43 protein-coding genes, 1 tRNA gene and 3 pseudogenes are annotated in these 55,478 nt (G+C 60.8%); 25 read left to right on the plus strand and 22 right to left on the minus strand.

The genetic code is table 11. The annotated features are described in order from the left end of the window. Nucleotides 1-842: 842 nt before the first annotated feature. Nucleotides 843-1,052: pseudogene (locus ACIO0C_RS03285) on the plus strand (transposase); the annotation flags it as partial. Between the two features lie 256 nt (nt 1,053-1,308). Beyond that, on the plus strand, nt 1,309-2,340 hold the full coding sequence (locus ACIO0C_RS03290; protein ID WP_401307735.1) for an IS110 family transposase: 1,032 nt from the start codon (nt 1,309-1,311) through the stop codon (nt 2,338-2,340). A gap of 315 nt (nt 2,341-2,655) precedes the next feature. Here ACIO0C_RS03290 and ACIO0C_RS03295 read toward each other — a convergent pair whose 3' ends face one another. Further along, complete coding sequence (locus tag ACIO0C_RS03295) at nt 2,656-3,657, minus strand: zinc-dependent alcohol dehydrogenase family protein (RefSeq protein WP_401307738.1); 1,002 nt, start codon at nt 3,655-3,657, stop codon at nt 2,656-2,658. A gap of 108 nt (nt 3,658-3,765) precedes the next feature. Here ACIO0C_RS03295 and ACIO0C_RS03300 point away from each other — a divergent pair, with 108 nt between their 5' ends. After that, nucleotides 3,766-4,647, plus strand: coding sequence for a LysR family transcriptional regulator (locus tag ACIO0C_RS03300; RefSeq protein ID WP_401307741.1), 882 nt, complete (start codon nt 3,766-3,768; stop codon nt 4,645-4,647). Nucleotides 4,648-4,708: 61 nt separating this feature from the next. Here ACIO0C_RS03300 and ACIO0C_RS03305 read toward each other — a convergent pair. Beyond that, nucleotides 4,709-4,840, minus strand: a pseudogene (locus ACIO0C_RS03305) (LysR family transcriptional regulator); the annotation flags it as partial. A 576-nt stretch (nt 4,841-5,416) separates the two neighbouring features. Further along, a complete protein-coding gene (locus ACIO0C_RS03310) occupies nt 5,417-7,312 on the minus strand; it encodes a sigma-54-dependent Fis family transcriptional regulator (RefSeq protein WP_401307744.1) in 1,896 nt (631 codons plus the stop codon). A gap of 245 nt (nt 7,313-7,557) precedes the next feature. On the opposite strand from ACIO0C_RS03310, the gene ACIO0C_RS03315 reads away from it, so the two are divergent. Beyond that, nucleotides 7,558-9,381 (plus strand): NAD(P)-binding domain-containing protein, encoded by a 1,824-nt coding sequence (locus tag ACIO0C_RS03315; protein ID WP_401307747.1) that lies wholly within the window; start codon nt 7,558-7,560, stop codon nt 9,379-9,381. 111 nt (nt 9,382-9,492) lie between these two features. Further along, nucleotides 9,493-10,458 carry an endonuclease gene (locus ACIO0C_RS03320; RefSeq protein ID WP_401307750.1) on the plus strand — a complete coding sequence of 322 codons (966 nt, stop codon included), beginning with the start codon at nt 9,493-9,495 and terminating at the stop codon, nt 10,456-10,458. A 173-nt stretch (nt 10,459-10,631) separates the two neighbouring features. Here ACIO0C_RS03320 and ACIO0C_RS03325 read toward each other — a convergent pair whose 3' ends face one another. Together ACIO0C_RS03325 and ACIO0C_RS03330 are read right to left on the minus strand one after the other, a co-directional pair. Beyond that, complete coding sequence (locus ACIO0C_RS03325) at nt 10,632-11,129, minus strand: RES family NAD+ phosphorylase (protein WP_401307753.1); 498 nt, start codon at nt 11,127-11,129, stop codon at nt 10,632-10,634. Then, the gene (locus tag ACIO0C_RS03330; protein WP_401307756.1) at nt 11,129-11,677 is read right to left on the minus strand and encodes an antitoxin Xre/MbcA/ParS toxin-binding domain-containing protein; all 549 of its coding nucleotides are present in this window, start codon (nt 11,675-11,677) and stop codon (nt 11,129-11,131) included. Before ACIO0C_RS03330 ends, ACIO0C_RS03325 begins: the two co-directional genes overlap by 1 nt. 149 nt (nt 11,678-11,826) lie before the next feature. On the opposite strand from ACIO0C_RS03330, the gene gfa reads away from it, so the two are divergent. Together gfa and ACIO0C_RS03340 are read left to right on the plus strand one after the other, a co-directional pair. After that, nucleotides 11,827-12,405: an S-(hydroxymethyl)glutathione synthase gene (gene gfa / locus ACIO0C_RS03335; RefSeq protein WP_401307759.1), complete on the plus strand. Its 579-nt coding sequence runs from the start codon at nt 11,827-11,829 to the stop codon at nt 12,403-12,405. A 5-nt stretch (nt 12,406-12,410) separates the two neighbouring features. Continuing rightward, a complete protein-coding gene (locus tag ACIO0C_RS03340; RefSeq protein WP_401307762.1) occupies nt 12,411-12,638 on the plus strand; it encodes a hypothetical protein in 228 nt (75 codons plus the stop codon). A 75-nt stretch (nt 12,639-12,713) separates the two neighbouring features. On the opposite strand, the gene ACIO0C_RS03345 is transcribed toward ACIO0C_RS03340, so the two are convergent. Both ACIO0C_RS03345 and ACIO0C_RS03350 read right to left on the minus strand, forming a co-directional pair. Then, nucleotides 12,714-12,884, minus strand: a complete 171-nt coding sequence (locus ACIO0C_RS03345) for a hypothetical protein (RefSeq protein ID WP_401307765.1) — start codon at nt 12,882-12,884, stop codon at nt 12,714-12,716. Between the two features lie 20 nt (nt 12,885-12,904). Further along, nucleotides 12,905-13,228 (minus strand): DUF6124 family protein, encoded by a 324-nt coding sequence (locus tag ACIO0C_RS03350; RefSeq protein ID WP_401307768.1) that lies wholly within the window; start codon nt 13,226-13,228, stop codon nt 12,905-12,907. A gap of 996 nt (nt 13,229-14,224) precedes the next feature. On the opposite strand from ACIO0C_RS03350, the gene ACIO0C_RS03355 reads away from it, so the two are divergent. The 3 genes from ACIO0C_RS03355 to ACIO0C_RS03365 all read left to right on the plus strand — a co-directional run bounded on the left by ACIO0C_RS03355 (nt 14,225) and on the right by ACIO0C_RS03365 (nt 16,842). After that, nucleotides 14,225-15,547, plus strand: coding sequence for a DUF1329 domain-containing protein (locus tag ACIO0C_RS03355; RefSeq protein WP_401307771.1), 1,323 nt, complete (start codon nt 14,225-14,227; stop codon nt 15,545-15,547). Between the two features lie 267 nt (nt 15,548-15,814). Further along, nucleotides 15,815-16,654, plus strand: a complete 840-nt coding sequence (gene yghU, locus ACIO0C_RS03360) for a glutathione-dependent disulfide-bond oxidoreductase (RefSeq protein ID WP_401307774.1) — start codon at nt 15,815-15,817, stop codon at nt 16,652-16,654. Nucleotides 16,655-16,713: 59 nt separating this feature from the next. Beyond that, nucleotides 16,714-16,842 (plus strand): hypothetical protein, encoded by a 129-nt coding sequence (locus ACIO0C_RS03365; protein WP_401307777.1) that lies wholly within the window; start codon nt 16,714-16,716, stop codon nt 16,840-16,842. 61 nt (nt 16,843-16,903) lie between these two features. On the opposite strand, the gene ACIO0C_RS03370 is transcribed toward ACIO0C_RS03365, so the two are convergent. The 4 genes from ACIO0C_RS03370 to ACIO0C_RS03385 all read right to left on the minus strand — a co-directional run bounded on the left by ACIO0C_RS03370 (nt 16,904) and on the right by ACIO0C_RS03385 (nt 21,883). Beyond that, entirely contained in the window at nt 16,904-18,664 is a 1,761-nt protein-coding gene (locus ACIO0C_RS03370; protein WP_401307780.1) for a SulP family inorganic anion transporter, read from the minus strand. Nucleotides 18,665-18,712: 48 nt separating this feature from the next. Continuing rightward, on the minus strand, nt 18,713-19,534 hold the full coding sequence (gene ppk2 / locus ACIO0C_RS03375) for a polyphosphate kinase 2 (protein WP_401307783.1): 822 nt from the start codon (nt 19,532-19,534) through the stop codon (nt 18,713-18,715). Between the two features lie 57 nt (nt 19,535-19,591). Further along, nucleotides 19,592-20,254, minus strand: coding sequence for a hypothetical protein (locus ACIO0C_RS03380; protein ID WP_401307786.1), 663 nt, complete (start codon nt 20,252-20,254; stop codon nt 19,592-19,594). Between the two features lie 411 nt (nt 20,255-20,665). Next, nucleotides 20,666-21,883: a DUF3422 domain-containing protein gene (locus tag ACIO0C_RS03385; RefSeq protein ID WP_401307789.1), complete on the minus strand. Its 1,218-nt coding sequence runs from the start codon at nt 21,881-21,883 to the stop codon at nt 20,666-20,668. 377 nt (nt 21,884-22,260) lie between these two features. Here ACIO0C_RS03385 and ACIO0C_RS03390 point away from each other — a divergent pair, with 377 nt between their 5' ends. From ACIO0C_RS03390 to ACIO0C_RS03400, 3 genes are all read left to right on the plus strand, one after another. Continuing rightward, nucleotides 22,261-23,841 (plus strand): diguanylate cyclase, encoded by a 1,581-nt coding sequence (locus tag ACIO0C_RS03390; protein ID WP_401307792.1) that lies wholly within the window; start codon nt 22,261-22,263, stop codon nt 23,839-23,841. 147 nt (nt 23,842-23,988) lie between these two features. Beyond that, nucleotides 23,989-24,417 (plus strand): hypothetical protein, encoded by a 429-nt coding sequence (locus ACIO0C_RS03395; protein WP_401308055.1) that lies wholly within the window; start codon nt 23,989-23,991, stop codon nt 24,415-24,417. Between the two features lie 129 nt (nt 24,418-24,546). Continuing rightward, nucleotides 24,547-25,131, plus strand: a complete 585-nt coding sequence (locus ACIO0C_RS03400; RefSeq protein WP_401307795.1) for a hypothetical protein — start codon at nt 24,547-24,549, stop codon at nt 25,129-25,131. 70 nt (nt 25,132-25,201) lie between these two features. Here ACIO0C_RS03400 and ACIO0C_RS03405 read toward each other — a convergent pair whose 3' ends face one another. From ACIO0C_RS03405 to fdnG, 8 genes are all read right to left on the minus strand, one after another. After that, nucleotides 25,202-26,284: an AI-2E family transporter gene (locus ACIO0C_RS03405; protein ID WP_401307798.1), complete on the minus strand. Its 1,083-nt coding sequence runs from the start codon at nt 26,282-26,284 to the stop codon at nt 25,202-25,204. Nucleotides 26,285-26,517: 233 nt separating this feature from the next. Beyond that, a tRNA-Sec gene (locus ACIO0C_RS03410) sits at nt 26,518-26,613 on the minus strand. A 16-nt stretch (nt 26,614-26,629) separates the two neighbouring features. Further along, nucleotides 26,630-28,537 carry a selenocysteine-specific translation elongation factor gene (selB, locus tag ACIO0C_RS03415; RefSeq protein WP_401307801.1) on the minus strand — a complete coding sequence of 636 codons (1,908 nt, stop codon included), beginning with the start codon at nt 28,535-28,537 and terminating at the stop codon, nt 26,630-26,632. A 1-nt stretch (nt 28,538) separates the two neighbouring features. After that, complete coding sequence (gene selA / locus ACIO0C_RS03420; RefSeq protein WP_401307804.1) at nt 28,539-29,957, minus strand: L-seryl-tRNA(Sec) selenium transferase; 1,419 nt, start codon at nt 29,955-29,957, stop codon at nt 28,539-28,541. A 45-nt stretch (nt 29,958-30,002) separates the two neighbouring features. After that, entirely contained in the window at nt 30,003-30,929 is a 927-nt protein-coding gene (gene fdhE, locus ACIO0C_RS03425; protein ID WP_401307807.1) for a formate dehydrogenase accessory protein FdhE, read from the minus strand. Between the two features lie 4 nt (nt 30,930-30,933). Then, complete coding sequence (locus ACIO0C_RS03430) at nt 30,934-31,587, minus strand: formate dehydrogenase subunit gamma (protein WP_401307810.1); 654 nt, start codon at nt 31,585-31,587, stop codon at nt 30,934-30,936. Then, nucleotides 31,584-32,519 (minus strand): formate dehydrogenase subunit beta, encoded by a 936-nt coding sequence (gene fdxH / locus ACIO0C_RS03435; RefSeq protein ID WP_401307813.1) that lies wholly within the window; start codon nt 32,517-32,519, stop codon nt 31,584-31,586. The genes ACIO0C_RS03430 and fdxH overlap by 4 nt, the downstream gene beginning before the upstream one ends. After that, the gene (fdnG, locus tag ACIO0C_RS03440) at nt 32,520-35,585 is read right to left on the minus strand and encodes a formate dehydrogenase-N subunit alpha (RefSeq protein ID WP_401307816.1); all 3,066 of its coding nucleotides are present in this window, start codon (nt 35,583-35,585) and stop codon (nt 32,520-32,522) included. 220 nt (nt 35,586-35,805) lie between these two features. Here fdnG and ACIO0C_RS03445 point away from each other — a divergent pair, with 220 nt between their 5' ends. After that, nucleotides 35,806-36,960 carry a MalY/PatB family protein gene (locus ACIO0C_RS03445; protein ID WP_401307819.1) on the plus strand — a complete coding sequence of 385 codons (1,155 nt, stop codon included), beginning with the start codon at nt 35,806-35,808 and terminating at the stop codon, nt 36,958-36,960. Between the two features lie 171 nt (nt 36,961-37,131). After that, nucleotides 37,132-37,224, plus strand: a pseudogene (locus tag ACIO0C_RS03450) (EfeM/EfeO family lipoprotein); the annotation flags it as partial. Between the two features lie 102 nt (nt 37,225-37,326). On the opposite strand, the gene pssA reads toward ACIO0C_RS03450, so the two are convergent. Beyond that, complete coding sequence (gene pssA / locus ACIO0C_RS03455; protein ID WP_401307822.1) at nt 37,327-38,670, minus strand: CDP-diacylglycerol--serine O-phosphatidyltransferase; 1,344 nt, start codon at nt 38,668-38,670, stop codon at nt 37,327-37,329. A 183-nt stretch (nt 38,671-38,853) separates the two neighbouring features. Between pssA and ACIO0C_RS03460 the strand changes: the two genes are divergently transcribed. The 3 genes from ACIO0C_RS03460 (at nt 38,854) to ACIO0C_RS03470 (ending at nt 41,069) form a co-directional block, all read left to right on the plus strand. Then, a complete protein-coding gene (locus ACIO0C_RS03460; RefSeq protein ID WP_401307825.1) occupies nt 38,854-39,417 on the plus strand; it encodes a TetR/AcrR family transcriptional regulator in 564 nt (187 codons plus the stop codon). A 56-nt stretch (nt 39,418-39,473) separates the two neighbouring features. Continuing rightward, a complete protein-coding gene (locus tag ACIO0C_RS03465; protein WP_401307828.1) occupies nt 39,474-39,950 on the plus strand; it encodes a DUF1348 family protein in 477 nt (158 codons plus the stop codon). Nucleotides 39,951-40,289: 339 nt separating this feature from the next. Further along, nucleotides 40,290-41,069 carry a TSUP family transporter gene (locus ACIO0C_RS03470; protein WP_008056701.1) on the plus strand — a complete coding sequence of 260 codons (780 nt, stop codon included), beginning with the start codon at nt 40,290-40,292 and terminating at the stop codon, nt 41,067-41,069. Here ACIO0C_RS03470 and nudC read toward each other — a convergent pair. Continuing rightward, complete coding sequence (nudC, locus tag ACIO0C_RS03475) at nt 41,037-41,867, minus strand: NAD(+) diphosphatase (RefSeq protein WP_401307831.1); 831 nt, start codon at nt 41,865-41,867, stop codon at nt 41,037-41,039. The genes ACIO0C_RS03470 and nudC overlap by 33 nt on opposite strands. 7 nt (nt 41,868-41,874) lie before the next feature. Beyond that, the gene (locus ACIO0C_RS03480; RefSeq protein ID WP_401307834.1) at nt 41,875-42,687 is read right to left on the minus strand and encodes a crotonase/enoyl-CoA hydratase family protein; all 813 of its coding nucleotides are present in this window, start codon (nt 42,685-42,687) and stop codon (nt 41,875-41,877) included. A gap of 557 nt (nt 42,688-43,244) precedes the next feature. On the opposite strand from ACIO0C_RS03480, the gene glgA reads away from it, so the two are divergent. The 7 genes from glgA to ACIO0C_RS03515 all read left to right on the plus strand — a co-directional run bounded on the left by glgA (nt 43,245) and on the right by ACIO0C_RS03515 (nt 55,053). Next, a complete protein-coding gene (gene glgA / locus ACIO0C_RS03485) occupies nt 43,245-44,831 on the plus strand; it encodes a glycogen synthase GlgA (protein WP_401307837.1) in 1,587 nt (528 codons plus the stop codon). 12 nt (nt 44,832-44,843) lie between these two features. Continuing rightward, on the plus strand, nt 44,844-46,640 hold the full coding sequence (treZ, locus tag ACIO0C_RS03490; RefSeq protein ID WP_401307840.1) for a malto-oligosyltrehalose trehalohydrolase: 1,797 nt from the start codon (nt 44,844-44,846) through the stop codon (nt 46,638-46,640). Beyond that, on the plus strand, nt 46,637-48,715 hold the full coding sequence (gene malQ, locus ACIO0C_RS03495) for a 4-alpha-glucanotransferase (protein WP_401307843.1): 2,079 nt from the start codon (nt 46,637-46,639) through the stop codon (nt 48,713-48,715). The genes treZ and malQ overlap by 4 nt, the downstream gene beginning before the upstream one ends. Then, complete coding sequence (locus ACIO0C_RS03500) at nt 48,712-51,486, plus strand: malto-oligosyltrehalose synthase (RefSeq protein ID WP_401307845.1); 2,775 nt, start codon at nt 48,712-48,714, stop codon at nt 51,484-51,486. The genes malQ and ACIO0C_RS03500 overlap by 4 nt, the downstream gene beginning before the upstream one ends. 21 nt (nt 51,487-51,507) lie before the next feature. Continuing rightward, nucleotides 51,508-51,831: a DUF2934 domain-containing protein gene (locus ACIO0C_RS03505; RefSeq protein ID WP_401307848.1), complete on the plus strand. Its 324-nt coding sequence runs from the start codon at nt 51,508-51,510 to the stop codon at nt 51,829-51,831. A gap of 117 nt (nt 51,832-51,948) precedes the next feature. Then, nucleotides 51,949-54,108 carry a glycogen debranching protein GlgX gene (glgX, locus tag ACIO0C_RS03510; protein ID WP_401307851.1) on the plus strand — a complete coding sequence of 720 codons (2,160 nt, stop codon included), beginning with the start codon at nt 51,949-51,951 and terminating at the stop codon, nt 54,106-54,108. 186 nt (nt 54,109-54,294) lie between these two features. Next, a complete protein-coding gene (locus ACIO0C_RS03515; protein ID WP_401307854.1) occupies nt 54,295-55,053 on the plus strand; it encodes a PIG-L deacetylase family protein in 759 nt (252 codons plus the stop codon). Nucleotides 55,054-55,478 lie beyond the last annotated feature (425 nt).

The raw sequence follows: 55,478 nt of genomic DNA on the forward strand, positions 1-55,478 counted from the left end.
CAAGGCCCGCTTAGCACATTTCCTGACGCCGGGTTTCTCCCGATTATCAGGGTGGCTGACTCGACTGGGCTTGGAACAAAGTGCAAATTCGGCGATATCGTCCGGCAACCTGTTCGAGCTGCCAACCGGCCAACGTCGAGTCGAAGGTGGCTGGCGCAATGCTGAGAATAAGCCTTCCTTGCTGGTTGCGGTATGCACGTCGGTGTTGCTAGCTGGATGCCTATACGCGATCAATCGTCGTGGGCCGCCAGTGCGTTATCGTTAACAAGTTCACTTTAAGCGTTGCCGGTCTTTACACTACCTGCACTGTTACGCGTGCGAACGAGTTTATTGGGAGGGCTCGCGTTGACGCGGTATGAGTGCATTGTTGGCATCTCTGTTGGATCGATAGGTCGTCAGTTCGGTTGGAGGCTTGGTGTTCTCATCTGACAGACGCGCGTCATCACATCGCAATGCAGGGAATGAAAAATATATATAGCTCGCCAAAAGCTATACAGAAATCTAGAATTGTAAAAACTGTGTCGAACTTTTGATTGCCATGTCTCCTTCGGAAAGACTTATCGCCTGGCACGAAACCTGGAGCCTTTCGCGGGCTATCCTCACTTGCAAGTCATGTCTGGCGACGCAATCTGAACTCGATAGGGAAAACGATTTCCCCCATCACTCCACCTGTTCGAAATCGGCTTTTTCGAGGACGCGTCCCTGGGACGAACTCGATGCAATTCAACATGCCCTCCCCCCTTATAAATGATCAATGTAGTGGTCAACTAATCCCGGACACGACGTTGAGTTTTTCTTCGGCACGAGCTGGCGCCAATCGGCTTCCTGGCCTCCCATGGTTCATCGCAGCGACGCCGGAGTACGTGCGCTCGCGCCACGAGCGTAAAAAGGTCGAAATGTTGTTTGCCCATCTCAAACGCATCCTGAAACTGGATCGTTTGCGACTACGTGGCATGAGCGATGCGACCGATGAGTTCACGCTGGCCGCTGCGGTGCAGAACCTGCGACGGCTGGCCAAATTTACCTCTCAAGGTCCACTGGTCACGGGATAGGTGCGCCTGTATTAAGCAAAAAACCTCAAATTAATCCACTAATTGAGCAGCAAAGATCAACGAAGAGCCGAAAAACCACTCGATGTGGTGAGTAGGTTCTGCGGTGGTGATCGTGCGTGAGCTCAGGCAAGCGGAAAATCCGACTTTTTTAAACAGAATCGGCCAGAAGCAATGGGATGGACTCCTCCTCACTTCGGCATCTTGAGTGCCAGACTGAAAGTGCGAACCACAGTCAACGGTGAGAAGGAGTCCACACATGAAGCTTATGCGAATTGGGGTCGACCTGGCCAAGAACGTGTTTCAGATCCACGGCGTGGATTGTCATGAGCTACCCGTCTGGCGGCAGCGTTTATCGCGCGATCGCTGGCTGCAAACGGTGCTGGAAAAGATCGAACCCGGCTGTGAGATCGGCATGGAAAGTTGCGGTGGTGCGCACCATTGGGCGCGGCAACTCCAAGCACGCGGATTTCGGGTGAAGCTGATCGCGCCGCAGTTCGTCAAACCGTACGTCAAGAGCAACAAGAACGACGCCAACGATGCCGAGGCGATCTGCGAAGCCATGAGCCGCCCCAGCATGCGCTTCGTCGCCGTCAAGACCATCGAACAACAGGATATCCAGGCGACGCATCGCATCCGGGCCGGCTTAATCGAACAGCGCACGGCCAAAGCCAATCAGATTCGTGGGCTGATCGCCGAGTACGGCCTCGTTGCGCCGAAGGAATTACTGATGCTGCGTCGCGCAATACCTTGCTGGCTGGAAGATGCAGATAACGGTTTGACGGCACGCTTTCGTCGTCTGCTGAATGGCTTGTGGGACGACCTACGCGCACTTGACGAGCGCGTGAGCGAACTCAATGGCGAGATATCTGCAATCGCGGCAAGTGAACCAACGGCCGTCCGCTTGCAGCAGTTACGCGGTGTAGGCCCAATGATCGCTACCGCGCTCATCGCCGCTATCGGTGATGCCCGCCAGTTTGCCAATGGCCGACAACTGGCGGCCTCACTAGGGCTGACACCCAGACAACACAGTTCTGGCGGAAAGGACCGATTACTTGGCATCAGCAAACGAGGAGATGCCTATTTGCGAACGTTGATGGTCCATGGTGCTCGATCGGCACTACGCACGGCCAAATCCAAAAATGACCGGCTCAGCCAGTGGGCCGTCCGTTTGGCCGAGCGATCACATCCCAATGTGGCCGCTATCGCGCTGGCCAACAAAACTGCACGCATGGCTTGGGCGATGCTGCGCAACGACACTGATTACCAACCTGACAAGGCCGCAGCCTGATCCACGAACCTATTACGCCAACGAGTAAAAAACTGCCTACCACGATTGCGAAGCAACCCGAACGATGGCAAACCGGTCGAACCGGCGTCGGCAAACCCCTCAAGTGTCCAGGTGCGCGAAGCACGTAGAAGCGATTGGGAGCCGGCGCGCGAATAGCCCATCATGGCCCTGCATCGAAACGATGCTGTATCCAGAGGCCGAATATACGTGTGCAGTCGGCACGGGCGCCAAAGCGAAGGAAGCTTCCCAACGAGGAGGAGTCCATATACGGACGCTTCCGGCCGTTGTACTGTTCGCGCCTAAGGACACCAAGGATTATTCACTCACCAATTGGATTACCGTCTTGCCCTTGCCGCGGCCCTCCGCGACCTGGCGAAATGCCTCGTTGACTTCTGGCAGCTCAAAGTGCTGTTGATCCACTCGGATCGTCAGTTGACCGGCATTGGCCAACGCGGCGGCCTCGCGCAGGATAGCGCCGTGGTGTTCGCGTCCTTTGCCGGTGAGCAACGGCGCCAGGGTGAATACACCCGAGTAGGTTGCACTTTTAAACGACAACGGCGCCAGGCTGTGCTGCCCCCAACCCAGGCAGCTCAGCACGTGCCCGGTATAAGGCTTCACGGCCTTGAATGACGCATCCAGCGTGCTGCCGCCTACGGTGTCGTAGACGATGTCGAAACCTTCACCCGCCGTATAGTGCTCGACATAGTCCTCTACGCTCTGTGCCTGATAGTCGATGGCCGTAGCCCCCAGCGAGCGAATGAAGTCGAGACTCGCCGCCGAACCGGTGGCGTAGACGTCGGCACCGCGAGCCTTGGCCAGTTGCACAGCCACCTGGCCGACCCCACCTGCGCCGCCATGAATCAGCACACGCTGACCGGCACGGACATTGGCACGATCTACCAAACCTTCCCATGCGGTAATGAACACCAAAGGCAATGCAGCCGCCTCACGCATGTCGAGAGTGTGCGGCTTGGTAGCGATCAGCCGGGCATCCACGGCAATGTATTCGGCCATAGTGCCTTGGGCACCACCGATCCCGCCGGGCATGCCGAAGACTTCCTGGCCTACGGTGAAACCCTCGACCGCTTCGCCCAGTTCGACGACCGTACCGGCGAGGTCAAGGCCGAGCACTGCCGGCAGGGCTTGGCGGGCGTGAGCCCCCGCGCCGGCAGCGATTTTGGTGTCGAGTGGATTGACCCCTGCGGCGTTAACCCTGACCAGTACCTGGCCCTGACCGGGGACAGGGCGATCGATTTGGCGGACAGCCAGAGGGGCCTGAGCGGATTCGGCGACAGCGGCGAGCATGGTGTGATTCATGACGGGTACCTCTGATTGAGTTGACACCTACAGATTGCCGCGCTTTCCTCATTCCGATAAGAAACTAAATGGACATATGACTTATTCCACAAAGAGACCTAAACGACGATGGACTTGTTCGACAGCATGCACATTTTTGTACGCGTCGTGGAGCGCGGGTCGTTTTCTGCAGTTGCTCGCGAGCTGAACATGGGCCAGCCGGCAGTAAGCAAGCAGGTGCGCGCTCTGGAGCAGTATCTGGGCGGGCCATTGTTCGTCCGCAGCACCCGGTTCCTGGCCCTGACCGACCAAGGGCAACGCTTCTACAGCCACTGCCAGGAAATTCTCGGCCACCTCGAAACCGCCACGCGCAGCTTCACCAGCGGTCAGGAGCAGATCGCCGGCCCTCTGCGAGTCGCCGCCCCGGTCAGCTATGGGAGATTGTGCATAGCACCGCTAATAGGGCCTTTCCTGCAGCGCCATCCAGATGTCCGGATTGACCTGCGGCTGAGCGATCACAACGAAGACCTGCTCAAGGAAAATATAGACCTGGCTATCCGGATCGGCGTGGTGAAGAGCGAGGGATTGGTGGCAGTGCCACTGGGTACCAGCACGCGGCGGGTCTATGCCGCGCCCAGCTATCTGGATCGACACGGCCTGCCACGCGAGCCCCATGAGCTGACAGGCCACAACTGCATCGGTTTCACATTGCTGGAGCATTACGACATTTGGCATTTCACGCACATTGCGCAAGAGCTCGATGTAGCCATCAAAGGTAACGTCACCAGCAATAGCAGCGAGGCCATCCGTGAAATGGTTCTCTGCGGCTTGGGTATTTCCCTTTCTCCAGAATGGCTGTTCGCAGCTGACGTCGAACAGGGCAACGTTCGTATCGTGCTCGACGATTATCAGACCACCGCACTGCCTGTGAGCGCTGTGATCAGTCGTGAGCGGCGACGTTCAGCGCGGACGATGGCACTCATCGATTTTCTGCGCGAGCACTTATCGTAAAACCGCCTCGTGATCCACCGTCAGCTATAGGCCACCAGGCGTATGTCGAGCGTCAGCTTTGCCCGCAGAAAATACCGATGTGCTCTTTGTACAACGGCTGATAGGCCAGGGTCGGCAATGGCCGACTGAAATAGGAGATTGCCAGATTCAGTTGCCCGTCGATGACCGCCAGCTCCAGCTCGGTCGGCGAGTTGGCCTTTGACGTAGTTGTGCCATCGTTACCCGGCTAAGGCTGCTCCCCTGCCCCGACCAGAATCGGCACCAGCTCGAAGCAGATCGCAGGTCTGTGGGCATCGTTGATGGGGGAACTGGGCTACAACCGATTTGGAGCCCAAGGAGGAGATATTGGTGCCGGCGTGTCGATGTGGCTCGCTCGTAACCACGGCCCCCATTTAATCGCTGCCCATCTCAACTACATCCCGGGAAGCTTCAGGCCTCCTTTGGAGGTAGGCCAAAGCGTTATGAGTCAGGAAGAACAGGACTTCCAAAATCGAAGCTCTCAGCAACGCAGCAGGGGTGAACGTGTGTTCGATGTCCAGCGTTGGGAGCCTATGGCGCGGAGAGGTCATTTCGCAGCATTGGAGCAGCCCGAAATTCTTGCTGATGAGATCCGACAATTCTTTAGGCCTCTGCGCAGCCAGGTAATCGCAACGGCTAGCCACCGCGCAATTGCCCGCACATCCCGCGTAGATTTCACTCGTCGAACTGTCTTTGCATGGTAGAGAATTTGATGAGCATCCTTTCCAAATTCACACCTCAATTTTTGAGATCAACCAGGTCGAGAAATACCGTGTTGGCGCAGTTTGCGATAAAGCGTATTTCGGCTAATCCCCAGGCGCGCGGCAACACGAGCGATATGCCAGTGTTCAGCCTCAATCAATGTCACCAGCGTCTGCCGTTCGCAGACGCCTAGCGGATTTTCGGCCAACGCGGCTGTCGCTGGCGCTGCCGGCAGTAACTCTGCCAAGTCGTCCAGGGTGACACGCCCCTCCAACGCCAACGCCACCAGCGTGCGCAGGCACGTACGCAGCTGCCGGACATTGCCCGGCCACGGTTGCTTGAGCAAGCGCTCCCTGACGCCCGCCTCCAGTCGAATCCTTGTACCTTTTGTTTCTTCGCGCAGCAGGAGGTCGAGCAAACTGCCTTTGTCTGATCGTTCGCGCAATGGCGGGAGATTCACGGTGAACCCGGCAATGCGATAAAAAAGATCTTCACGAAAGCGCCCATCGGCGACACAGGCATGCAGATTCTGGTGGCTGGCACTGACAAGGCGTACGTCGAGGGGACGTGCCGTCGCGCCGCCTAGCGGCACCACCTGGCGTTCTTCCAGCACACGCAGCAGGCGAGTCTGTAACGCCAGTGGCATATCGGCGATTTCATCGAGAAACAGAATGCCGCCATGGGCCTGCTCGAGCTTGCCGATCATCCCGTCCTTGCGTGCGCCGGTGAAGCTGCCACCGCGATAGCCGAACAGCTCGCTCTCGATCAGCGTTTCTGGAATGGCCGCGCAATTGATCGCCACAAACGGCTGGCTCGCTCTGGCGCTGGCACGATGCAGCGCCGCCGCAAAAGCTTCTTTGCCGGTACCGGTTTCGCCCTGTAGAAACACCGGAACGTCACGCTCCAGAACACGTAATGCGCGAGCAAAACCGCGTTGCAGGCGCGGGTCTTCCAGGCACACGTGCATGTCGTTGATGATGGGCGTTGCGGGAATGGCCAAGGGTGCCTGGTGCGCGGGCTCTCGCAGCTGTCCGTAGAGCAGGCGCCCGTCCACCAGGCGCATTGGCCAACAGACACTCGGCTGGGCGCTGGCCTGACTCATCACCTGGTCGATAGGTGTTTCCAGCAGCATCGTCAGGGATTGCCCAACCACGTGGTCACGGCTGAGGCCCAGCAGATCCAGCGCAGCCTGATTGATTGAACAGATACGGGCACTCTCGTCGAAACTGAGCAGGCCTTCACCCAGCAGCCCAACGAAACCCGCCTCAGCGTGGAAGCGCAGCAGGTATCGCTGCGGATCATGCCCCAGGAAAAAACAGTTCTCGATCAACTTGGCTGACAGGTTGGTCAATGCCATGGCCTGGAAGTGTTGCTGGAGGCTGTGGTCATCCCTCACCGAAGAGAGGTTGAGCACGGCCAGTAACTCTCCACTCGCATCGAATATCGGGCTGGCCGAACAGGTCAGACCGACATGCTTGCCACGGAAATGCTCATCGCGACGGATGGTTACGTGCTGTCGTTCGACCAGGCAGGTGCCGACACCGTTGGTGCCTTCACAATCTTCACTCCATACCGAACCGAGCCACAGCCCGGAACGCTGGAACTCCGCGCGTTCGGATTCGTTGAACACACTGTCGATCGCCACACCGCGAGCATCGGTGAGTAGCACCACGTGGCCGTCACGACCGAGTTGTTGGTGCAAGTTGCCCATCTGCCAATGCGCGACAGCGATGATGTGTTCCAGTGGCGCGCGGTGATCCTGCAAGCGTGGATGCTCAACTACATTAGGCGCGCGGCGGCTGGCAGGATCGAGCTGATACTGATCCAGGCATCGGCGCCAGGATCGTGTGATGGCCAGGTCAGCCGTAGGGCCGTGGCTGGCGATAGTGCCCTGCACGGCTTGTAGCACTTGTTGTGCATGGGCGTTGATCAAGGCCGGCTTCATTGTTCTTGTTCTCCGGTACGGTCAGGACACGGGTCTGTTTGCAGCTTATATGAAAAGACTGCAGCGAGCGCTTTTTGTACCGAGTGACACTCTGTCACCCGCCATTCCCGGATTCGTGACATAGATCTGAGCCAGAGTCTGCGCAGTACTGCGTCAGCCGCTCTGCAACAAGGCTTTCAGGAAGATGGCCCGGGCTTTGCTCCAGGACGAGTTGTTACAAAAACAACAAGAACGGGAGAAGCCCCATGAACATCGCTATCGAAACACCTCTGCAAACGCCCACTGATCAGCTCGCGGCCTGGGTCGAAAACCTCGGCGAGCGTCTCGCCCAACGTGATTTGGATGGCACGCTGCAATTGTTTGCCGACGAGTGTCACTGGCGTGACCTGTTACTGTTCAGCTGGAACCTGGTGACCCTGGAAGGCAAGCCTGCCATCGGCGACATGCTCGAAACACGCCTCGAACAGACTCGTCCTGAGCGATGGAAACTCGAAGGTGAGGCGAAGCTGGATAACGGTGTGCTCGAAGGCTGGATCAGCCTGGAAACCGACGCCGCGCGAGGTAAAGGCTATGTGCGCCTGAAGGACGGTCTGTGCTGGACGTTGCTGACGACCATGCGTGAACTCAAAGGCTTTGAAGAGCCCAGCGGCCGCCGTCGTCCGATGGGTGCCAGTCATGGTCACGCCCATGCCGACAAACGCAATTGGCTGGAACGCCGTCGTGATGAAGAAGCTTCGCTAGGCATCACCACTCAACCTTACTGTCTGATTGTCGGCGGCGGCCAGGGTGGGCTGGGGCTCGCTGCGCGGCTCAAGCGAATGGGCGTGCCAACCCTGATCGTCGACAAGGCTGAACGGCCTGGCGATCAGTGGCGCGGTCGCTACAAGTCGCTGTGCCTGCACGACCCTGTCTGGTACGACCACATGCCTTACCTGCCCTTCCCCGATCACTGGCCGGTCTTCACCCCGAAAGACCAGATTGGCGACTGGCTGGAGATGTACACCAAAGTCATGGAGCTCAATTATTGGCCGCGTACTGAATGCGTGAGCGCCAGCTTTGACGAGCAAAGTGGCACCTGGAACGTTGAAGTGCAGCGCGATGGCGAGCGTGTGACTTTACAGCCTGCCCAGTTGATCCTCGCCACCGGCATGTCTGGCGTACCCAATGTGCCTGTTTATCCGGGGGCCGAGGTTTTCAAAGGCCAGCAGCATCATTCCAGCCGTCATCCCGGGGGAGACGCTTGGAGCGGTAAACGCGCGGTGGTTATCGGTGCGAACAATTCCGCTCACGATATCTGCGCCGACCTGGTGGAGAACGGCGCCGAGGTGACCATGGTGCAACGTTCCAGCACTCACATCGTGCGTTCCGACAGCTTGATGGACCTGGTCTTCGGCGGGCTCTACTCTGAAGACGCCCTGGAGACGGGTTTGACCACGGACAAGGCTGACATGCTGTTCGCCTCGATCCCCTACAAGGTGATGCCAAGCTTTCATCAACCCATCTTTGAAGCGATCAAGGAGCGTGACAAGGACTTCTACGAGCGCTTGGCTAAGGCCGGCTTCATGCTCGATTTCGGTGACGACGAGTCTGGCCTGTTCATGAAGTACGTACGCCGTGGTTCTGGTTACTACATCGACGTCGGCGCCTCAGAACTGATCGCTAACGGCACCATCAAGCTCAAGAGCGCACCTGGCCTGGGTGTCGAACGCATCGAAGCGGATGCCGTCTTGCTCAACGATGGCAGCCGACTGCCGGCAGACCTGATCGTCTACGCCACGGGCTATGGCTCAATGAATGGTTGGGCGGCGAAGCTGATTTCCCAGGAAGTCGCTGACAAGGTCGGTCGCTGCTGGGGCCTGGGTTCTGGAACCACGAATGACCCTGGCCCCAACGAGGGCGAACTGCGCAACATGTGGAAGCCAACCCAGCAGGAAAACCTCTGGTTCCACGGTGGCAACCTGCACCAGTCACGGCATTATTCGCTGTATCTGGCGCTGCAGTTGAAAGCGCGTTTCGAAGGCATCAACACATCCGTCTACGGCCTTGCCAAGAGTCACCACACTGGCTGAGTCAAATGGCGCCCAACCGTGGTTGGGCGCCATCCTGGCCCTCTCGTTCTCAATCTAACGCCATCGAGTCGTGCGTATAATGCGTTTCCTTTCAATTGCTTAAGCTGTCCAATGAAAAAACTGCTTTCCATCGTAGCGCTGTTGCTCTCGGTCATTACCCCCGCCTTTTCCAGCCCTCCATCGACCTTTTCCGAAGCCAAGGTCATCGCAAAACAGAAGATCTACCTCGACCAGGCGAACAGCCCCATGGGCGAGCTGTATTGCGGCTGCAAATGGACGTGGGTAGGTAAATCGGGGGGCCGTATCGATGCCGAGTCATGCGGTCTCAAGGCCAGGAAACAAGAGAATCGCGCGGAACGGACTGAGTGGGAACACATCGTTCCAGCCTGGACGTTCGGTAACCAACGCCAATGCTGGAAGAACGGGGGGCGCGAGCACTGTGTGGACGATGACCCTGTGTTTCGAGCCATGGAGGCAGACCTGTTCAACCTCTACCCATCTGTTGGGGAGGTGAACGGCGACCGTAGTAATTTCAACTACGGAATGGCCTCCGGGGTAGCGCCGCAGTATGGACAATGCAAGACGCGGGTTGATTTCGACCAACGTGCTGCGGAGCCGCGCGACGAGGTCAAAGGGCTGGTCGCCAGAACAACCTTCTACATGTTCGACCGATACAAACTGAACATGTCACGTCAGCAGCAACAGCTACTGATGGCCTGGGACAAGCAGTACCCGGTTTCGTCTTGGGAAAAGGAACGGGATCGACGCATTGCAGCAATCATGGGGCACTCCAATCCATTTGTAACTGGCGAGCGCCATTGGTCGCAAGGATACAAGGCTGTTGGTGATGGGGTGGTGAGCGCCGTTCCAGTCAAACCTGCGCGGGCACCCAGCCAGCCAACCCTGGCGAGCGCAGCCGGAGGGGGTTCGATCATGGGTAACCGCAAAAGTCAGGTCTACCACCTGTCGATAGGCTGCCCTGGGTATGGTCAGGTGTCTGAAAAAAACCAGATCGCCTTCACCTCGGAATCCGAGGCCCAGGCTGCAGGATATCGAAAGGCAGGCAACTGCAAATAGTTGCTGCCTGTTGAAAGTCGGTCTCGCGAAAACGGGGCCGATACCTGACGGTACTCCACCGTGTGACTACCCGCCCCCACACTGGTCGAGGCACAATGCCGTGCGGGTATCGTCGGTCACGCTGCTGCGAAACTCCTCGTGCTCATGGTCAAACGGCTGCGCGGTATCAGTCTTCAGGGCAACGGCTTGTTAAGGCGCCCATCAAGGGCGAAAGGCTCCTGCAAAACCAACTCGTACAACCCGAGAGCCCGTTGCGGGTTCATCAACAAATTCCAGCTATGCGGCGAAACACTGGAAGGGATCAGCACAAAGGGATGCTGGCGTAACAAGTCAGCACCGAATTGTTGCTGGCTACGGCTGGGTGTACCCGGTACCAGCCAATTGGAATTGGCAATGCTTTGAGGCTGCACCACAAAAATCTTCGACCGATCCAACACGAGGGCCTGCGTCAGATAATGGGGCTTGCAATCCAGCGCATCGAAACCCTTATGCACCGCCACTTCAAGGATGGCCGTAGAAGCATCCAGGGCTGCATAAACGGTGGCCATTCCTTTGGGATTCCAGCGCCCACCCACCTTTTCCGCCCCCACGCCTGAATTCCAGGTGGCGGCATGTTCAGCAGGATCAAGGCGCCAGAAATGAATCTCACCGCTCAAAGGGTCTTTGGCCATCAATAGACCCCATACTCGATACGCGTCAGAAAGTCAGTCACCAACTCATACCCGACTGAATTTGAAATCAGGTCGATAGGTGTCTCACCATCCAGCCCCCGAGCGGGCTTGACCATCCACTGCTCGGCAAGCTCACGCGAACCCAGCACCTCCGTGGCCTTTTCCAGGACCTCGGCATAATTGAGCGCGCGCGTGCTTTGCTCCGGGGTCAACGCTTCATTAGGCGTTTTCAACCGCCGCGCAAGCGTACGGTCAGAGGTGCCAACGATCTTCGACAACACACCGCTTTGCTTATACACCGTGCTGTTTTCGATCATATCCAGCACCAACTGCAGCGGGAAACCGTGTTTAACGGCCCTGTAGATGGCCATGCGATCGTCGCTGGCTTTTCCAGAAAGCAAGACCGCAACCATAGGGGGCACGCGGCTCGAACTCGCCAATGCTACCCTCGCCGTACCAGCCTTGGAGGGGCGTGGCTTGACCTTCGCTTCGCGGCCGGCATCTTTGACCACCTCATCGCCTTCAACATCTTTCTTCCTGGCGCTCATGGCAACCTCCGCAATCTAGACATCTGGCATTAACTATAGTGCCAAATGGCAGAAAAACCTAATCCAACACAAAGGAGCGCTTCGAATGTCGCGCTATTCTTTATCTGGGGGCATTCATCTGGGGGCAGCCTGTTAAAGGAGGAGCCAGCATGGCCACCTTGAAACTTCACCCTGCACTGGACAACGGTATTGAACCCGCCGCCGCGAACTTCACCGGTGGCACCCTGCAATGCCTGTGCGCGAGCGACAAGGTCGAGGTCCGGATCGACGCACAAACCCTGCATAACCACGCCTGCGGCTGCAGCAAATGCTGGAAACCGCAAGGCGCGATATTCGCCGTCATCGCCGTGGTCCCCCGGGATAAGGTCAGCGTGACTGCCCACGGCGAAAAACTGGCGATTGTCGACGAAACCGCCGCCATCCAGCGTCACGCCTGCAAGCAGTGCCACGCCCACCTTTTCGGGCGCATCGAGAACAAGGACCATCCGTTTTACGGCCTGGACTTCGTCCATACCGAGCTCTCTCCCCAGAGCGGATGGGCGGCGCCGGGCTTTGCCGCGTTCGTGTCCTCCATCATCGAAACCGGCACACCGCCGGCGCAGATGCCAGCCATCCGTGAGCGCCTGCGTTCGCTGGGTCTTGAGCCCTACGACTGCCTGTCCCCGGACTTGATGGATGCAATGGCCACGCATGTGGCGAAAAAGAAAGGACTGCTGCGCGATGCCTGATCGGTGTGTTCCCCAAGCATCCGCATGGCGAGTTCGCGGCCTGCCTGCAAGGCTCCAAGGTCAAGCTGCCTGCCCACACCCAGCGAGTCGACCTTGCGGCGCTTACGGCAGGCGTGGAAGCGTTCGATTCGACCACCTTGGCGCTGCAGGAGCCTGACCTGAACCCCGGGATGGAACCGTTGCAAGCCAAGGTCCGCGCTTCCCCGCCGACCAGTTGCCCGCGTCGATGGTGAAATACTACTGGTCGATCACCGCCACCGACTCCCGGAACTTCCGCGTCCTGCCCAATGCGCAGAACCGCTTTGCAATCAAAGGCGGGCCTCCAGAACGACGACGATAAAGACCGTAAGGGCGAACGCAGCACCGATGCAGAAAGGCAACAGAAAAGCGCGTGCCATAGAGGGGGCAGGCCTGTCCATTTCTTCGGCCAGCTCGTGCAACTGCTCAATGTTGGCTTGCCTGGTAGGTTGTGGGGGCATGCTGCAGGTTCCTGTGTGAGCTAGTCAGGCGGATCAATCTGATCCAAAACCCGATTCGCCGTGATTTGCGCGCGCATCACGCTGTTGGAAATGCCCAGCAATGCATTGCGCGACCCACCGTCCAGATGATCGACCAACTGGTGCACCATCACATCGACCGAGGCCAGTGTCTCGACCAGATAAACCATCAGGGTGCTGGGTGTTCGCGACGTGGACTTGATGTCGGCGGTCGAGGGGAAGTGGTCATCGAGGGCGCGTTCGGCGGCCTTGTTGAGTTTGTTTGAGGCGGGTTCGTAGGGGGATGCTGGATCGGTGTCCGGGGGATTGGGTGTGACCTTGAACATATGCTGATTCTCCATGCCTGGAGCCGCAGCCATATCGCGACTAAACGATGGGTGGCGGCTGTGCGCAGGTTAGTCGACCGGTGAGAATCAGCATTGCCGGCGCGCCGAAGCGCCCTACACACAGCCACCATTAGATACAGGTACAGAGAACCTGATTGAATGGAGCTTGTGCATCCAGCTGATAACCACCGGGCGACTAAACCCGATCACTGATGAGCAGTGACCCGAACAAAGTTACCGGGCAGCCCCTAGGCGCACAAGCCGGCGGATTCTGGCGTACCCGTAGGCAACGACGCAAGGTCTTGTAGCTTTCAGGAAGCAATCTGTAGGGCGTTTAAACAGGCAATCTTGAGCGTGTTTAAGTAGCGTCCCACTTCTGCTGCACCCTTACTCGATCAACCCATTCTTGCGCGCCCACGACACCGCGCCATAACGACTCGAAACCCCCAGCTTGGCGTAGATGTTTTTCAAAAACGCCGCGGCGTGAAGTACGTGGTCGTGACCATGTGCGTCGGCGCAGGCATGGGGGCTGGCGGGTTATTCGAGGTGGTGTGAGAGTGTGCCGTCCTCATCGTCGGAACGCCTTGCTGGCGAAGAACGATAACGCGGTGCAACAGATGGCGAGAGAAACCATCAAGCTTGCGACTACTTCCGGCCAGAGTGGATAAACAACGGTTCACGACAGACACCTCTTTGAATTCGCCCCACCTTTGCAGAACGTGCGGGTTTTATGAGGCCTGAAGAATAATCCTCCTTCACGCCGACGCCCCCACCCGTGTGGAGTGGGTCCCTGACGGATCACTGGCCAACACACTTCACATCCTCGCCAAAGCTCTGGCGCTGTCATCAATAGCCAAGTAACTGTCGTCAAATGCGAAGCGCCCCCCCTGCACAGGCTTTTTAATGGAGCTACAAACTCTGGCAATTGCGCCGACGGATGCGACCGTGGCCTCTGAGTCACGAGTTGCCTGGTACGCCTGGCAGGAGAATAACAAGATGAAATTGGTGAAAAGTCTTCTGGCCGCCATTCCCCTCATGGGGCTGGCCATCGATGCCCAAGCCTATGTATCGAGCCAGGAAGCCGCCCGGCTGGGCACCAGCCTCACGGGAGTGGGTGCCGAGCAGGCCGGCAATGCCGACGGCTCCATTCCGCCTTACAACGGTGGCCTGACCACGGCCCCCTCCAGTTTCAAGGCCGGCGACAGCATGCGCCCTGACCCCTTTGCCCACGAAAAACCGCTGCTGGTGATCAACGGCAAGAACGTCGATGCGTACAAAGACATGCTGACCGCCACCACCGTCGCGTTGGCCCGGCGCTACCCCGGCTTTCGCGTCGACGTGTATCCGACCCACCGCACCGCCTCACTGCCACAGGCGGTACTGGACAACAGCCGCACGAATGCCACCAACGCCCGCACCCTCGACGGTGGAACCGCCATCGACAATGTGATGCCCGGGGTGCCGTTCCCGATCCCGCAGTCAGGCGCCGAAGCGATGTGGAATTTCCTGCTGCGCTACCAGGGCGTCAACATTCATTCCAAGTACGACTCCTGGAGCGTCGACACGGCGGGCGTGCCGAGCCTGGCGGTCACCGGCGAGGCCTACGTGTCCTTTCCGATCTACGAGAACATGTCGAAGCCGTTCAGCAGCTCGGACATTTATTATCAGTTGAAACTGTCCTACACCGGGCCTGCGCGCCGAGCCGGCGAGTCGATCATGCTCAAGAACGCCACCAATGCCACGGAGTTTCCTGGCCGCGCCTGGCAGTACATGCCGGCCCAGCGCCGGGTCAAACAGATTTCGATCCTGGCCTACGACACACCCAACCCCGGCACCGCCCGCGCACTGGAACTGTATGACTGGACGCTGGTTGGCAAGCGGGAAATGATCGTGCCCTACAACACCTACAAACTCACCTACGCTCGAGAAGCCAAATCCCTGACCACCCCCAATTTCATTTCCCCGGATTACGTGCGCTGGGAAAAACACCGGGTCTACGTCGTGGAGGGCAATCTCAAGCCCGGTGCCAAGCACATCTACCAAAAGCGCCGCTTTTACCTGGATGAAGATACCTGGGCCGCAGTGGCCTCCGACCAGTACGACACCGATGGCCAGCTTTATCGTGGCTCCTTCGCGTTCTTCAGCCAGAGCTACGACCAGCAAGTCCCGGACGCCACTCCGTTCATGACTTACGACCTGTCGCGTGGCACCTACAACATCAATGGCGTGGTGGGCCCCCATGGCGGGATCCGCTACATTGAGCCGCTGTCGACGGCGCAGTGGGTGCCGGAGTCAATGGCGGGGACCGGTATTCGCTAGGTCCTTGCGTTCATTGCCGCTCACTTTCGTTGAACGATCCCGTGCGCACCTCGCCGCTGATGAGCTTGCGCATACGCTTCTCCTGATTCGTCCTCGTTAAAGTTCTCGCTCAGGGAACGCCGCCCCCAATGCATTCCCCTTACCCTGGTCGAACGAGACTCTGCGAAATCGACAGCACTTGCTCGTAACGCTCGCGCGACATAGTGTTTTAACCCAGCGCGATCGCCAGCGGTCAACGTCATCACTACACATTATGGGGTCCATCTCGTGAGCAAAGCGTCCTATGTTCCTCCCAAGGTCTGGAAACACAATGCGCCATCTGGCGGCGAGTTTGCCAATATCAACCGCCCTGTTGCCGGCCCGACCCATGACAAGACACTGCCGACAGGCAAGCACCCGTTGCAGCTGTATTCGCTGGCGACGCCCAATGGCGTGAAGGTGACCATCATGCTGGAAGAACTGTTGGCGCTCGGGCATACCGACGCCGAGTACGACGCCTGGCTGATCCGCATCGGCGAGGGCGAACAGTTCTCCAGTGGCTTTGTCGAGATCAACCCGAACTCGAAGATCCCGGCGCTGTTGGATCGCAGCGTGGAGCCGCCGATCCGCGTCTTCGAGTCCGGTTCGATCCTGCTCTACCTGGCGGAGAAATTCGGCGAATTCCTGCCCACCGATCCCGCAGGACGCACCGAAACCCTCAACTGGCTGTTCTGGCAAATGGGTTCGGCACCCTATCTGGGCGGCGGCTTCGGGCATTTCTACGCCTACGCGCCAGAGAAGTTCGAATACCCGATCAACCGCTTCACGATGGAGACCAAGCGGCAGCTGGATGTCCTCGACCGCCGACTTGCGCAAAGCCCCTACCTGGCCGGTGACCGTTACACCATCGCCGACATCGCGGTCTGGCCCTGGTACGGCCAGTTGGTGCGCGACAACGTGTACTCGGCTGCCGAGTTTCTATCGGCCCACCAATACACCCACGTGCAGCGCTGGGCGCAGGAAATCGCCGATCGGCCTGCGGTCCTGCGTGGCCAGCGCGTCAACCGGACGTGGGGGGATGAGGCAAGCCAAGTGCCTGAACGGCATCAGGCTGCTGATCTGGGCTGAAGAGCTGTCCGGCGTTATCGACGTCGGACGCACCCGCAAACAACCGCTATCTGGGTGGCATGTTCACCTTGAGCAGCCGCGGCGACACCGGCCTACCCTATCTGCTGGTGGCCGACCATCGCGGCAGCGACACGACCGACGTCGACGAGAATCGGCTGATAATCGCCTACACCTTCAAGTTCTGGTAAGTCACCCGGTCGTCAAGGGCGCCAGCACGTTGGGCTGGCCGCCCTTGAAAGTACGCGTCAGCTATTGCTCGCCATGAGCCGCCAGATAGTTGTCGACCGCATCGCCTACCGTGGGAAAGAACGCTGATTCGCCAAGCCTTGCGAATAGTCCGAAGCGCTTGAATTTGTCTTTGACCGGGTCCTTCATCTCGGCCACGCACAACTTGATACCCGCCGCGTGCAGGGTGTCGTCCAGCTCTGCCAACATGTCGGCAGAGGTCACGTCGACACTGGTGACCGGTTCCGCCGCCACGACCAACCAGCGCACCGGCGTGGGCGATGCCGCCACCGCGTCCAGCACCCGCTCATTGAACAGCTCGGCGTTAGCGAAAAACAACGGCGCATCCCAGCGGAACAAGACCAGGCCGGGGATCAGGCGCGCATGCGGATAACGCTGGATATCGTGGTAGCCCTTGACTCCCTCGGCCTGCCCCAGCACGGCGGAGTACGGCCGCCAGCCATCCCACAAAAATTCGATGACGGCAATCACGATGGCCAGGGCGATCCCCTCGATCGCACCGAACACGGCGACGCCAATGGTGCAGGCGATCGACAGCCAGAATTCCCAGCGCTGGATACGATAAATGCGTCGCAGGTCGGCGACTTCGATCAAGCCGATGGCCGAGGCGATCACTACGGCGGCCAGTGCGCTGTTGGGCAAGTCCTGCAGCAGGTTGGGCGCCACCATCAGCAATACGGCCACTGCCAGTGCACCGACCACGCCGGTCAACTGGGTCTTGGCACCGGCGGCTTCGGCCACGGGAGTCCGTGACGAACTGCTGCTGATGGGAAAACCCTGGAAAAAACCCGCCGCCAGATTGGCAAAACCCAGCCCCGCCATCTCCTGGTTCGGGTTGACATAGGTACGGGTGCGCGCCGCGTAGACCCGCGAAAGCACGCTGGTGTCGGCGAACGAGACAAGGGCGACGGCGCAACCGCCGATGATGACCGGGACAATGTCGGCACGGGTGACCCAGGGGATCGCGAACGCCGGCAAACCTTGTGGCAGAGCACCAAGGACCGACACGCCCGCGCTCGTGGCAAGGTCCAGCACACCCACGGCGACGGTCGCACCTGCCACGGCAATCAGGATGCCCGGGATTCGCTTATTGCCTTTGAGCAGCAGGATCACCGCCAGCGTGGCGACGCCCACCATGAAAGTGGTCCAGTTGGTCTTGCCTTGCATCATCCCGGTGGCGATGGCCCACAGGTTTCTCAACGGGCCGTCGGACTCGATCGAAAAGCCGAAGATTTTCGGCAATTGACTGATCAATACCGTCACCGCGATGCCGTTCATGTAGCCGTAGCGGATCGGTTTGGAAAGCAGCTCGGTGATGAAGCCCAGGCGTGCGATGCCGGCCAGGATGCACACGGCGCCCGACACGATCGCCATCATGCTCGCCAGGGCGACGGCGCGATGGGGGTCGCCACCGGACAATGGCAGCACGACGGCGAGGATCACGGCGGCCAGCGAGGAATCCGGCCCCAGCACCAGGATCCGGCTGGGGCCGAACAGAGCGTACGCGAGGAGCGGAACGATGGTTGCGTACAAGCCATAGATGCCGGGGACGCCCGATGCCACGGCGTAGGCGATGCCGACGGGCACCAGCATGGTGGTGAGCACGAGGCCGGCCATGATGTCGTGGCGCAACCAGGCTATCTGGTACTCGCGCAGCGTTCGTAGCCCCGGCAACCAACGGCTCCATCCGCTGTTATCGCCGGTATCGCGACGGGCAATGCGCCCCGGTTCCGGGGTAGGCGGCGAAGCATCCGAATGACTCATGGGACAGGGGCCCTTTAGTGTCCAGCGCGGTTCTGCTTGAAGTGCCCGTCAGAATATTTCGGGAATTCGCCGCAGCGGATAATCGGGTTCGCGATAACCGCCGGGCTTCTGCCGCTTGGGCAAAACCACCTTCTCACGCGCGACTTCCTCGTAGGGAACGCGACTGAGCAAATCAGAAATGATGTTCAGGCGCGCGCGCCGCTTGTCGTTGGAGTTGGCCACCAGCCAGGGGGCGTGTTCGGTGTCGGTCGCCTGGAACATGTCGTCACGCGCTCGTGAATAGTCGTACCAGCGGCTGTATGACTTGAGGTCCATGGGTGAAAGCTTCCAGATTTTGCGCCCATCCTTGATGCGCTCCTCAAGCCTGCGGGTCTGTTCTTGCGGACTGACTTCCAGCCAATACTTGAGCAGGATAATGCCCGAATCGACAATCGCCCGCTCCACGTTGGGTACCGTTTTCAGAAATCCGGCAACCTGCTCTTTGCTGCAGAACCCCATGACCCGCTCCACACCCGCCCGGTTGTACCAACTGCGGTCGAAGATCACCACCTCGCCGGCGGCGGGCAGATGCGGCAGATAACGTTGCAGATACATCTGGCTTTTTTCCCGATCGGTCGGTGCCGGTAGCGCCACCACGCGAAACACCCGCGGGCTCACGAGCTCGGTCAGCGCCTTGATCGTCCCGCCCTTGCCGGCGCCGTCGCGGCCCTCGAAGACAATGCAGATCTTGATGCCCTTGGCTTTCACCCACTCCTGCAATTTCACCAGCTCGACGTGCAGCTGGCGCAGTTGCTCAAGGTAATCCTTGTTCTTCAGTTTCAGGCTTTGCGCGGGATAACTTTTAGCGGCTTTCTTTTTGTCCTTTGCCATGACCAAGACTCCAGCAAGACAGGTTGTCGACAGGTAAGCAGTGTGATTGCCGGCTGCTCAGCCACCGAGCGCGATGATCGCGACGATCAGTACAGCACCGGTGACCGCCATCGCAACGCCACCCACCCAGGGTTTAGCGCCGGCATAGCGCGCCAGTATCCAGCCGGCGATGAACAGCACCACCAGCCCGATCAGGTTGGACAGGCGTACCGCAAGCGCTGTCTGGTCGAGCAACACAAACGGCACCACGAGGGGGAATGTCGAAGCCACCACCAACAGGAAAACCCCGATCGCGCCCCTGATGTCGTCCCAGGTGAGACGCGGCTGCACCGACGTGTTGGCAAATTTGACCAGGCGCAGCCGCAGCGACTCGAGCTCCTCGGGGCCGGCCGCCGCGACCAGCCGCGGTGGCAGTGCATCGGCAATCAACGCTTGCCCGGTCGCCGCATCCGCTGCGCCGCTCAAGGCGGCGAACAGCGTACGTTTGCGCGTGCGCTCGATCAGGCTGCGCAGCAAATACATCACCGCGTCGGCCAGCCCCCAAGCCAGGTTGCACCCTAACGCTGCGAACATCATCGTGCGTTCCGCCTCCTGGCCAGACGTCGCCACGCTGATGGTTCCGGTGAAGGTCATTGCCATGAGCAAGCCAAAGATCACCTCCGTCACGCGATCGACTGGATCAAGTACCCGTGCCCGCTTTTGCTCTGCTGTGCCTTGCATGCAGTCATCCTCGCACGGCCGCGTCAACGTGAGGCCCTTTGAGACAGGCCAAGGCAGCGGTCTTTTGTCACTGGGCGGTTTCAACAAATTTTCAGTGTAGTTTGAAAAGCCTGTTTCGCTGGCGATTCGAACTTTGACCTGGACGTGCTCCTGGCCTTTGCCGATGCGCATGAAAGCGATGCGAGTGCCTGGGGCAGCAAAAGCAAGGCAGCGATCCGACTTGCCGGCGAATCAGGCGCTGCGGTGTGCCTGTTGTACCGCGTTATCGTTCTTCGCCGGCAAGCCGGGCTCCTACAGGTTTTCGCCTGCCGCGAAACCATAGCTGCCCGTTACCGCAGCAACGGATATACACCCAATCCAAATATGAATTGAACAGCATTACACTGAAAAATGAGCATTCACCTCATCGCCTCAATGCTCTTTGATCTTTTTGATATGAAGGATGATCCACGCAAGAATCCCGATCGCAAGCGGCGCCATGGCCAGCATGGCCTCGCGCGGGGTCAGCGCCACGCCGAACACGTGCAGCCCCGAGTAACCCAGTTTGAGCAGGCTCAGCAGGTAGTAGCTGATGGCAATGATCGAAAGACCTTCCACGGCCCGCTGGATCTTGATCTGGGCATCGGCGCGGGCGTTCAGGCTTTTGAGGATTTCCGAGTTCTGTTCTTCCATTTCCACCTGGACCCGTGCCTGCAACAGGTCACCGAGGTTGGCCACGCTTTCGGCCAGATGCTCCAGTCGTTGTTCGGTGGCCGTGCAGTACCTGACGGTGGGCTTGAAGCGGCGTTCGATAAACACGCCCAGGCGCTGGCAATCACCGACGTGGCTTTCACGCAATTCACCCAGGCGCTCGAACACCAATTGCGCATAGGCCTGTGTGGCACTGAAGCGGTGGCGGGTTTTCGCGGTACTGCTGACCACCTGGGCGGACAGGTTGGAGATATCCGCCAACAGGGCTTTGGCATGACTGCCTGCGGGGTCGGCGTTGCGTTCGGAGAGGTTGACCAGGGTCTTGTCGAAAACATCGAGCTGCCCACTCAAGTCCTTGGCCATGGTCAAGGATAACGAGGCCATCATCCGGTAGGTCTCGATCTCCAGGAGGCGACGTATCATCCGCCCCTGGCGGTACGCATTCAGGCGCCGATTGATGAACAATATGTGGTTGTTGCCATCCTCGCTGATACGAAAATCGCTCCAGACCACTGCATCGCCACCCCCCACGCAAGAACCGCACGGGTCTTTGAAACCGTAGCGCGAGATATCCAGCTGCGCTTCACCGCGTACCACGATCTGTACCGAATTGATCAGCGTCGGCAAATACGTCTGGATTTTTCGCGCCAGCACGTCGGGCAGCGCCGTCCAGGACAACTCATCGCTGGAGGAAGTGACCACCAGGGTCAGGGTGAAAAACTCGGCATGGCGCTCCCATTTCAGCGCGTGGCCATCGAGCCGGGTAATGCCTTGGGCAGCATGCAGATCGAGGGAGGCCAGGCAGCAGTCTTGAAGAAACGTATTGCACACCTGTTCGCTGCCGAGGAAAGCCAGGTGAAACACATGGGCCGGCTCATCGAAGTACAGTGACGGGCGCGCGTGCAGTTCGTTGTGCAGGCTTTGTCGTAACGGGTGCATGTGGTGAGGCCATCTTGGAGTTGTTTTTGGCGCTTACGATAAATGCCAGGTCTTTCAGGGCATTATCGACTGCTATTGTGAGTGGGACTGGTCGATGCACCCAAGAGTCACCGATTTTCGTGCGATCTCAACCAGCGGGTTGCGGAACGCAAGTGCGCACCCAGGTGTCATTTGTACTAGACACCCAGGTGTCGCAACCCCTTGAGAGACAAAGGTGGCCTTCATGAACAATATTATCTACATCGTTGGTGCCGTCGTGATCGTCCTGGTGATCCTGTCATTTGTCGGTCTTGTCTAGTCCAGGCTGCGCTTCGGCGAGCCTGGGCAGTTGAAGATGACGAGCGGCGTAACTGGACCGCTCGTAAAAGGAGATGTTGATGCCCGGACGCAGACAGCCACCGCCCAGGGTGGACGGCGACGTTGAACCTGTCTATGCGAGAACCGTGCGCGCGGGAGCTGTTTTCCGCCTCACGGTGAGCTTCATGCTGGTGGTGGTGCTGGCGTTTCTCGCGGTTGAGGGTTGGCGGACCTGGCGCGATTACCGGTCAGCCTTCGACGCTGCCCGCGACTCCGTGACCAACCTGGCGCGAGCCACCGCGCAACACGCCGAAGATGCCATTCGGCAAGTGGATGTACTGACCGCCGCGCTCGGGGAACGGGTGGAAGGCGACGGTTTGCAGAACATCAACGTCCCGCGCATTCACAAGCTGCTGGTCCAGCAATCGAAAATCATGCCGCAACTGCATGGCCTGTTCATCTACGGCGCGGACGGGCAATGGATCGTGACGGACAAGCAGACAACGCCGGAGCCCGCGAACAACGCCGATCGTGATTACTTCCAGTATCACCGCACGCATGAGGACAAGAACGTGCGCATCGGCGAAGTGGTCAAGAGCAGGTCCACCAACGATCTGATCATCCCCATCTCACGCCGCTTGAACAATCTGGATGGAACCTTCGCCGGGGTTCTGCTTGGGACGATCAAGGTCAGCTACTTCGTTGACTACTACGCAGACTTCAAAATCGATGGCAAGGGTGCCCTCGTGCTGGCCATGCGCAACGGAACCATACTGGTACGGCGCCCCTTCATTGCCTCCGTGGTGGGCAAAAGCCTGGCGGACAGCGAGATTTACAAGCGCTATCTGCCCAACGCCAGCCAAGGCGTCGCCGAAGTCAAAGCCGTGGTGGACGACACCGAGCGCCTGTACGGCTACCGGGCGTTGGCCACCTATCCGCTGGTGGTGGAAGCCGGGCTTTCCCGTGAATCCATCATCGCTCCCTGGCGCCGTGATCTATTTAAAACCGGGTGGGTGCTGGTGGTCCTGATCGGGGTGCTCGCGGTGTTCGGCCTCATCGTCTTGAGTCAGTTGCGCCAGAGAATGGTGACGGAAAGAAAGTTGCGTCACGCACATCAGGCCATGCGCGAGATGGCGTTGACCGACAGCCTGACGGGCCTGGGCAATCGTCGACGCCTGGATACTGCGCTGCTGGATGAGATTCGCCTGGCTACGCGCCAGGGATCCACGCTGTCGCTGATCATGCTCGATGTCGATTACTTCAAGCGCTACAACGACAGCTATGGGCACGCTGCCGGCGATGATTGCCTGGGCGCGGTAGGGGCCGCGATCCAGCAGGCGGTCAAGCGACCCGGGGATCTGGCTGTCCGGTACGGTGGCGAGGAGTTCACGGTGCTGCTGCCCAACACGGATGGTGCGGGTGCGGCACAAGTTGCCGAAGAGATTCTGCAAGCCATCCGAGCACTGGGCATCGAACATTGCGCTCATCCCTTGGGCAGGGTCACGGCCAGCGCGGGCATCACCACCAGCCACCCGAGCTTCGAGGAGGTGACGCCGGCCACCTTGATCAAAGCCGCTGACGCCTTGCTCTACGTGGCCAAACGACAGGGACGAAACCGCTGGTGCTCTACCAACGAGTCGAGTGAGCGTCATCCATTGTAGTCGCGAGTTTTTCCTGAAAATCCTTTCCAGCGAACTGAACGGACCTTGAGTGCCATCCAGTCTGCTACGCTTTTCATTCCCCGAACGGATTCGGGCAATCATTGCCAAGAGCTGTTTTTGAGGGGATGGAATGTGAAAGGCCAATTACTGGGAGTCGCTGCAACGATCATCGTCATCGGTACCGCTGTCTATGGATTCAACAACTGGAAAGTGCAGCAGAGTCAGCGCCAGGAAGCGGTATGTGCGCTAGCGCGCCAGCACCTAAAGGATCTGGAAGTACAGGCGCGAGCCCTGGCCGCCGGGTTGTCGGTCGAGGCCTATGCCGAAGCCGAAAAGGCCGAGGCCGGCAAACTGGTATCGGCGCTCGATACTGCAAAGAACGAAGCCGAGGTCGACGCTGTGATCGATCAGCATTCTGCCGCCATCGAAGCACAGATCCATGCTGAAGATGCAGAGGTCAAGTCCCGGGGCGAGCAAAAATTCCTCGGTCAGGAACGCAAGGAACAGAAAATCACCACCGATATAAAACAGGAGATCCAGCGTGCCGAGAAGGCCGTTGCCGATGACTGTGAATAGTCTGCAGCGCAGCTTTTTAAATGCGCATGCTTATCAAAGTGACTAACGCGTTCTAGACTCCACTACGGCAGGTTCATTCAAGCTCCGCGTCCCTGACATAAAGCCAATAAAAAACCAGGAAATCCAGCCTTGAAAACTTCAACTATCGGTGTTGTGGGGAGTCTGCTGGTCTCGGGCGCGGTTTCAGCCACAGGGATTGCTCCTGTCCTCGATCTGGATTTCACCAGAACAGCCTTGGAAACCTTGAAAAAACGTGGGATCGACGACGCGTGCATCATTGCCGCCCAAAACCCTGGAACGTTCACCTACTGCCGGGAAGGCTCGTCGACTCTGTGGCAATACCAGTCCCTGGACCTGGTGCAACAGGCCAGGCTGCTCAATGAAGGAACACCGGCTGCGAAGGACCATGGGCAAATCACTGTCGCACAACTCGATAGCGCTGCCTGCGATATAGAGCACCCTTTACCTGCGGCTGGACCGACCACCTTTGCCACCCTGCTCCTCAGCCTGGCGAGCCTGTTCCTGTTGATCGGCTTTCGCTATACCTACCTGGCAATCATGCGCGGACGCTATCAACCGGTTGCCTATTCGGATCCGCGCCTGCCGCGCGTGATCAACCCCCAGTCAGCGCACCCCTCGACCATCAAGGCGTTGGGGGCCTTCGGGATCGCCGCCACGTTGGCCCTTGTCTACTGCGGCTACCTCGGTCTCTGAACCAGGAACCCGCCCACCTGCAGGCAGGTCCCTGTGTGGTCGTCCTGCGGATAAGGCGTTAGAGCCTCTCCTATACCGCCGGGGGCGGCGGATCCTGCACCCACTGCCAGAACAACTGATAACCGACCGCCAGCACCACCGGGCCGATGAACAGGCCAAGGATGCCACCGGTGACCATCCCGCCCAGGGCGCCGATCAAGATCACCGGCATCGGCACATCAACGCCGCGCCCCAGCAACAAGGGCTTGAGCACGTTGTCCACCAGGCCCGCGACGAAGACGTAGATGGAAAAGACGATGGTCGCGGTGCTGGCCCCTTCAGTGGCTAACACATAGGCAATGACCGGCACTGTTACCAAGGTTGCCGGCAACTGCATGATACCCAGCAACAGCACCGCCAATGCCAGCAGCCCGGCACCGGGAACGCCCTTGAACACAAACCCGAGCCCCACCAGCAGCATCTGGATGAACGCGATGCCGACCACCCCGAGCGCCACGGCGCGGATGGTTGCAGTACACAAGGTAGCCATCTGAGGGCCTTTTTCCGGTCCGCTGATCCGCGAGGCGATCTGCACCGAGGCGCGACTACCCGATTCGCCGTAGGCCATGAAGATCCCGGCGATGATCAGCGCGAAAATAAACATCAGAAAACCCATGCCGACACCGGCGAGCTTGCCCAGCAACGACAGGCTGACATCCTTGATTTGCGGTATGTACTTCGCTGTCAGGCCAGGCAGGTCGGTGGCCGCCTGCAGCCACAGCGCCGACAATGGTTTACCCACCAGTGGCCATGTGGCAACGGAGTCGGACGGGGGAGGAATGCGGATGCCTTCGTCCCGGACCACGGTCATGGCGTTTTCCACCGAATCGGCGATCGAGGTGCCCAACAGGTAGATCGGTACCATGAGGATGATGACGGCCACCAGCACGATCAGCGTCGCAATGCGCCCTTCTTTTCGCCCCAGCGGGCCCCGGAGTCGTTCTTGCAACGGGTAAAGCGTGATCGCCAGGATGATCGACCACAGCATCAAATCGCGGAACGGGCGGAAGATTTCGAAGCAGAACAGCACCAGCACGACAATCAGTCCAGCGCGGATCAAGGTATCGAGCAACCCGCGGGACAAGACCTTCTCTGACAGCGGCATGGGTACCATGGATGTCTCCTGACAGTTCACTGTGGAGGTGAGTGATCGGTTAGCCCAGCATAGACGTTGATTTCATGGTGTGAGGGGTCAGGTTGATGCATCGCAGCCGAGCCATCTCTCGCAGAAGTACCTGACCCACTGTAGGAGGTGGCTTGCCAGCGAAGGGGCCCCCAAGTTCGATACAAGATTCAAGGCCGCCTTCGCCGGCAAGCCGGCTCCTACAAGCAATGTTCAAGGGAAAATGGCGGAAGGTAGCCGGAGTCGAACCTGCCCGGGAACGGATGCCGTCCCCAACCGGGTTTGAAGCCCGGCCGCGCCACCGGGCGCGATTACCTTCCTTTAAAGAACCTTGGATCAATCCTGCGTTCTGCGTGCCAGGGCGTTGTCTGCGCGGATCTGGCGTCGATCACCAACGCGGCGAGTCAGGCCGAGGCGGTCGAAGTACTCGAGGATCTGGATACTGCGCTTGCGCCCCAGGCCCACCGCGTCGCGAAATGCCGCTACCTCAATCACCGGGTTGTCAGCGGCCAGTTGCAACAGCATAGCCGCCAGGCGACGGATCATCGTGTCGGTGTAGAACAGATCACGGACCACTGGGTGCAACAGTCCCAGCCGCGCCATTTTACGCAGCAGAGCGCGCACGGTGCTTTCGTCATGCCCCAGCTCGCGCACCCACGGCGGGTCAAACCCGGCGGCGTCGAACCGCGGCTGCAACTGTTGCCACAAGGCTTGCTCCTCGTCGCTCAGGCGCACCTGATGCGCCGGCAGGTGCAGCCACGGCCCACTGGCCGCGATACGTCCGGTGGCCAGCAACTGCTCGAGCAGGCTGATGAATACCGGCCGATCCAGGGCGCTGCCGGCGAATCGGCGCAGGCGATCGCGGTCCGGGCCCATGTGGTCCGGTTCCTGTGCATGGAAGCGTGCCAGGTGTTGCTGTAACTCATCCTGCAAGGCCTGCCAACGGCCAGCACTGAACAAGACCGGTGCCTGGCGGGTTTCGATCAGGCGTATGTCGCCGGGCAGCACCCAGGTATCACTCGGGCGGTTGAACTGGCGTTCAAGCTGTTGCGGATCGAGCCCGCTGTCGCTGTTGGCCAGCAATCCTGACAGCACGTCTTCCAGGCGAGTGCTCGCGGCCAATGCCGTCAGTTGTGCCAATCGCTCGGGGCTGCGCCGGTGGCGGCTCGGCGCGAAGGGGTCCAGGACCCTGCCGCCACCGAGGGTGCGCTGGGCGCTCTGGTCCCGCAGGATCAACCGGTCGCCCAGCACCGCCTGCACCGGTGCATTGACCAGCAGTTGCGCGAACATCCGTTGCCCCGGCGCCAGGCTGGAGCCCTCCAGCAAGGCCACCCGCCCGGTGACGTCCTGTGTCCCCAGGTGCACATGCACCGGGTCGAAGTGCTCGAAGGCGCGCGGTTCACCGGGTAACAGCTGCAGGTCGATGTCCAGGCGCTGGGTGGGTGCGTGCAGCCACGGGGCCGACAACCACTGGCCGCGGTGGATCTGCGACAACGCCAGGCGCTCGGCACTCAGGTTCAAGGCGACCCGCTGCCCGGCCACCGCCACGTTGGCCGGCTGATTCTGCGCGTGCAGGCCGCGAACCCGCACGGTTTTGCCAAGGGGGCCCAGCACCAGGGCGTCGCCCAACGTGACTTGGCCGGACAGCGCCGTGCCGGTCACCACGATGCCCGCACCGGCGACACTGAACGCGCGATCGATGGCCAGGCGAAAACCACCGTCCTGACTGCGCTGCTGTACCTCGGACTGGGCGTTGAGCAACGCTTGACGCAAGGTCTGCACGCCCTCCCCGGTCACGCTCGACAACGCAATCAGCGGCGCCTCGGCATAAGGACCGGGCGCCAGCAACGCTGCAATCTGCTCGCGCACAGCCTGCACCCTGGAGGGCTCGACCCGGTCGCACTTGGTGATCGCCACGATGGCGCGGGGAATGCCCAGTAACTGGACGATGACCAGGTGTTCCCGGGTTTGCGGCATCACGCCGTCGTCGGCGGCCACCACCAGCAGCACCAGGTCGATGCCCTGTGCACCGGCGAGCATGTTGTGGGTGAAGCGCTCATGCCCCGGCACATCGATGAAACCGGTCAGGGCCGCGCCGGGCTCCAGTGCGGCGTAAAGATAGCCCAGGTCGATGGTCATGCCGCGTTCGCGCTCCTCGCGTCGCCGATCACCGGCCTGCCCGGTCAGCGCCTCGAGCAGTGCCGTCTTGCCGTGGTCGATGTGCCCCGCCGTGCCGACGATCACCTCAAGTCACCTGCAATTGATCGAGTTGCGCCAGCCACGCCGGTTCGTCGTCCAGTTGCCGCAGGTCGAGCCACAACGCATCGTCATCGATACGCCCCAGCACCGGTATGGGCAAGGCGCGAAGGGCCTGTTCCAGACTCAACAGCCAGCGCCCGCGCTGACGCTTGGAGGTATTGGCCCGCAGGCATAACGCGGCGCTCGGCAAGCGCGCCACCGGCTGGCTGCCACTGCCGATCATCCCCAGCGCTGGCACCGCGCTGACGCTCCAGCCCGCGCCCAGCCGTTTGGCCAGTGACGGTTGCAGGCGCTCGGCTTGCGCCAGGATGTCGGCTTGCGCCCGGGTGAGCAGGCGCAGGCTGGGCAGGCGTTCGGCCAGCCGGTCCGGGTTGCGGTACAGACCCAGTACCGCTTCGAGGGCGGCCAGGGTCAGCTTGTCGACCCGCAGCGCCCGTTTCAGCGGATTCTTCTTGATCCGTGCAATCAGTTCCTTGCGCCCGACAATCAAGCCGGCCTGGGGACCGCCGAGCAATTTGTCGCCGCTGAACGTGACGATGTCCGCACCATCGAGCAGGGCCTGGCGCACCGTCGGTTCGGCCGGCAAGCCCCAGCGGGTCAGGTCGAGCAGGCTGCCGCTGCCGAGATCTTCGAGCAACGGCAAACCCTGTTGATGGGCCAGGCGCGCCAGTTCGACGGTCGGCACCCGGGTGGTGAAACCCTCGATGCTGTAGTTGCTCGCATGCACACGCATGATCAAGCCGCTGCGCGGGCCGATGGCGGCTTCGTAGTCGCGGGCATGGGTACGGTTGGTGGTGCCGACCTCGACCAGCTTCACCCCCGCGCGCGCCATGATGTCGGGGATGCGAAAGGCGCCGCCGATTTCAATCAGCTCGCCCCGGGAGATAATGCCTTCCTTGCGCGAACCCAGGCTGTTGAGGGTCAGCAACACCGCGGCGGCATTGTTGTTGACCACGGTCACCGCTTCGGCGCCGGTCAGCTCGCGGATCAGGCCCTCGATCAGATCGTCGCGGTCGCCGCGCTTGCCGCTGTGCAGATCAAATTCCAGGTTCAACGGATAGCGCGCAGCCATTTGCACGGCGTCGATGGCTTCCTGGGGCAACAAGGCGCGTCCCAGGTTGGTGTGCAGGACCGTCCCGGTGAGGTTGAACACCCGGCGCACGTGGCTGCGATGCTGGCTGGCCAGACGCTCGCCCGCCCTGCCCGCCAACACGTGCGGGGTGAGTTCGACCGCGTCGAGTTGCCCCGCCAGGACCGGTTGGCGCAAGTCATCGAGCAACTGGCGCAGGCTGGCGAGCAAGGCGTCGCGCCCATAACGTTCGGCCAGCGGCTGGCAGGCCGGATGGCGCAACAGGCTGTCGATGGAAGGCAGTCGCAAGGTTTGGCTGGTGGATCTGGCAGACATCAGGCACTCCGGCAAACGTTGATCGCCTGAGTGTAGACGTTCGCTTCAGTCGCCCCCGGGTGCCAGCAGCAGGTTGGGCGCAGGCCGTTGAAAGCCTTCCTGTTCCAGGCGCATGTCGAGCATCAGGCTGCTCAGGTCGGCGGACAACGCTTCGCCCTCGGCGTCGCATTCCAGATACAGCTGCTTGAGATAACTGTGACAACCGGGGCAGGTTTCCGCTCGCAACGGCGCCTTGTCGGCAGCAAAGCGATCGCTGTCGAGGCTGACGTATTGCAAGCCTTTGCTCTGCTCGCAATACACACACTTGACCCGCACCACATGCCATTCACAGGCACACAACGAGCACACCAGATAACGCAAGCCGTTGTACTTGCCGCGATGGCGGATCACCCCAGCCATGGCCGGTGAACCGCACGCCGGGCACTGGTTGAGGCTGTTGCCGGGTTTCAAGGCGAGGTTCGGGGTGTTCAGCAGCCAATGGCTCCAGGCGACTTGCAGGGCCGCCCCCAGAAATGGCACCAGCGCCGCCGGCAACAAGGCGAACTGCCCGCTGACCAAGGCTAACGCCCACGCCTTAAGCTGCCCGACGCTGGCATTACGCAAGGTTGCCACGGCGTTTTCCACCTCCCGTTGTGCCGGTGGCTGATACTGCTGCAGCAGCGCTTGCAGATACGCCAGCCACGCGTCCTCGCGCACCAGGCTCTCGGCTGCGAACGGTGGCAGGCCATGATCCAGGCACAGTTGGACGCGTTGCGGGTCCGGCACGGCCGCGTTTTGTCGATCGTCCATCAGGCGTTGCTGCACGTTGCACAACCCCGCCACCAGGCGCAGGTAATCGGCCAACGGATGGCCATCGGCAAGGCGCTCCAGGCGCAGCGCACGCAAGGCAAACAGGTCAGGCGGTGGCAGGTGCAGAAACGGCGGCGATGTCGCCGCCGTTTCGATCTGTCCCGGCTCCAGGATCGTGGCCAAGTGCTTATCCTTTTTTGTTCAGCGGCGGATCGATACGCTCATCCCGGGTCACCTCGCGGTACCAGAGCCCGTGGTGTTTCTTCGCCCAGGCGCGGCTGACCCAGCCATGCAGCATGGCGTTGACCGAACCCTTGATCCAGACGCCCGCGTAGATGTGCACGATGATGCTCAGGATCAGCACGAAACCGGCCAACGCGTGCAGCAGCATCGCCCAGCGAATGCTGGTGATGCCGAAATAGGCGCTGAAGTAAGCGCGCCAGATCACCAGCCCGCTGAACAGCAGCACCAGCATGCACAGCAGTAAAGTCCAGAACAGCAACTTCTGCCCGGGATTGTACTTGCCGATGGCAGGCACGCCCTCTTCCTCATTTTTCATCACCCGGTCGATGCGCCGCAGCCACAGTCGATCATTGGCGATAAAGATATTGGCGCGCCAGAAACTCAGGACCAGGCCAAAGAAAAACACGAACATCAGCACGCCCATGAACGGGTGCAGGATGCGCGTCCAGGGCCCGCCACCGAACAGGTTGCTCAACCAGAACAGCGCCGGGTGGAACAACGCCAGGCCCGACAACCCCGCCATCAGGAACAGAATCGCCACCAGCCAGTGGTTGGTGCGCTGGTTGCTGGTGTAGCGCAGGATCTGCTTACGGATCATGGCCTGTCCTCCCGCTTCGGATCATAGACGTGCACCGAAGGATCAACTTCATGGACCGTGGGATCGATCGATGGCGGCAGTTCATCTTCCTCGACCACTTGCGGCCCGACGCGCACGTAATGGAAGAACCCGGCCAGTACCGCCGCGCCCATGGCCAGCAGCGCCAAGGGTTTGCTGACGCCTTTCCACAGGCTCACCAACGGGCTGATCACCGGATCGCTCGGCAGGCCGGCGTACAGCCTCGGCGTGTCGGCATGGTGCAATACATACATCACGTGCGTGCCGCCGACACCCGCTGGGTCGTACAGGCCGGCGTTGTCGAAGCCACGGCTCTTGAGGTCGACGATGCGTTCGGCGGCGTGCTCCTTCATGTCCTGCTTGGAGCCGAACACGATCGCGCCGGTCGGGCAGGTTTTCACGCAGGCCGGTTCCAGCCCCACCGCCACCCGATCCGAGCACAGGGTGCATTTGTAGGCCTTGTGGTCCTTTTGCGAGATGCGCGGAATGTTGAACGGGCAACCGGTGATGCAGTAACCACAGCCGATGCAGTGATCCTGATTGAAGTCGACGATGCCATTGGCTTGCTTGATGATCGCCCCGGGACTGGGGCACGCCGCCAGGCAACCGGGTTCGGCGCAGTGCATGCAGCCGTCCTTGCGGATCAGCCACTCAAGGTTGCCAGCATCGGTCTCATGCTCGGTGAACCGCATCAGGGTCCAGGTTTCTGCGCTCAGGTCCTGCGGGTTGTCGTAGGTGCCGAGGTTGTGGCCCACGTCGTCACGCAGCTCGTTCCATTCCGAGCAGGCGACCTGGCAGGCCTTGCAGCCAATGCACTTGGTGGTGTCGATCAGCTTGGCGACTTCCTCCTGGTTGCGTACCGATGACGGCACGGTGGTGGTGGCCGAGCGGGCAATGATGTCTTGGCTGGCCATTTAGACTTTCTCCACATTGACCAGGAATGACTTGGATTCCGGGGTCTGGGTGTTGCCATCGCCGAGGAACGGCACCAGGGTGTTGGTCAGGTAGCCGTGGCGCGTGAGCCCGGTGAACCCCCAGTGCAACGGGATACCGATCTGGTGCACGATCTGGTTGTTGACCTGCAACGGACGAATGCGCTTGGTCACCACGGCCACCGCCTCGATGAAGCCACGCTTGCTGCTGACCCGCACCCGGTCGCCGGCGACGATGCCTATTTCCCCGGCCAGCACTTCGCCGATTTCGACGAACTGTTCGGGCTGGGAAATCGCGTTGAGCTTGCAGTGCTTGCTCCAGAAGTGAAAATGCTCGGTCAGCCGGTAGCTGGTGGCGGCGTAGGGGTAATCCTTGGCCACACCGAGGGTGTCCCATACCGAATCGAAGATCCGCGCCGCCGGGTTGCTGGTGGCTTTCTTGTTCTGCGGGTGCAGCGGGTTGATGCCGATCGGCGTCTCGAACGGCTCGTAGTGCTCGGGGAATGGCCCTTCGTTCATCTTGTCGACGGCGAAGAACCGTGCCACGCCTTCGGGGTTCATGATGAACGGATTCATCCCCGCCTCCGGCGCCACGTCAGCCTTGTAGTCCGGCACGTCGGTGCCGGCCCAGGCTTTGCCGTTCCACCACACCAGGCGCTTTTTATCGTCCCAGGGCTTGCCCTGCGGGTCGGCCGAGGCGCGGTTGTAGAGAATCCGCCGGTTTGCCGGCCAGGCCCAGGCCCAGCCCTGGTGCTGGTGCATGCCATACGGGTCGTTGTTGTCGCGCCGGGCCATCTGGTTGCCCGTTTCGGTCCAGCTGCCACAGAAAATCCAGCAACCGGACGCCGTACCGCCGTCGTCCTTGAGCTGGCCAAAACCGGCCAGTTGCGCATTGCCCTTGATAAGCGCGCCCGTGGCATCGGTGAAGTCGGTGATGGCGTAGCCGTTGATCTCCTTGGCCAGTTCTTCCGGTGACGGTTCGTCAGGGACCTTGTACGGCCAGGAAAGTTTGAGCAGCGGGTCGGGATAGGCACCGCCCTCGGCCTGGTAGCGCTGACGCAGACGCAGGAACAGCTCGCTCATGATGCGTATGTCGGTGTACGCCTCCCCAGGGCCGTCGGCCCCCTTCCAGTGCCATTGCAACCAGCGACTGCTGTTGACCAGCGAGCCGTCTTCCTCGGCGAAACAGGTGGTGGGCAGGCGAATCACTTCGGTCTGGATGGCGGCGCTGTCCACGTCGTTATAGGGCCCGACCTTTTGCCAGAACTCCGAGGTTTCGGTGGCCAACGGGTCCATCACCACCAGCCATTTCAGCTTGGCCAGCGCGGCCATCACGCGGTTTTTGTCCGGCAACGCGGCAATGGGGTTGAAGCCCTGGCACATATAACCGTTGACCTTGCCCTGGCCCATCAGGTCGAACACCTTGAGGATGTCGTAGTTGGGAATGTCCAGTTTCGGCAGATAGTCGAAGGCCCAGTTGTTTTCCAGCGTGGCATTGGCGCCGTACCAGGCTTTCATCAGGCTGACGTGGAATTTGCTGTAGTTCTGCCAGTAGGACAGTTGCCCCGGTCGCAACGGTTTCTGCGTGCGCTTGAGGATGTAGGCGTTGTAGTCCTGCTCGCCGTCGCCGGGCAGCGTGAGATAGCCCGGCAGCGAATTGGACAGCAGACCCAGGTCGGTCAGCCCCTGGATATTGGAGTGCCCGCGCAAGGCATTCACGCCCCCGCCCGGCATGCCGACGTTGCCCAACAACAGTTGCACCATGGCCGCGCTGCGGATGATCTGCGCGCCAATCGAGTGCTGGGTCCAACCCAAGGCATAAAGGATGGTCATGGTCTTGCCCGGTTGCGAGCAAGTGGCGATTTCCTCCCAGATTTTCTGCATGGCATCGACCGGCATGCCGCAGATCTGGCTCGCCAGTTCGATGTTGTAGCGGCTGTAATGCTGCTTCATCAGTTGATAGACGCAGCGCGGATCCTGCAGGGTCGGGTCGGTTTTGACGAAGCCGTCTTCACCCAGATCGTAGCCCCAGCCGGACTTGTCGGTGTACACCCGCTTGGCCGCATCATAGCCGCTGAAAATTCCGTCCTCGAAGCTATAGCCGGCTTTGACCAGGAACGACACGTCGGTGTAGTTGCGCACATATTCGTGCTGGATCTTGTCCTCGGTCAGCAGGTAATTGATCAGCCCGCCCATGAAGGCGATGTCGGTACCGGTGCGAATCGGCGCGTAATAATCGGCCACCGAGGCGGTCCGGGTGAACCGCGGATCAACCACGATCAACCGCGCCTTGTTGTGCGCCTTGGCTTCTGTCACCCATTTGAAACCGCATGGGTGCGCTTCCGCTGCGTTGCCGCCCATGACCAGAACCAGATTCGCGTTGGCGATATCAGTCCAGTGATTGGTCATGGCACCACGGCCGTACGTCGGGGCAAGACTTGCCACCGTCGGGCCGTGTCAGACACGCGCCTGGTTATCGAACCCCAGCATGCCGAGGCTGCGAACCACCTTGTGGGTGATGTAGCCTGCTTCATTGGACGACGCCGATGCGGCGAGGAAACCGGTGGTCAGCCAACGGTTGACCGTCTGGCCCTGGTCGTTCTTTTCGATGAAGTTGGCGTCGCGGTCGGCCTTCATCAGGTCGGCGATGCGATCGAGCGCTTCATCCCAGGAGACTCGCGTCCATTCACTGCTGCCGGGCTTGCGCATCTGCGGGTAGTGCAGGCGGCCGGGGCTGTGAATGAAGTCCAACAGGCCGGCGCCTTTGGGGCACAGGGTGCCGCGGTTGACCGGATGGTCGGCGTCACCTTCGATGTGGATGATATTTTGCGCGACATTCTTGGCCGCATCGCCCTGGCTGTACATGATCAACCCACAACCGACCGAGCAATACGGGCAGGTGTTACGGGTTTCATGGGTGTGGGCGAGCTTGAAATGGCGCACCTGCTCGGCGAAAGCGGCCGTCGGGGCCATGCCCAACGCGCCCAGGCTCGAGCCTGCAAGGCCGATACCGGCGACCTTGAAGAACTGACGACGGCTGAGGTCCATCGTGCACTCCTTATCGGGTGGAAATCCGGTGCGTTGCCGGACTTTTCTGAACAATCACGGTTGCGGCAGTCTCGCTACCGACACCTCAAACTCTAGACAACCGGTGGGCACTTTGTGTGAAAACCGACCGTCGGGCAACCATCGACATCCTTGCTCGCGCCCACAGGGGCTTGGCGATTATCATGGTTGCCATTCCAACCCAGCGTTTACGAGACTGCGCATGACTTTCGATTTTGATCAGGTGTTCGACCGCCACGGCACTGGCAGCACCAAGTGGAGCCGTTACCCGGCCGACGTGCTGCCAATGTGGGTCGCCGACATGGATTTCGCCGCGCCACCGATGATCATCCAGGCCCTGCAAAAGCGCCTGGAACACCCGTTGCTCGGCTACAGCGTGGCCAAGGACGACTTGCGCGAAGCCATCATTGCTGATTTGTGGAACAAGTACGCCTGGCGCGTAGAGCCGCAAGAGCTGATCTTCCTGCCGGGCGTCGAGTCCGGCTTCAACATGGCGCTCAAGGCGCTGGTACAGCCGGCGCAGAATGTGGTCGTGCAGGTCCCCAACTATCCGCCCCTGCGTCACGCGCCGGGTCACTGGGGCCTGAACAAGGTCGAGCTGAATTTCGACCCGCAGCCTGACGGGACTTACACCACGCCACTGGCGACCCTGAACGCGTCCCTGCAAGGGGGCGGCGCATTGCTGCTGAGCAACCCGCACAACCCGTTGGGCAAAGCCTTCGGTCGGGATGAACTGCAGGCCATCGCCGACATCTGCCTGGCCAACGAGGCCTGGATCATTTCCGACGAGATCCACGCCGAACTGTGCTTCGACGGCCGCCAGCACCTGCCGATGGCGTCCCTGAGCCCGAAAATCGCCCAGCGCACCATCACGCTGATGTCTGCCAGCAAGGCCTATAACATCGCCGGCCTGAAAACCTCGTTCATGATCATCCAGGACCGCCACCTGCGCGAGAAGGTCAACCATGCCCGTTGCGGCATGGTCGACAGCGTCAATCCGCTGGGCATGGAAGCCACCCGCATCGCCTACAGCGAAGCCGCCCCCTGGCTGGCCGCGCTGAAGGACTACCTGCAAGGCAACCGCGATTACCTGGTCGACGCGGTGCGCAGCCGTTTGCCGGGCATCACGATGAATGTGCCGCAAAGCACCTACCTGGCCTGGCTCGATTGCACGGCGCTGGGGCTGGATAACCCGCAGCAGTTCTTCCTCGAACAGGCCAAAGTCGGCTTGAGCCCAGGCCTGGATTTCGGCGATGACTGCCAACAGTTCGTGCGCCTGAACTTCGGCTGCCCGCGGTCGTTGCTGGAGGAAGGGATTGCGCGGATGGAGCGCAGTTTGCGTCATCGTAACGGCTGACCCCTCCCCTGTAGGAGCCAGGCTTACCGGCGAAGAACGATAACGCGGTGCAGCAGATACACCGCTGCGTCTGGGTCGCCGCACCGCTGGCTCCTACTCAGCCAAGGCATCCAAAAGCCCGGAGGCGACACATCTTCAAGATGCATTGAAGCCGCGTTGATCGTTGGCATTATCGCCAAAAGCGATCGCAAGGCGTTGGTCGGGCCGGTGAACACGCTGGCTGAAGATTTGTCGACAATGCGGGGCAAGCTTGGGTTGAACTGAGTGTTGTAGTGTCTGGACGGACGTCTTCGCTGGCAAGCCAGCTCCTACAGGTTGATCGCATTCCTCTGTAGGAGCTGGCTTGCCAGCGAAGCTTTTCTGGCCTTACAGAATGCGGTAGAGCAACCGCTCGATGCGCACCCGGCTTACCCGCTTGAGAAACTTCGCCACCCCCGCCGGGTAATCCGGCAGGGTTTGCAGGTCCTGGTAACGCTCGATGCGCCGGGTGTGCTGGAAGATCTGCGCAAGCTCGGTGCGCCGCGGTTCCAGCAGTTCGTTGTGCGGATCATCGATCAGCAAGGCGTTTTCCAGGTCGAGTCGAAACGCTCGCGGATTGAGGTTGTTGCCGGTCAGCAAGGTGTAGCGCTGATCGACCCACATGCCCTTGAGGTGATAGGTGTTGTCGCCGTCTTTCCACAGGTGCAGGTTCAACTGGCCACTGTCGATGTTGCGCTGATGCCGCTTGGCAAAGCGACGCAGGCTGATCTCGTAGAGATACGGCAGTGCCGAGATCACCTTGAACGGTTCGTTCGGTGGAATGTAGAAATCGTTGGCGGTCTTGTCACCGACCACGATGTCGATCTTCACCCCCCTGGCCAGCGCCCGGTTGATTTCCCGGGTCACGGCCAAGGGCAGGTTGAAGTACGGCGTACAGATGGTCAGTTGCTGCCGGGCGCTGCCGATCAGTTCGCCGATCACCCGGCTCAATGGGTTGTTCTTGCCTACGCCCAGTAACGGGCTGACCGACAGGCCGCTTTTATCCGTGCTGCCTTGGGTGGTGTCGTAGGCCGCGTGCTTGAGACGGCTGCGCAGGTCGCCGATGTCGTTGCGCAGGCTGCGGGTGGTCGGCAGGTTCGGCAGGTCCAGGCGATGCACCGCCTTGGAAGCCATCAGGCCGTGCTGCACCAGATGATGCATCGAGTCGGCCAGGGCGCGGTTGTGCAGCAGGTGGTAACGGTCGTACCGGTACTTGTCGAACTGGTGCAGGTAGACGTTGTTCAGGCTCGCACCGCTGTAGATCACGCAGTCATCGATGACGAACCCCTTCAAGTGCAACACGCCAAACAGCTCGCGGGTCTGCACAGGCACGCCATACACCGGCACGACGCTTTCATGGGTGCGGGTCATTTCCTGATACCAGGCCGAGTTGCCCGGCTGCTTGCCGGCACCGATCAGCCCGCGCTGGGCGCGCAGCCAGTCGACGACCACCGCCACGTCCAGTTCCGGACGCGCCAGCTTGGCCGCGTGCAAGGCGTCGAGAATTTCCTGGCCAGCCTCGTCTTGTTGCAGGTACAGCGCAACGATATAGATGCGCTGGGTGGCGCTGGCGATTTTCTCCAGCAGGCAACGACGGAACTCGGCGGCGCCAGAGAGGATAGTGACGGCGTCGGCGGTCAGCGGAAAACTGCGCAGTTTAGGCAGCAGGGGGCGTTTGAAAAGCGACGGCATAGGGCTCGCAATGGGTCGAATCCGAAGAGTTTGAGAGCTTACACCATCGATGGGTTTGGGTCTTGTTCGCGTCAGTGAGATCGCCTTCGCGGGCAGGCCTCGCTCCTACAGAGGCCGAGGCGATTTCACCAATGTTGCAAAATAATATTTGACCAAGGAGAACGATCGTTCTACTGTAGCCACATGAACAAGATAACCAGCAACGACACACGCGACATCATTCTGGATGTCACCGAAAAGTTGATCTACAAAAGTGGCATTGCCGCCACGGGCATGGATCTCCTGGTGAAAACCGCCGGCGTCTCCAGAAAAAGTATCTACCGCTACTTCGCCAACAAGGAGGAGCTGACCGTCGCCGCCCTGCAACGCCGGGACGAACGCTGGATGCACTGGTACAGAAGTGAAGTCGGACAGGCACAAACGCCTGCCGAGCGCCTGCTCAACCTGTTTACCGTGCTCACGACCTGGTTCGCCAGCGAAGGCTTTCGCGGCTGCGCGTTCATCAACACCAGCGGTGAAACCGGCGATCCGCAAGACCCTGTGCGCCTGGTCGCCAGGGACCACAAACAGAGGTTGCTCGACTACGTGTGCGAGCTGTGTACCGAATATGGCGCCGAAGATCCGCAGATGTTGGCCAAGCAGCTGCTGATCCTGATCGACGGGGCCATCACCGTCGCACTTGTCATGGGTGACCACAGTGCAGCCGATAATGCGCAATGCATGGCGCGGAAGTTATTGGGCCTGTAATAACTTGATCAAGGCCGACAACTTGCTTGAACTTTAATTTAATAGGGAGACATGAAATGTCTAACGCCGAAGTTCGTCCGCCATTGCCACCATTCACCCGTGAATCAGCTATTGAAAAAGTTCGCCTGGCCGAAGATGGCTGGAATTCCCGGGATCCGGAACGTGTTTCGCTGGCCTACACTTTGGACACGAAATGGCGCAACCGCGCCGAGTTCGCCTACAACCGTGAAGAAGCCAAGGGTTTCCTGACACGCAAATGGGCCAAGGAACTGGAATATCGCCTGATCAAGGAGCTCTGGGCGTTTACCGATAACCGCATCGCCGTGCGTTATGCCTATGAATGGCGCGACGATTCGGGCAACTGGTTTCGCTCCTATGGCAATGAAAACTGGGAGTTCAGCGAAGACGGCCTGATGGCGCGGCGCTTCGCCTGCATCAACGACATGCCGATCAAGGAAAGCGAGCGCAAGTTCCACTGGCCGCTGGGTCGTCGTCCTGACGATCATCCGAGCCTGTCGGACCTGGGCCTGTAACCACCGGATCCTGTAGGAGCTGGCTTGCCAGCGAAAGCGCCCCAGAGTCTAGCGCTATGCTCAGGGACGCCTTCGCCGGCAAGCCGGCTCCTACAGTGGCGGGGGCCCGAGCGCAAAATCTGAACCCGCCCCCCCGTTGATCGTTCCTACGCGCAGCAAAGGAATGCATCCCGGGACGCTCCGCGTCCCAGCGTTAACAGCGTGCGCAGAGCGTCCATGGCGGCATTCCCACGCAGAGCGTGGGAACGATCAGCGCGGTCGCAGCAAGAGCTGGATATGGGTAAGATACCGGCCCTTCCCCGCAGCCCTTTGCTGCCCCCCGCCGATTAAGCCGATTCCATGCCTTTCGAACTCAGCGTTGACCTCACCACCCTGGCCATCCTGGCCTTTGTCGCTTTCATTGCCGGTTTCATCGACGCTATCGCCGGTGGCGGCGGCCTGTTGACTACCCCGGCCTTGCTGACCGCCGGCCTGCCGCCGCACCTGGTGCTGGGCACCAACAAACTCAGTTCAACCTTTGGCTCGGCCACGGCCAGCTTCACGTTTTACCGTCGCAAGTTGTTCCACCCCAGGCAGTGGACACACGCCATCGTCGGCACCCTGGTAGGCGCGTTGACTGGTGCGGTCGTCGCCCACTACCTGCCGGCCGAATGGTTGAACAAGATGCTGCCGGTGATCGTGTTCGCCTGTGGCCTCTATCTGTTGTTCGGTGGCACGCCGAAAGCGCCGCTGGACAGCGACGCACCGATCAGGAAAAAGTGGCAATCGACCCAGGGCTTCAGCCTGGGTTTCTACGATGGCGTGGCCGGTCCCGGCACTGGGGCGTTCTGGACCGTCAGCAGCCTGCTGATGTACCCGATCGACCTGGTGAAGGCCAGCGGCGTAGCCCGCAGCATGAACTTCGTCAGCAACATTGCGGCGCTGTCGGTGTTCGTGTTTTCCGGGCAAGTGGACTGGATCATCGGCCTGAGCATGGGCCTGTCGGTGATGGTCGGGGCCTTCTTCGGTGCTCGCACCGCCATCAGCGGCGGCGCGAAGTTCATTCGGCCGGTGTTCATCACCGTGGTGCTGGGCCTGACCGTGCGCTTAGCCTGGCAACACTGGTTCAGCGTGGCCTAAGCGCCGCGCCACATAGACGTCGATCAGGTAACGGGCGATCGAACGTGAGGCCGGCAACGGCGGCAGATTGTTCACGTTGAACCACTGGGCATCTTCGATCTCGTCCTCCTGGCAGACGATCTCGCCACCGGCGTATTCGGCATGGAAACCGAGCATCATCGAGTGCGGGAACGGCCAGCACTGGCTGCCCAGGTACTGGATGTTCTTTACTTCGATCTGCACTTCTTCACGCACCTCGCGAATCAGGCAATCCTCCGCCGATTCGCCAGGTTCGGCAAACCCGGCCAACGTGCTGTAGACCCCGGCGACAAAGCGTGGCGAGCGAGCCAGCAGCACTTCATCGCCACGGGTCACCAGCACGATCATGCTTGGGGAAATCCGCGGATAGCTGCGCAAATCACAGGGCTGGCAGTACATCGCGCGCTCGCGCGGCACCTGGGTCATGGCCTGGCCGCAGTTGCCGCAAAAACGGTGCTCGCGGGCCCAGGTACCGATCTGCGCGGCGTACCCCAGGACCTTGAACACTGTGTGATCGCCCTCGAGCATGAACGCGCGCAAGCCTTTCCAGTTGCAGCCCGGCACATCGCTGTGGGCGCGCAACTCCAGCAGGTAGACAGGTTCGCCATCCAGATGGCCGATGCCGTGTTCGGCGAGTACCGCCAGATCCTGGCGCTTGAGCCATTCGCGCGGAAACAATGCGCCGTTGTCATCGAACAGGAAGCCTTCGGGGCTGCGCGCTACCGCCCAGCCGCCAGGCTGGTCGGTGTCCAGTACTGCCGTGGTCCAGCGTGGAGTCATTTTTCAATCAATCCAGAAATTCGGGTTTCTGTTTGCTCATATGGGCGGCCATGGCCACGCGCAGATCGGTCGATTGCAGCATGGCGGCGTTCCAGGTGGCGACGTATTCCAGGCCGTCGTCGATGCGATGATCGCGCATGTAGCTGATCATCTCCTTGGTGCCGGTAATGGCGATCGGCGACTTGCTCGCAATCTCGCGGGCGATGCCCATGACGCCGTCGAGCAGGCTGGCGGTGTCGCTGTAGACGCGATTGACCAGGCCCATGCCCCGTGCTTCTTCGGCGCCGAAAGTGCGACCAGTGTAAGCCAGTTCGCGCAGCATGCCGTCCCCGACGATCCGCGGCAAGCGTTGCAGCGTGCCAACGTCGGCGGCCATGCCGATATCGATTTCCTTGATCGAGAATTGCGCGTCTTCGGCGGCGTAGCGCATGTCACAGGCGGCGATCAGGTCGATGGCGCCGCCCAGGCAATAGCCCTGGATGGCCGCGAGCACCGGCTTGCGGCAGTTGTCGACCGCATTGAAGGAAGCCTGCAGGTCAAGGATCTTGCGGCGCAGCAAGCGCGCATTGCGCCCGACGTCCTTGCCCATTTCATTGGCCACGCCGGCCAGCATCATCAGGTCGATGCCGGAAGAGAAATGCTTTCCGGCGCCACTGAGTACCACCACCCGGACTTCATCGGTGTCGTCGATCCACTGGAAGATCTCGATGATCTCGGTCCAGAAGGCAGCGTTCATCGAGTTGATTTTTTCCGGGCGGTTGATCTGCACATGGGCAATCTTATCCACCAGTTCGACGCTGAACGCTGTGTACTGAGACATGCTAGTGATCCTTTACCGGGCAAAAAATTAAGCCCGAACTATAACAAGGCAGCCTGCCAGGCGGTAAGGCAGTGGTTCAGCCAAAAGCGGGACCTCTGGGCGCACCACAACAGTGCGCAGGGGCCGTGGCACTACGCACATTTGTGTGACTGCCACGTGACCTGGTGCAGCCAATTTGCGAAAAAACCTGCACTTCGTCGGTGCGTTCGCACCGGTATCCGGCACGTTCGTACCTAAATGAACCGATTGTCGAACAATTTTGCCATCAGGCCTTTACCGCTCTAAGTTCTGGCCTAGACTGATTTTCGCGGGGGAGACCGGTCGGTCAGAAAGTGGAAAAAAAGTCGAAACTTTTGCCCCACCGGACCGGTCGAGTGAAAAGAAGGTGCGTTGCGACTGGTGCAATCCTTGCAATGGCTAATTCACCCATTCTGCTTCAGCGCATTTGGGGAGCGCTTGCTCGCCGACGCGTAGCGCTTTTGTGTGCTACCACACCCTTGGCCAGATAACACCATTTGCCAGACCTGAGAATTAGATCAACAACACGGGAGATGCATATGATTAGTGCGGCTTTGGATATACAAGGAGAGCTGGCTCATCAACAGGTCGGCGAATCGAGCGCCGTGACTGCTCCCAGTGCTCAACCGATCAGCGTTACCGGTACCCGCACCCTGGGACCGGTGGCCAGCCAGAACCCCAACAAGAAGAAAGTGTTGTTCGTCACCTCCGAGATCGCTGACCTGGTGAAAACCGGCGGCCTGGGAGACGTTTCCGCCGCACTGCCACGGGCCATGGCACATCTGCACGATGTGCGTGTACTGATCCCCGGTTATCCGCAAGTGATGCACAGTGAAAACCCGATTCACATCATCGGTGAACTCGGCGGTCACGCGGCGCTCCCGCCGTGCAAGATCGGGCGCATGGACATGCCTGACGGTCTGGTCATTTATGTGTTGATCTGCCCTGAGCTCTACGAGCGCGAAGGTTCGCCCTATGGCGCCAACAACGGTCGCGACTGGCCGGACAACCACATCCGTTTCGCCCGACTGGGCCTGGCGGCCGCCGACATCGCTGCCAACCTCGCACAAATCCACTGGTGCCCGGACCTGGTGCACGCCCATGATTGGCCTGCTGGCCTGGCCCCTGCCTATATGCACTGGCGCGGGCAGCGCACCCCGACCCTGTTCACCATCCATAACCTGGCCTACCAGGGTGTGACGAGCCTGGGGTCCTGCCCCGAGTTGGGTATTCCGCAACACGCCTTGCAACAGGAGGGCATGGAGTTCTACGGCAAGATGTCGTTCCTCAAGGCTGGCATGGCCTATTCGAGCCACATCACCACAGTCAGCGCGACCTACGCCCAGGAAATCACCACCCCGGACTTCGGCTGCGGCCTGGATGGCTTCCTCGCCGCCAAGACCCAGCAAGGTCTGCTCAGCGGCATTCCCAACGGCATCGACGAAAGCTGGGATGCGGCCACCGACCCGCACCTGTTCTGCCCCTTCGAAATCGGCGACTGGGACGGCAAGGCAGTCAACGCTGCCCATGTCCGCCAGTTGTTCGGCCTGCAAGACAGCGAAGGGCCGCTATTCGCCGTGGTCTCGCGCCTGGTTTATCAGAAAGGCCTGGACCTGACCGAAGCGGTCTCCGAATACATCGTCAAATCCGGCGGCCAGATTGCAATCATCGGCCGTGGCGAGCCGGAAGAAGAACAAGCGATGCGCGAACTGGCCCTGCGTTTTCCCGGGCAGATCGGTGTGCGCATCGGTTTCAACGAAACCGATGCGCGCCGGATGTTTGCCGGCAGCGACTTCCTGTTGATGCCGTCGCGCTATGAACCTTGCGGCCTGAGCCAGATGTACGCCCAGCGCTTCGGCTCGTTGCCGGTGGCACGCAATACCGGTGGCCTGGCTGACACCATTGAAGACGGCGTGACCGGCTTCCTGTTCGATGAATCCACGGTGGAGAGTTATGAGCAAGCCCTGAGCCGCGCGTTCAAGGTGTTCGCCTTCCCCGACCTGCTGCACGCCATGCGCTGCCGTGCCATGTCGGCACCGTTCAACTGGTGCAAGGCGGTCGAACCCTACGCCGAACTCTACGAGCAGTTGGTGGCCAAGGCCTTGGGGAAATCGCACAAACAGTAAGAGGCTTTCGAAATGCCGTTACGGACCCTTGAGACCTGGCCCCACGGCGCAATCAAACTGGACCCGCAAAACACGCGATTCGCGTTGTGGGCACCGGATGCGTTCTACGTCAGTGTCGAACTGGAAAATGGACAGTCCTTGCCGTTGCTGCCTCAGGCCGACGGCTGGTTCGTGATCAACACCCGCTGCCCGGCGGGTACGCGCTACCGCTACAACATCGATGGCGAACTGGAGGTGCCCGACCCGGCCTCCCGCGCCCAGGACGGGGACATCGACCAGCACAGCGTGGTGGTCGACCCGTTGGCCTACCCATGGCGACACAGCACCTGGCTGGGACGCCCGTGGAACACAGCTGTGATCTACGAGTTGCACGTGGGTGCCCTCGGCGGCTTCCTTGCCGTCGAGCAACACCTGGCGCACCTGGTGGAGCTTGGGGTCACCGCGATCGAGTTGATGCCCATCGCGCAGTTTCCCGGCGAGCGCAACTGGGGCTACGACGGGGTGCTGATCTATGCACCCCAGGCCTCCTATGGCACGCCCGAACAGCTCAAGCACCTGATTGACACCGCCCATGGCCTCGGCCTGGCGGTGATGCTCGACGTGGTCTACAACCACTTCGGGCCGGATGGCAATTACCTGCACCGCTACGCCAAGGGCTTCTTCCGCGAAGACCAGCACACGCCTTGGGGAGCGGCCATCGATTTTCGTCGGCGCGAGGTGCGCGACTTCTTCATCGACAACGCCTTGATGTGGTTGCTGGAGTACCGTTTTGACGGCTTGCGCCTGGACGCGGTGCATGCGATCGAAGACCCGGACTTTCTCCAGGAACTGGCCCAGCGGGTGCGCCAGCAGACCGACCCGTCGCGCCATGTGTGGCTGGTGGTGGAGAACGAACATAACCAGGCCAGCCTGCTCGAACAGGGCTATGACGCGCAGTGGAACGATGACGGCCATAACGCCTTGCACGTGCTGCTCACCGGCGAGACCGATGCCTATTACGCCGACTATGCAAACAACCCCACCGAACAACTGGCCCGCTGCCTGAGCCAGGGCTTCGTGTTTCAGGGCCACCTCAACCGCCATGGCAAACCGCGCGGCGAGCCCAGCGGGCATTTGCCACCCAGCGCGTTCGTGCTGTTTTTGCAGAATCACGACCAGATCGGCAACCGCGCCTTTGGCGAGCGCTTGCATCAACTGGCCCACCCCGACGCTTTAAAAGCGGCGACGGTGCTGTTGCTGCTGTCGCCGATGATCCCCCTGATGTTCATGGGCGACGAGTTCGCCGCCGAACAACCGTTCCTGTTTTTCACCAGCCACCACGGCGAACTGGCACAGTTGGTACGCGAAGGACGGCGCAATGAATTTGCCGCCTTCAGCGCGTTTGCCGACCCCCATAAACGCGAACAGATTCCCGATCCCAACGCACCACAGACCTTCGAAGCGTCGCGCCCTGCCCTCACCGTCAGCGAGCCCTCGGCGATGCAGGCGCTCTATCGCCAACTGCTGCAGATCCGCCATCGGCACATCATCCCGAACTTGCCTGGCACCCGCGCGCGCAATGCCCAGGTGCTGGGCTTTGGCGCGGTAAGCGCGGCATGGCGCCTGGGCGATGGCAGTCAGTTGCGCATCGACCTCAACCTCAGCGACACACCGCGACGTCACACCTCACAGGTGGACGCCAGCTTGCTGTTCGAACACCCGCCCGGGTCTGGCCAACTGCTGGATCAAGGCACCTTGCCCCCGTATTGCGCGCTGGTCAGCCTCACGGCCGCGGCCCCTTTGCTACCCCTTGATGGAGAGCGCCAATGAGTGATGCGCAACTGGAAATCCTGGCCACCCGGGCCGGCCTGGCAGTCGACTGGATCGACGCCAATGGTCGCCCGCAAAAAGTCGCGCCTTCGGCGCTGCGCAACGTCCTCACCGGACTCGGTCACCCGGCCGGCAGTGCCCAGGAAATCGATGCCAGCCTGCTCGAATTGCAACAGGTACAACAGACCCGACACCTGCCGCCGCTGATCACCGCTGATTTTGGCGTCGGTCTCAACCTGGCACATTTTTTCGAGCCGCTGACACCCTGCCAGATCCACCTCGAAGATGGCTCGCAACTCAGTCTCAAACTGGATGCCGAGGCTGTCCTGCCGGGTCTGATACCGGTCGGCTACCAACACGTCGACATCGATGGGCAAAGCTTTACCCTGGCCGTCGCCCCCGCCCGCTGCTACAGCGTGGGCGATGCGGTGGACAGCCCGATCCCGCGCGCCTGGGGCTTGAGCGTGCAACTGTACGCCTTGCGCCGCGCTGGCGATGGCGGTTTTGGTGACACCCAGGCGCTGGAAGACCTGGCCCGTGTTGCGGGCGAACGCGGCGCCGACGCACTGGCGATCAGTCCGTTGCATGCCATGTTTGCCAGCGACGCCCAACGCTATAGCCCTTATTCGCCTTCAAGCCGTCTGTTTCTCAATAGCCTGTATTGCGCGCCGGGGGCGATTCTCGGTGAGCGCGCGCTGCGCACCGCTATCGATGCCACTGGCCTGGCCGCCGAACTCAAGCATCTGCAAGAGCTGCCATTGATCGACTGGCCGGCCGCCGCCGAAGCCAAGCATCGGCTGCTGCAGGCGCTGTACGACGGTTTCGTGCACGGCGAACATCCACTGCACGCCGACTTCAGTAGCTTTCGCCATGCCGGCGGTGAAGCGCTGGAAAATCATTGCCGCTTCGAGGCCATTCAAGAGGCCCGCGCCGCCAGGGGCGAAAGCCTCGACTGGCGTGAGTGGCCGCAACAGTGGCGCAACCCGCGCAGCGCCGCCCTGGCCGAATTCGCCGAAGAAAATTCCACACGCATCGGCTTCTTCGCCTTCTGCCAGTGGCTGATCACCCGTTGCCTGGAGCGCGCGCAAGCTGCCGCCCGCAGCAGCGGCATGGGCATTGGCCTGATTGCCGACCTGGCCGTCGGTGCCGATGGCGGTGGCAGCCAGGCCTGGAGTCGCCAGGATGAATTGCTCGCCTCCCTCACCGTAGGCGCGCCACCGGACATTCTCAACCGCACCGGCCAGGGTTGGGGGATCTCCGCATTTTCCCCCGAAGGCCTGGTGCGCAACGGCTTTCGCGCGTTCATCGAAATGCTGCGCGCCAACTTCGCCCACGCCGGCGGCCTGCGGATCGATCATGTCATGGGCCTGCAACGGTTGTGGGTGATCCCCAATGGCGCATCCCCCGCCGATGGCGCTTATTTGTATTACCCGCTTGATGACTTGCTGCGCCTGTTGACCCTCGAGTCCCATCGCCACCAGGCCATCGTCCTCGGCGAAGACCTCGGCACGGTACCGGACGGCCTGCGGGACAAACTCAGCGCCCGTGCCATCCTCGGGATGCGCGTGTTGCTGTTCGAACAGGACAACACGCACTTCAAACCGATCCTCGACTGGCCGGACAACGCCCTGGCCACCACCAGTACCCACGACCTGCCCACTCTCAACGGCTGGTGGCATGGCCGCGATATCGACTGGAACGCCCGCCTCGGCCTGGTCGATGCCAGTGCTGAAATCGAGTGGCGCCAGCATCGCGAGCGCGAGCGCGAAGGCCTGCGCCGGGCCTTGAGCCAGGACCCGCAGAACTTTCGCGAAGAGTCCCACGAAACCGATCAGGTCCTCGACGCCAGTGTGCGTTTCCTTGGCCACACCCGCGCGCCACTGGTACTGCTGCCACTGGAGGATGCCCTGGGCGTCGAACAGCAGGCCAACCTGCCCGGCACCATCGATACCCACCCCAACTGGTCCCGTCGCTTGCCCGGTAACAGCGAAGCCTTGCTCGATGGCCCGGATGCCGCCCGACGCTTGGAACTGCTCGCCTGCGCGCGACTTCAGGCGGCCGAGCGTGACCAATGAACCCGGTCGCCGTCGGGCCGCTTCGGGCCACCCTGCGATTGCAATTCCACAAAGGCTTTACCCTCGACGATGCCGTGCCGCTGGTGCCCTACTTCGCCCGCCTTGGCATCAGCCATGTCTACGCCTCGCCGCTGCTGAGCGCCCGCGCCGGCTCCATGCACGGCTATGACGTGGTGGACCCGACCACCGTCAATCCGGAACTGGGCGGTGAACCGGCGCTGCACCGCCTGGTCAGCGCGCTGCGCGGCCAGGACATGGGGCTGATCCTCGACATTGTCTCCAACCACATGGCGGTCGGCGGCAACGACAATCCCTGGTGGCTGGACTTGCTGGAGTGGGGTCGTCTGAGCCCGTACGGCGAGTTCTTTGATATCCAGTGGCACTCGCCCGACCCCTTGATGGAAGGCCAGTTGCTGTTGCCGTTCCTCGGTAGCGACTATGGCATCGCCTTGCAGGACGGCACCCTGGCGCTGCGTTTCAATGCGCAGCGCGGCGCGTTTCATGTCGAGCATTACGAGCATCACTTTCCGATCTGCCCCAGCCATTACGGCGAGCTGCTCAAGGCAGATGCCGAGCAGCTCAAGTTACTGGCCGACCGCTTCAGCACCTTGAGTTATCAGACCGATGCCCACAGCCTGGCGACTGCGTTAAAAAAAGAGTTGCGCGAACTGGCCAGCGATCCCGCGATGCTGCAGGCCATTGAGCAGAACCTCAAAGCCTACGACTCGCAGACCGGCGAAGGTTTTCAACGCTTGCACAACTTGCTGGAACGCCAGAGTTACCGTCTCGCCAGTTGGCGCACCGCCGCGGACGACATCAACTGGCGGCGATTTTTCGATATCAACGAGCTGGGTGGTTTGCGCGTCGAGCGTCCAGCGGTGTTCGAGGCGACCCACGCGAAAATTTTCCAGTTGGTGGCGCAAGGGCTGGTCGACGGCTTGCGCATCGACCACATCGACGGCCTCGCCGACCCACGGGGCTACTGCCGCAAGCTGCGACGGCGGGTCGACAGCCTGGCGCCGGGCCGGCACCTGCCGATCTATGTGGAAAAAATCCTTGGCGAAGGCGAAACCTTGCACCGCGACTGGTCGGTGGATGGCACCACCGGCTACGAATTCATGAACCAGTTGTCGCTGCTGCAACACGCCCCCGCCGGTGAGCACGCCCTGGGCGAACTCTGGCACCGCTACAGCGAGCGCCCGGCCGACTTCCGTCAGGAAGCCCAACTGGCCCGCCAGCAGATTCTCAATGGCTCGCTGGCCGGAGATTTCGAAAGTGTGGCCCAGGCTTTGTTGCAAGTGGCCCGGGATGACCTGATGACCCGCGACCTGACGCTGGGCGCGATCCGTCGAGCGTTGCAGGCGCTGATCGTGCATTTCTCGGTGTATCGCACCTACATCGGCGCCCTGGGGCGTTCGGCGCAGGACGAGGTGTTTTTCCAGCAAGCCATGGAAGGCGCCCGACAAACCCTGGGCGAAGCCGACTGGCCAGTGCTCGAGTGCCTGGCGGGTTGGCTGGGGGGCGAGCGCTGGCGAAAACGCCCGGCTGGCCGCCTGCGCAAACGGCTCAAGCATGCCTGCGTGCGCTTTCAACAGCTGACCTCACCCGCCGCCGCGAAGGCCGTGGAAGACACTGCGTTCTATCGCTCGGCGGTGTTGCTGTCGCGCAATGACGTCGGCTTCAACACCGAACAATTCAGTGCCCCGGTGGCTGATTTCCATGCCGCTTGCCTGCAGCGCCTGGAACAGTTTCCCGACAACCTGCTGGCCACCGCGACCCACGATCACAAGCGTGGCGAGGATACCCGCGCGCGCCTGGCGGTATTGAGTGAACGCAGTCAATGGTACGTTGAGCAGATCGGCCTCTGGCGCGCCCTCGCCCGGCCCTTGCGTGACGACGATCAAATGCCGTCGGCGGGTGATGAGTTGATGCTCTACCAGGCACTGCTGGGCAGCTGGCCGCTGGACCTGCGCGCCGACGACCCACCGGCGTTTGAGGACTACGCCCAACGCATCAGCCAATGGCAACGCAAAGCCCTGCGCGAAGCCAAGCTGCAAAGCAGCTGGAGCACGCCCAATGAAGCATACGAACAAGCCAGCGAGAGCTTTGCCCGGCGCCTGCTGCTGAGCCCGGAAGGTGAATTACTGCGCAATGCCCTCGGCAAGGTCGCCCGCACGATTGCTTTGCCTGGCGCCCTCAACGGATTGGCGCAAACCTTGCTGCGCATGACCGTACCGGGAGTGCCGGACCTCTATCAGGGTAACGACTTCTGGGACTTCACCCTGGTCGATCCGGACAACCGCCGGCCGGTGGATTACGCCAGCCGCCAACAGGCCTTGCAGCAACCCTTGGACCTGCCTGATCTGTTGGAACACTGGCGCGACGGGCGCATCAAGCAAGCCCTGATTGCGCGAACATTAAACACCCGTGCCGAGCACGCCGAACTGTTTCGACGCGGCACTTACCAGGCTCTCGAAGTCATCGGCAGCCAGGCCAATCGGGTGCTCGGATTTGTCCGTGAATGGGAGGGTATCCGCGCCATCGTCATCGTGCCGATCCATTGTTCGGCACTGCTGGAAAACAGTGCCGTGCCTCACGTGGACGCGCCGCAGTGGGGCGATACCCGGGTCAGTTTGCCGTTCACAGTCGCCGACGAAAATCTGAAGGGACTTTTTTCCAGCATCGCAGTCACAAAACACAGGGAGCTGATGATCAGCGCCGCGCTGGGGGATTTCCCGGTCAATCTTTTTATCCAGGCTACACACACTTGAGTTCAATTCAGGAGCAATGCGATGAGTACCAACGATAAACGCATCCGCGAGTTTGCCTATCAGATCTGGGAGTCTGAAGGCAAACCCGAGGGCCAGGAAGCACGGCATTGGGAGATGGCGTGCAAACTGGCTGAAGCCGAAGCCCTGGCACCGAAAAAGCCGGCAAAAACGGCGGCGAGCAAGCCCGCCGCGAGTAAAGTCGGCGACGGCAAGCTCAATGGCAAGGCCGCAGTAGCAAAACCCAAGGCCAAAGCCAAGCCGGCTGCTGCCTCTGCTGTGGTACCACCGGGGGAAAAAGCCGCCGAGAAAAAACCTCGTGCAGCGCGAAAACCACCAGCCGTCTAAGCTTTTCTACCGTTGCCCTGAAGGTTTTCCAGTGGCGAGCCCGCTCGCCACCGTAGGGTTTGCTCGTCCACGAAAAAATCCTGAGCCCCGTCACTGTCTGCCGTTACTGGAGCACTTATGACCCGTCCCAAGAAAGAAACGCCACCTCCCCGCGCGGAGCCGTCGCGCATCCGCGAAGGACTGCCCTTTCCGCTCGGTGCAACCTGGGATGGCCTGGGGGTCAATTTCGCCCTGTTCTCGGCCAACGCCACCCGGGTCGAATTGTGCATTTTCGATGACGCCGGCGAAGTGGAACTCGAACGCATTGAACTGCCGGAATACACCGACGAGATTTACCACGGCTACCTGCCCGACGCCCATCCGGGGCTGATCTACGGCTACCGCGTGTACGGTCCATACGACCCGGCCAACGGCCACCGCTTCAACCCCAACAAGCTGTTGATCGACCCCTACGCCAAACAATTGGTCGGTCAGTTGAAATGGTCCGAGGCCTTGTTCGGCTACACCATTGGCCACCCCGACGCCGACCTCAGTTTCGACGAACGCGACAGCGCGCCCTTCGTGCCCAAATGCAAGGTGATCGACCCGGCGCACACCTGGGGCCACGATCATCGGGTCAGCGTGCCATGGGACAGGACGATCATCTATGAAACCCACGTGCGCGGCTTCAGCATGCGCCACCCCGCCGTTCCCGAAAACCTGCGGGGGACCTTTGCCGGTCTGATGGTCGACGAAGTGCTCGAGCACATCCGCAAGCTGGGCGTATCGACCGTCGAGTTGCTGCCGATCCACGCCTTCGTCAACGACCAGCACCTGCTGCACAAGGGCATGACCAATTATTGGGGCTACAACAGCATTGCGTTCTTCGCCCCCGACCCGCGTTACCTGGCCAGTGGCAAGATCGCCGAGTTCAAGGAAATGGTCGCGCACCTGCACGAAGCCAACCTGGAAGTGATCCTCGACGTGGTCTACAACCACACCGCCGAGGGCAACGAACAAGGCCCGACCCTGTCCATGCGCGGTATCGACAACGCCTCCTATTATCGCTTGATGCCTGAGGAAAAACGCTTCTACATCAACGACTCGGGCACCGGTAACACCCTGGACCTGAGCCACCCGTGCGTGCTGCAGATGGTCACCGACTCCCTGCGCTACTGGGCGTCGGAAATGCATGTGGACGGCTTCCGCTTCGACCTGGCGACCATCCTTGGGCGTTATCACGACGGTTTCGACGAGCGCCACAGTTTCCTCGTGGCCTGCCGCCAGGACCCGGTACTGCGCCAGGTCAAGCTGATCTCCGAGCCTTGGGACTGCGGGCCGGGCGGTTATCACGTCGGCCGCTTTCCCCCGGGCTGGGTGGAATGGAACGACAAGTTTCGCGACACCGTGCGCGCATTCTGGAAAGGCGACGATGGCCAGCTGGCGGACTTCGCCAGTCGCATGACCGCTTCCGGCGAGATGTTCAACCAGCGTGGCCGGCGGCCCTACTCATCGCTGAACTTCATCACCGCCCACGACGGTTTCACCCTCAACGACCTGGTGTCGTACAACGACAAGCACAACGAAGCCAACGACGAGAACAACCAGGACGGCAGCAACAACAACCTGTCATGGAACCATGGCGTCGAAGGCCCCACCGACGACCCGCAAATCAACGAACTGCGCCAGCGCCAGATGCGCAATTTCTTTGCCACGTTGCTGTTGGCCCAGGGTACGCCGATGCTGGTGGCCGGCGATGAGTTCGCCCGGACCCAGGAAGGAAACAACAATGCCTATTGCCAGGACAGCGACATCGGTTGGGTCAACTGGGACCTGAGCGAAGACGGCAAGGCCCTGCTCAAGTTCGTCAAGCGCCTGATCAAGTTGCGCCTGAGCTATCCGATCCTGCGCCGCGGGCGCTTTTTGGTGGGCAACTACAACGAGGACATCGGCGTCAAGGACGTCACCTGGCTGGCGCCCGATGGCAGCGAGATGACCACCGAGCACTGGCACGATGCGCACAATCGCTGCCTGGGCATGTTGCTCGACGGGCGCGCCCAGGAAACCGGGATCCGTCGCAAAGGCGCGGACGCCACGTTGTTGCTGGTGGTCAATGCGCATCACGACATTGTCAACTTCCTCCTGCCGGAGGTACCCGACGGCGCCTTCTGGACGTGCCTGATCGACACCAATCAACCGTCCATACGCGGCCAGGAGCGCTTCGATTTCGGGCGCGAGTACTCGGTCACCGGGCGCTCGTTGCTGTTGTTCGAACTGCAGCGCGAGGAAGAGGAGTAAAAACGGCGTCGGAAAATTTGTGCCGTGCATGCACATCCGGCGCGACGAATAGCGATGCATGAGCAATACTCGATGCGCGGCTGTCCAGGATCCGGAGCGCCGCGCTTCGCTATCAACCCGCCTCACAGCTGCTACAACGCTTGCTGTTGTGCACGACTGGAGGTAAACGGAACAAGGACGTACGTCATGAAATCTGTGTCCATCAGTGACAGCGGCTGTGCAGAACAAATCTGGAACAGTGCCCCGCAATTGGCCAATATCCCGGTAATCGGTACCCAGTCCCTCCTCCCTCCAGGCGCCCGTGCCGTGGTGATCGCCCCCCATCCTGGCGACGAAGTGGTGACCTGCGGCGGTCTGCTGCAGTTGCTCAGCGCCACGGGACACCCTTTGCAGTTGATCTCGGTGACCGACGGCAGCGCCAGCCATCCAGGGTCGCAACAGTGGTCGGAGAAGCGCCTGAGCGTGTTCCGCTCCCAGGAAAGTGTCGAGGCCTTGCGCCGCCTCGGCTTGCCGATGCACAGCCTGAAATGGATTCGCGGCGGCTTCACCGACCACACCCTGGCGGAGCATGAACAGGCACTCACGCAATTCATCGCCCGTTATCTACGCCCGGGCGATGTGGTGTTCAGCACCTGGTGCGGGGATGGCAACAGCGACCATGACGCTGTCGGCCGCGCCAGCGCCAATGCCGCCACCATCGCTGGCGCCGTCTTCACTGAGATACCGGTCTGGGCCTGGCACTGGCCATCCCGGGACAGCGCCTTGATCCCCTGGCACCGGGCACGCAAAGTGCGACTGGACACCTGGACGGTGGCGCGCAAGAGCCACGCTACCCATGCCTACGCCAGTCAGCTCGACGGTGAGCCGGCCGTCGGGATTGCGCCACGGTTGCCGCGGGTTTTGCTGGAGCGGATGCGGTTGCCTTATGAGATTGTGTTTGTCTGAAAGGACGAAGGCGGTTGTCATTCAACCATTTTCTTTCAGGTGTACATATCCATTCCTGCGGTAACGGCCACTTATGGTTTCACAGCGACTCACTTTTCCAAGCGCCGAAGGCATTGCTCCGTGGGTCGCCCCAGATCAAAAACAAAAGCGAGGCAGCCTGACAGCCGACCTGATTTCAAGTGAACACGTGATCGTTCCCACGCTCTGCGTGGGAATGCATCCTGTGACGCTCTGCGACACCGTTGTGCACGGCTCACGTCATGCGTCAACAGCGGAACGCGGAGCGTCCCTGGCGGCATTCCCACGCAGAGCGTGGGAACGATCAACAAAAGCGAGGCAGCCTGACAGCCGACCTGATTTCAAGTGAACACGTGATCGTTCCCACGCTCTGCGTGGGAATGCATCCTGTGACGCTCTGCGTCCGT

This window comes from Pseudomonas sp. NPDC087336, assembly GCF_044744285.1.
In the GTDB taxonomy this organism is placed as follows: domain Bacteria; phylum Pseudomonadota; class Gammaproteobacteria; order Pseudomonadales; family Pseudomonadaceae; genus Aquipseudomonas.

Bases quoted from the DNA above. Each gene is read 5' to 3' on its own strand.
- ACIO0C_RS03290 (WP_401307735.1), top strand. From the start codon at position 1,309: ATGAAGCTTATGCGAATTGGGGTCGACCTGGCCAAGAACGTGTTTCAG.
- ACIO0C_RS03295 (WP_401307738.1), bottom strand. From the start codon at position 3,657: ATGAATCACACCATGCTCGCCGCTGTCGCCGAATCCGCTCAGGCCCCT.
- ACIO0C_RS03300 (WP_401307741.1), top strand. From the start codon at position 3,766: ATGGACTTGTTCGACAGCATGCACATTTTTGTACGCGTCGTGGAGCGC.
- ACIO0C_RS03310 (WP_401307744.1), bottom strand. From the start codon at position 7,312: ATGAAGCCGGCCTTGATCAACGCCCATGCACAACAAGTGCTACAAGCC.
- ACIO0C_RS03315 (WP_401307747.1), top strand. From the start codon at position 7,558: ATGAACATCGCTATCGAAACACCTCTGCAAACGCCCACTGATCAGCTC.
- ACIO0C_RS03320 (WP_401307750.1), top strand. From the start codon at position 9,493: ATGAAAAAACTGCTTTCCATCGTAGCGCTGTTGCTCTCGGTCATTACC.
- ACIO0C_RS03325 (WP_401307753.1), bottom strand. From the start codon at position 11,129: ATGGCCAAAGACCCTTTGAGCGGTGAGATTCATTTCTGGCGCCTTGAT.
- ACIO0C_RS03330 (WP_401307756.1), bottom strand. From the start codon at position 11,677: ATGAGCGCCAGGAAGAAAGATGTTGAAGGCGATGAGGTGGTCAAAGAT.
- gfa (WP_401307759.1), top strand. From the start codon at position 11,827: ATGGCCACCTTGAAACTTCACCCTGCACTGGACAACGGTATTGAACCC.
- ACIO0C_RS03345 (WP_401307765.1), bottom strand. From the start codon at position 12,884: ATGCCCCCACAACCTACCAGGCAAGCCAACATTGAGCAGTTGCACGAG.
- ACIO0C_RS03350 (WP_401307768.1), bottom strand. From the start codon at position 13,228: ATGTTCAAGGTCACACCCAATCCCCCGGACACCGATCCAGCATCCCCC.
- ACIO0C_RS03355 (WP_401307771.1), top strand. From the start codon at position 14,225: ATGAAATTGGTGAAAAGTCTTCTGGCCGCCATTCCCCTCATGGGGCTG.
- ACIO0C_RS03365 (WP_401307777.1), top strand. From the start codon at position 16,714: ATGTTCACCTTGAGCAGCCGCGGCGACACCGGCCTACCCTATCTGCTG.
- ACIO0C_RS03370 (WP_401307780.1), bottom strand. From the start codon at position 18,664: ATGAGTCATTCGGATGCTTCGCCGCCTACCCCGGAACCGGGGCGCATT.
- ppk2 (WP_401307783.1), bottom strand. From the start codon at position 19,534: ATGGCAAAGGACAAAAAGAAAGCCGCTAAAAGTTATCCCGCGCAAAGC.
- ACIO0C_RS03380 (WP_401307786.1), bottom strand. From the start codon at position 20,254: ATGCAAGGCACAGCAGAGCAAAAGCGGGCACGGGTACTTGATCCAGTC.
- ACIO0C_RS03385 (WP_401307789.1), bottom strand. From the start codon at position 21,883: ATGCACCCGTTACGACAAAGCCTGCACAACGAACTGCACGCGCGCCCG.
- ACIO0C_RS03390 (WP_401307792.1), top strand. From the start codon at position 22,261: ATGCCCGGACGCAGACAGCCACCGCCCAGGGTGGACGGCGACGTTGAA.
- ACIO0C_RS03405 (WP_401307798.1), bottom strand. From the start codon at position 26,284: ATGGTACCCATGCCGCTGTCAGAGAAGGTCTTGTCCCGCGGGTTGCTC.
- selA (WP_401307804.1), bottom strand. From the start codon at position 29,957: ATGTCTGCCAGATCCACCAGCCAAACCTTGCGACTGCCTTCCATCGAC.
- ACIO0C_RS03430 (WP_401307810.1), bottom strand. From the start codon at position 31,587: ATGATCCGTAAGCAGATCCTGCGCTACACCAGCAACCAGCGCACCAAC.
- fdxH (WP_401307813.1), bottom strand. From the start codon at position 32,519: ATGGCCAGCCAAGACATCATTGCCCGCTCGGCCACCACCACCGTGCCG.
- ACIO0C_RS03445 (WP_401307819.1), top strand. From the start codon at position 35,806: ATGACTTTCGATTTTGATCAGGTGTTCGACCGCCACGGCACTGGCAGC.
- pssA (WP_401307822.1), bottom strand. From the start codon at position 38,670: ATGCCGTCGCTTTTCAAACGCCCCCTGCTGCCTAAACTGCGCAGTTTT.
- ACIO0C_RS03460 (WP_401307825.1), top strand. From the start codon at position 38,854: ATGAACAAGATAACCAGCAACGACACACGCGACATCATTCTGGATGTC.
- ACIO0C_RS03465 (WP_401307828.1), top strand. From the start codon at position 39,474: ATGTCTAACGCCGAAGTTCGTCCGCCATTGCCACCATTCACCCGTGAA.
- ACIO0C_RS03470 (WP_008056701.1), top strand. From the start codon at position 40,290: ATGCCTTTCGAACTCAGCGTTGACCTCACCACCCTGGCCATCCTGGCC.
- nudC (WP_401307831.1), bottom strand. From the start codon at position 41,867: ATGACTCCACGCTGGACCACGGCAGTACTGGACACCGACCAGCCTGGC.
- ACIO0C_RS03480 (WP_401307834.1), bottom strand. From the start codon at position 42,687: ATGTCTCAGTACACAGCGTTCAGCGTCGAACTGGTGGATAAGATTGCC.
- glgA (WP_401307837.1), top strand. From the start codon at position 43,245: ATGATTAGTGCGGCTTTGGATATACAAGGAGAGCTGGCTCATCAACAG.
- treZ (WP_401307840.1), top strand. From the start codon at position 44,844: ATGCCGTTACGGACCCTTGAGACCTGGCCCCACGGCGCAATCAAACTG.
- malQ (WP_401307843.1), top strand. From the start codon at position 46,637: ATGAGTGATGCGCAACTGGAAATCCTGGCCACCCGGGCCGGCCTGGCA.
- ACIO0C_RS03500 (WP_401307845.1), top strand. From the start codon at position 48,712: ATGAACCCGGTCGCCGTCGGGCCGCTTCGGGCCACCCTGCGATTGCAA.
- ACIO0C_RS03505 (WP_401307848.1), top strand. From the start codon at position 51,508: ATGAGTACCAACGATAAACGCATCCGCGAGTTTGCCTATCAGATCTGG.
- glgX (WP_401307851.1), top strand. From the start codon at position 51,949: ATGACCCGTCCCAAGAAAGAAACGCCACCTCCCCGCGCGGAGCCGTCG.
- ACIO0C_RS03515 (WP_401307854.1), top strand. From the start codon at position 54,295: ATGAAATCTGTGTCCATCAGTGACAGCGGCTGTGCAGAACAAATCTGG.